This window comes from Mycobacterium sp. E3247, from assembly GCF_001667785.1.
In the GTDB taxonomy this organism is placed as follows: Bacteria; Actinomycetota; Actinomycetes; order Mycobacteriales; family Mycobacteriaceae; genus Mycobacterium.
In genome coordinates this window covers 1-56948 of the sequence record NZ_LZJG01000490.1, presented here as the reverse complement: position 1 = coordinate 56948, position 56948 = coordinate 1, and the positions used below count along the sequence as shown (strand labels likewise).

56 protein-coding genes and 1 pseudogene (1 of these 57 running past the window's edge) are annotated in these 56948 nt (G+C 65.8%); 23 read left to right on the top strand and 34 right to left on the bottom strand.

The window, feature by feature from the left end:
* Window positions 1-460, top strand: partial view of an LLM class F420-dependent oxidoreductase gene (locus tag A9X04_RS24550; protein ID WP_067926293.1) — the 3' portion only. The gene continues 398 nt to the left of window position 1, outside the view; the window shows 460 of its 858 coding nt (coding positions 399-858); the start codon falls outside the window, past its left edge; its stop codon occupies window positions 458-460.
* 3 nt (window positions 461-463) lie between these two features.
* Here the strand turns inward: A9X04_RS24550 and A9X04_RS24545 are convergent, their stop codons facing one another.
* Both A9X04_RS24545 and A9X04_RS24540 read right to left on the bottom strand, forming a co-directional pair.
* A complete protein-coding gene (locus A9X04_RS24545) occupies window positions 464-2026 on the bottom strand; it encodes a SulP family inorganic anion transporter (RefSeq protein WP_067926290.1) in 1563 nt (520 codons plus the stop codon).
* 291 nt (window positions 2027-2317) lie between these two features.
* Window positions 2318-2740 carry a nitroreductase family deazaflavin-dependent oxidoreductase gene (locus A9X04_RS24540; RefSeq protein ID WP_067926287.1) on the bottom strand — a complete coding sequence of 141 codons (423 nt, stop codon included), beginning with the start codon at window positions 2738-2740 and terminating at the stop codon, window positions 2318-2320.
* A gap of 131 nt (window positions 2741-2871) precedes the next feature.
* On the opposite strand from A9X04_RS24540, the gene A9X04_RS24535 reads away from it, so the two are divergent.
* The 3 genes from A9X04_RS24535 to A9X04_RS31130 all read left to right on the top strand — a co-directional run bounded on the left by A9X04_RS24535 (window position 2872) and on the right by A9X04_RS31130 (window position 4760).
* A complete protein-coding gene (locus tag A9X04_RS24535) occupies window positions 2872-3771 on the top strand; it encodes a class I SAM-dependent methyltransferase (RefSeq protein WP_067926285.1) in 900 nt (299 codons plus the stop codon).
* A gap of 61 nt (window positions 3772-3832) precedes the next feature.
* Window positions 3833-4522, top strand: coding sequence for a class I SAM-dependent methyltransferase (locus A9X04_RS24530; RefSeq protein WP_067926282.1), 690 nt, complete (start codon window positions 3833-3835; stop codon window positions 4520-4522).
* Window positions 4523-4592: 70 nt separating this feature from the next.
* Window positions 4593-4760, top strand: coding sequence for a hypothetical protein (locus A9X04_RS31130; RefSeq protein WP_197509361.1), 168 nt, complete (start codon window positions 4593-4595; stop codon window positions 4758-4760).
* Window positions 4761-4808: 48 nt separating this feature from the next.
* Here A9X04_RS31130 and A9X04_RS24525 read toward each other — a convergent pair whose 3' ends face one another.
* Window positions 4809-5771 carry a DMT family transporter gene (locus tag A9X04_RS24525; RefSeq protein ID WP_082975222.1) on the bottom strand — a complete coding sequence of 321 codons (963 nt, stop codon included), beginning with the start codon at window positions 5769-5771 and terminating at the stop codon, window positions 4809-4811.
* Between the two features lie 171 nt (window positions 5772-5942).
* Here A9X04_RS24525 and A9X04_RS24520 point away from each other — a divergent pair, with 171 nt between their 5' ends.
* Window positions 5943-6794 carry a LysR family transcriptional regulator gene (locus A9X04_RS24520; RefSeq protein ID WP_067926279.1) on the top strand — a complete coding sequence of 284 codons (852 nt, stop codon included), beginning with the start codon at window positions 5943-5945 and terminating at the stop codon, window positions 6792-6794.
* On the opposite strand, the gene A9X04_RS24515 is transcribed toward A9X04_RS24520, so the two are convergent.
* Both A9X04_RS24515 and A9X04_RS24510 read right to left on the bottom strand, forming a co-directional pair.
* Entirely contained in the window at window positions 6791-8263 is a 1473-nt protein-coding gene (locus A9X04_RS24515; protein WP_231985810.1) for an NAD(P)/FAD-dependent oxidoreductase, read from the bottom strand. The two genes, A9X04_RS24520 and A9X04_RS24515, sit on opposite strands and share 4 nt — an antisense overlap.
* 55 nt (window positions 8264-8318) lie before the next feature.
* Window positions 8319-9236, bottom strand: coding sequence for a TIGR03564 family F420-dependent LLM class oxidoreductase (locus tag A9X04_RS24510; protein WP_067926362.1), 918 nt, complete (start codon window positions 9234-9236; stop codon window positions 8319-8321).
* A 150-nt stretch (window positions 9237-9386) separates the two neighbouring features.
* Between A9X04_RS24510 and A9X04_RS24505 the strand changes: the two genes are divergently transcribed.
* The 4 genes from A9X04_RS24505 (at window position 9387) to A9X04_RS24490 (ending at window position 11530) form a co-directional block, all read left to right on the top strand.
* On the top strand, window positions 9387-9896 hold the full coding sequence (locus A9X04_RS24505; RefSeq protein WP_067926274.1) for a hypothetical protein: 510 nt from the start codon (window positions 9387-9389) through the stop codon (window positions 9894-9896).
* Window positions 9897-9972: 76 nt separating this feature from the next.
* Window positions 9973-10230, top strand: a complete 258-nt coding sequence (locus A9X04_RS24500; RefSeq protein ID WP_067926271.1) for a hypothetical protein — start codon at window positions 9973-9975, stop codon at window positions 10228-10230.
* A complete protein-coding gene (locus A9X04_RS24495) occupies window positions 10230-10940 on the top strand; it encodes a hypothetical protein (protein ID WP_067926268.1) in 711 nt (236 codons plus the stop codon). The genes A9X04_RS24500 and A9X04_RS24495 overlap by 1 nt, the downstream gene beginning before the upstream one ends.
* Before the next feature lie 173 nt (window positions 10941-11113).
* Window positions 11114-11530 (top strand): hypothetical protein, encoded by a 417-nt coding sequence (locus tag A9X04_RS24490; RefSeq protein WP_067926265.1) that lies wholly within the window; start codon window positions 11114-11116, stop codon window positions 11528-11530.
* Between the two features lie 54 nt (window positions 11531-11584).
* Here A9X04_RS24490 and A9X04_RS24485 read toward each other — a convergent pair whose 3' ends face one another.
* Entirely contained in the window at window positions 11585-12154 is a 570-nt protein-coding gene (locus A9X04_RS24485; RefSeq protein ID WP_197509359.1) for a TetR/AcrR family transcriptional regulator, read from the bottom strand.
* Window positions 12155-12311: 157 nt separating this feature from the next.
* Between A9X04_RS24485 and A9X04_RS24480 the strand changes: the two genes are divergently transcribed.
* Both A9X04_RS24480 and A9X04_RS24475 read left to right on the top strand, forming a co-directional pair.
* Entirely contained in the window at window positions 12312-13247 is a 936-nt protein-coding gene (locus A9X04_RS24480; RefSeq protein WP_067926259.1) for an alpha/beta fold hydrolase, read from the top strand.
* A gap of 203 nt (window positions 13248-13450) precedes the next feature.
* The gene (locus A9X04_RS24475; RefSeq protein WP_067926256.1) at window positions 13451-13885 is read left to right on the top strand and encodes a nuclear transport factor 2 family protein; all 435 of its coding nucleotides are present in this window, start codon (window positions 13451-13453) and stop codon (window positions 13883-13885) included.
* A 432-nt stretch (window positions 13886-14317) separates the two neighbouring features.
* Here A9X04_RS24475 and A9X04_RS24465 read toward each other — a convergent pair whose 3' ends face one another.
* The 13 genes from A9X04_RS24465 to A9X04_RS24405 all read right to left on the bottom strand — a co-directional run bounded on the left by A9X04_RS24465 (window position 14318) and on the right by A9X04_RS24405 (window position 30366).
* The gene (locus tag A9X04_RS24465) at window positions 14318-15013 is read right to left on the bottom strand and encodes a DJ-1/PfpI family protein (RefSeq protein WP_067926251.1); all 696 of its coding nucleotides are present in this window, start codon (window positions 15011-15013) and stop codon (window positions 14318-14320) included.
* A gap of 80 nt (window positions 15014-15093) precedes the next feature.
* On the bottom strand, window positions 15094-16335 hold the full coding sequence (locus A9X04_RS24460) for a lipase family protein (protein WP_231985809.1): 1242 nt from the start codon (window positions 16333-16335) through the stop codon (window positions 15094-15096).
* Between the two features lie 579 nt (window positions 16336-16914).
* Window positions 16915-17727, bottom strand: a complete 813-nt coding sequence (locus tag A9X04_RS24455; protein WP_067926245.1) for an SDR family NAD(P)-dependent oxidoreductase — start codon at window positions 17725-17727, stop codon at window positions 16915-16917.
* 30 nt (window positions 17728-17757) lie between these two features.
* On the bottom strand, window positions 17758-18918 hold the full coding sequence (locus tag A9X04_RS24450; RefSeq protein WP_067926241.1) for an acyl-CoA dehydrogenase: 1161 nt from the start codon (window positions 18916-18918) through the stop codon (window positions 17758-17760).
* Window positions 18911-20173 carry an acyl-CoA dehydrogenase family protein gene (locus A9X04_RS24445; RefSeq protein ID WP_067926238.1) on the bottom strand — a complete coding sequence of 421 codons (1263 nt, stop codon included), beginning with the start codon at window positions 20171-20173 and terminating at the stop codon, window positions 18911-18913. Before A9X04_RS24445 ends, A9X04_RS24450 begins: the two co-directional genes overlap by 8 nt.
* A complete protein-coding gene (locus A9X04_RS24440) occupies window positions 20173-21219 on the bottom strand; it encodes a phosphotransferase family protein (protein WP_231985808.1) in 1047 nt (348 codons plus the stop codon). Before A9X04_RS24440 ends, A9X04_RS24445 begins: the two co-directional genes overlap by 1 nt.
* Complete coding sequence (locus A9X04_RS24435) at window positions 21216-21968, bottom strand: SDR family oxidoreductase (RefSeq protein WP_067926233.1); 753 nt, start codon at window positions 21966-21968, stop codon at window positions 21216-21218. Before A9X04_RS24435 ends, A9X04_RS24440 begins: the two co-directional genes overlap by 4 nt.
* A complete protein-coding gene (locus A9X04_RS24430) occupies window positions 21965-23029 on the bottom strand; it encodes an alcohol dehydrogenase catalytic domain-containing protein (RefSeq protein ID WP_067926230.1) in 1065 nt (354 codons plus the stop codon). The genes A9X04_RS24435 and A9X04_RS24430 overlap by 4 nt, the downstream gene beginning before the upstream one ends.
* The gene (locus A9X04_RS24425; protein WP_067926227.1) at window positions 23030-23323 is read right to left on the bottom strand and encodes a DUF1330 domain-containing protein; all 294 of its coding nucleotides are present in this window, start codon (window positions 23321-23323) and stop codon (window positions 23030-23032) included.
* Window positions 23324-25363, bottom strand: a complete 2040-nt coding sequence (locus tag A9X04_RS24420; protein ID WP_067926224.1) for a hydantoinase B/oxoprolinase family protein — start codon at window positions 25361-25363, stop codon at window positions 23324-23326.
* A complete protein-coding gene (locus tag A9X04_RS24415) occupies window positions 25360-27477 on the bottom strand; it encodes a hydantoinase/oxoprolinase family protein (protein ID WP_067926221.1) in 2118 nt (705 codons plus the stop codon). The genes A9X04_RS24420 and A9X04_RS24415 overlap by 4 nt, the downstream gene beginning before the upstream one ends.
* Window positions 27478-27595: 118 nt before the next feature.
* The gene (locus A9X04_RS24410; protein WP_067926219.1) at window positions 27596-28753 is read right to left on the bottom strand and encodes an acyl-CoA dehydrogenase family protein; all 1158 of its coding nucleotides are present in this window, start codon (window positions 28751-28753) and stop codon (window positions 27596-27598) included.
* A gap of 44 nt (window positions 28754-28797) precedes the next feature.
* A complete protein-coding gene (locus A9X04_RS24405; protein ID WP_067926216.1) occupies window positions 28798-30366 on the bottom strand; it encodes an AMP-binding protein in 1569 nt (522 codons plus the stop codon).
* A 146-nt stretch (window positions 30367-30512) separates the two neighbouring features.
* On the opposite strand from A9X04_RS24405, the gene A9X04_RS24400 reads away from it, so the two are divergent.
* The 7 genes from A9X04_RS24400 (at window position 30513) to A9X04_RS24370 (ending at window position 38172) form a co-directional block, all read left to right on the top strand.
* Complete coding sequence (locus A9X04_RS24400) at window positions 30513-31697, top strand: thiolase family protein (protein WP_067926213.1); 1185 nt, start codon at window positions 30513-30515, stop codon at window positions 31695-31697.
* Window position 31698: 1 nt separating this feature from the next.
* On the top strand, window positions 31699-32508 hold the full coding sequence (locus A9X04_RS24395; RefSeq protein ID WP_067926209.1) for an enoyl-CoA hydratase/isomerase family protein: 810 nt from the start codon (window positions 31699-31701) through the stop codon (window positions 32506-32508).
* An 18-nt stretch (window positions 32509-32526) separates the two neighbouring features.
* Window positions 32527-33321 (top strand): SDR family NAD(P)-dependent oxidoreductase, encoded by a 795-nt coding sequence (locus A9X04_RS24390; RefSeq protein ID WP_067926206.1) that lies wholly within the window; start codon window positions 32527-32529, stop codon window positions 33319-33321.
* Entirely contained in the window at window positions 33318-34451 is a 1134-nt protein-coding gene (locus tag A9X04_RS24385; RefSeq protein ID WP_067926204.1) for a CaiB/BaiF CoA-transferase family protein, read from the top strand. The genes A9X04_RS24390 and A9X04_RS24385 overlap by 4 nt, the downstream gene beginning before the upstream one ends.
* Before the next feature lie 97 nt (window positions 34452-34548).
* Entirely contained in the window at window positions 34549-35103 is a 555-nt protein-coding gene (locus A9X04_RS24380; protein WP_158243983.1) for a TetR/AcrR family transcriptional regulator, read from the top strand.
* Between the two features lie 62 nt (window positions 35104-35165).
* Window positions 35166-36419, top strand: coding sequence for an HNH endonuclease signature motif containing protein (locus tag A9X04_RS24375; protein ID WP_067926198.1), 1254 nt, complete (start codon window positions 35166-35168; stop codon window positions 36417-36419).
* 568 nt (window positions 36420-36987) lie between these two features.
* Window positions 36988-38172: an iron-containing alcohol dehydrogenase gene (locus A9X04_RS24370; RefSeq protein ID WP_067926196.1), complete on the top strand. Its 1185-nt coding sequence runs from the start codon at window positions 36988-36990 to the stop codon at window positions 38170-38172.
* A 564-nt stretch (window positions 38173-38736) separates the two neighbouring features.
* Here the strand turns inward: A9X04_RS24370 and A9X04_RS24365 are convergent.
* The 14 genes from A9X04_RS24365 to A9X04_RS24300 form a co-directional block, all read right to left on the bottom strand.
* Complete coding sequence (locus A9X04_RS24365; protein WP_197509355.1) at window positions 38737-40008, bottom strand: amidohydrolase family protein; 1272 nt, start codon at window positions 40006-40008, stop codon at window positions 38737-38739.
* Between the two features lie 114 nt (window positions 40009-40122).
* Window positions 40123-40758 (bottom strand): twin-arginine translocation pathway signal, encoded by a 636-nt coding sequence (locus tag A9X04_RS24360; protein WP_197509353.1) that lies wholly within the window; start codon window positions 40756-40758, stop codon window positions 40123-40125.
* A complete protein-coding gene (locus tag A9X04_RS24355; RefSeq protein ID WP_067926190.1) occupies window positions 40755-41573 on the bottom strand; it encodes a hypothetical protein in 819 nt (272 codons plus the stop codon). Before A9X04_RS24355 ends, A9X04_RS24360 begins: the two co-directional genes overlap by 4 nt.
* A 159-nt stretch (window positions 41574-41732) precedes the next feature.
* Window positions 41733-42176, bottom strand: coding sequence for a hypothetical protein (locus A9X04_RS24350; protein WP_369829015.1), 444 nt, complete (start codon window positions 42174-42176; stop codon window positions 41733-41735).
* Window positions 42177-42186: 10 nt separating this feature from the next.
* The gene (locus A9X04_RS31755) at window positions 42187-42537 is read right to left on the bottom strand and encodes a hypothetical protein (protein ID WP_067926187.1); all 351 of its coding nucleotides are present in this window, start codon (window positions 42535-42537) and stop codon (window positions 42187-42189) included.
* Between the two features lie 100 nt (window positions 42538-42637).
* Entirely contained in the window at window positions 42638-43159 is a 522-nt protein-coding gene (locus A9X04_RS24340) for a hypothetical protein (protein ID WP_067926184.1), read from the bottom strand.
* Window positions 43156-44733 carry an MCE family protein gene (locus A9X04_RS24335; RefSeq protein WP_067926181.1) on the bottom strand — a complete coding sequence of 526 codons (1578 nt, stop codon included), beginning with the start codon at window positions 44731-44733 and terminating at the stop codon, window positions 43156-43158. The genes A9X04_RS24340 and A9X04_RS24335 overlap by 4 nt, the downstream gene beginning before the upstream one ends.
* Complete coding sequence (locus A9X04_RS24330) at window positions 44733-45980, bottom strand: MCE family protein (protein ID WP_067926178.1); 1248 nt, start codon at window positions 45978-45980, stop codon at window positions 44733-44735. Before A9X04_RS24330 ends, A9X04_RS24335 begins: the two co-directional genes overlap by 1 nt.
* Entirely contained in the window at window positions 45977-47464 is a 1488-nt protein-coding gene (locus A9X04_RS24325; RefSeq protein WP_067926176.1) for an MCE family protein, read from the bottom strand. The genes A9X04_RS24330 and A9X04_RS24325 overlap by 4 nt, the downstream gene beginning before the upstream one ends.
* Window positions 47464-48543: an MCE family protein gene (locus A9X04_RS24320; RefSeq protein ID WP_067926353.1), complete on the bottom strand. Its 1080-nt coding sequence runs from the start codon at window positions 48541-48543 to the stop codon at window positions 47464-47466. The genes A9X04_RS24325 and A9X04_RS24320 overlap by 1 nt, the downstream gene beginning before the upstream one ends.
* On the bottom strand, window positions 48543-49568 hold the full coding sequence (locus A9X04_RS24315) for an MCE family protein (protein WP_067926173.1): 1026 nt from the start codon (window positions 49566-49568) through the stop codon (window positions 48543-48545). Before A9X04_RS24315 ends, A9X04_RS24320 begins: the two co-directional genes overlap by 1 nt.
* Window positions 49565-50752 (bottom strand): MCE family protein, encoded by a 1188-nt coding sequence (locus A9X04_RS24310; RefSeq protein WP_067926170.1) that lies wholly within the window; start codon window positions 50750-50752, stop codon window positions 49565-49567. Before A9X04_RS24310 ends, A9X04_RS24315 begins: the two co-directional genes overlap by 4 nt.
* Window positions 50753-50765: 13 nt before the next feature.
* The gene (locus A9X04_RS24305; protein ID WP_067926167.1) at window positions 50766-51611 is read right to left on the bottom strand and encodes an ABC transporter permease; all 846 of its coding nucleotides are present in this window, start codon (window positions 51609-51611) and stop codon (window positions 50766-50768) included.
* Window positions 51612-51618: 7 nt separating this feature from the next.
* Entirely contained in the window at window positions 51619-52467 is an 849-nt protein-coding gene (locus A9X04_RS24300) for an ABC transporter permease (protein ID WP_067926164.1), read from the bottom strand.
* A 237-nt stretch (window positions 52468-52704) separates the two neighbouring features.
* Between A9X04_RS24300 and A9X04_RS24295 the strand changes: the two genes are divergently transcribed.
* Complete coding sequence (locus tag A9X04_RS24295) at window positions 52705-53511, top strand: SDR family NAD(P)-dependent oxidoreductase (protein WP_067926161.1); 807 nt, start codon at window positions 52705-52707, stop codon at window positions 53509-53511.
* 93 nt (window positions 53512-53604) lie between these two features.
* Entirely contained in the window at window positions 53605-54039 is a 435-nt protein-coding gene (locus tag A9X04_RS24290; RefSeq protein ID WP_231980640.1) for a hypothetical protein, read from the top strand.
* Between the two features lie 253 nt (window positions 54040-54292).
* Here the strand turns inward: A9X04_RS24290 and A9X04_RS24285 are convergent, their stop codons facing one another.
* Entirely contained in the window at window positions 54293-54730 is a 438-nt protein-coding gene (locus tag A9X04_RS24285; protein WP_067926158.1) for an SRPBCC family protein, read from the bottom strand.
* A 219-nt stretch (window positions 54731-54949) separates the two neighbouring features.
* Here A9X04_RS24285 and A9X04_RS24280 point away from each other — a divergent pair, with 219 nt between their 5' ends.
* The 3 genes and pseudogenes from A9X04_RS24280 to A9X04_RS24270 all read left to right on the top strand — a co-directional run.
* Complete coding sequence (locus A9X04_RS24280) at window positions 54950-55825, top strand: enoyl-CoA hydratase (RefSeq protein WP_067926347.1); 876 nt, start codon at window positions 54950-54952, stop codon at window positions 55823-55825.
* The gene (locus A9X04_RS24275) at window positions 55797-56603 is read left to right on the top strand and encodes a 2-keto-4-pentenoate hydratase (RefSeq protein ID WP_197509350.1); all 807 of its coding nucleotides are present in this window, start codon (window positions 55797-55799) and stop codon (window positions 56601-56603) included. Before A9X04_RS24280 ends, A9X04_RS24275 begins: the two co-directional genes overlap by 29 nt.
* Window positions 56604-56613: 10 nt before the next feature.
* Window positions 56614-56948, top strand: a pseudogene (locus A9X04_RS24270) (acetaldehyde dehydrogenase (acetylating)); the annotation flags it as partial.

Genomic DNA, 56948 nt, shown 5'->3' with positions numbered 1-56948 from the left:
CAGGCGCTCCGAGGAGCAGATCGAGCTCCTGCGCAGGCTGTGGACCGAACGATCCGTCACCTTCGATGGGAAATACCACACGGTGACCGCCGCGGGGCTCGCGCCGCTGCCCACCCAACGCCCGATTCCGGTGTGGATCGGCGCGGCCTCCGACCGCGGGTTGGAACGCGCGGGGCGGCTCGCCGACGGCTGGTTCCCGATGACCGCTCCGGGACCCGGTCTGGACCACGCGCGCGCACAGGTGCAGCGCGCCGCAGCGGCCGCAGGCCGGGACGCGGAGAGCCTAGGCATGGAAGGCCGGGTCAGCTGGACCGGCAACCCGGACAAGGCGTCCGCGGACATCGCCGCTTGGCGAACCGCCGGCGCCACCCACCTGTCGGTCAACACCATGAACGCAGGGCTTGCGACCGTCGACGACCACCTGGCCGCGCTGGAGCGGGTCGCCGAGGACCTGAAGTAGCGCCTAGCCGGCGTCCGCTTCGACCAGACTGAGATGCGCTGGGCGGTTGGCTTTCGACGACTTGCGCACGCGCCCATAAGGTTCCATCGGCCCGTCGTGGACCTTGACCTCTCCGCCGGTGGCGCCATGCCGGCGTCGCCAGTCGCTGATCGCTTGGTGCGCCGCGTGATCGAGGTAGGTTGCCCTCAGGTGAATGGTGACCGCGGCGCGATCGGGGATCGTCGCGAGCACGCCCGTCAGCCGGGGCAGGGCCAGGAAAGTGCATGCGCCTTCGATCAAGACGTGCCATTCGCCATCCACGGGCTTGGCTTCCACCCTGGCCCGCACCACGCGCCAACCGGTGACGACGACCGCCACGGCGAGTCCAATCAGCACGCCGTGCAGCAGATTGAGGAAGACGACGCCGACGATCGTCACCAGATAGACGGCGAGATCGCCATTACGCGAGGCGGTCTCGATGTGAGCCGGCTTCAACAGCTCGATTCCGATGACGATGAGCAACCCCGCGAGCGCCGCGGTGGGGATCTGTTCGACCAGTCCCGCGAAGGGTACGGCAAACAGCAGGACCCACACCCCGTGCATGATCGTCGAGGCGCGAGTTTTGGCGCCCGCGTTGACGTTCGCCGCGCTGCGCACGATTACGCCTGCGATCGGGAGCCCGCCGATCGCGCCCGACGCCATATTCGCCGCGCCCTGCCCGATCAGCTCGCGGTTGAAGTCGGTGCGCGCCCCGGTGTGCATGCGGTCGATCGAGACGGCCGTCAACAGGCTTTGAACGCTGGTGATCAGCGTGACGGTGATCACCGCGATCACGACCGCCCGCCAGTCGCCCTCGGGCAGCTGGGGCAGCTGCAGCGCCTCCAGCACCGAGCCCTCCAGCCTGATGCGGGACACGTTGAACGGCAACGCGGCCGAGAGGACGGTGACGGCGACGATGGCGACCAGTGGGCCGGGGATCTTGGCCACCCGGGCCGGGGCCCAGCGCCAGGCGATCAGAATGGCGATGACGAGCAGGCCCAGCACGACCCCAGGCCGGTGCGCGCCGACGATTTGGGCGGGCAGGCCGACGACGTTCGTCCAGGCCGAGCTCTGCGATTGGCCGCCGAGCAATACGTGCACCTGCTGCAGCGCGATTGTGATTCCGATGCCGGCCAGCATGGCGTGCACCACGACCGGTGAGATCACCAAGGCGGCCCGTGCGATTCGGCTGATTCCCAACATCACTTGCAGGGCCCCGGCGATGACGGTGATGAAACATGTTACTGCCCAGCCGAACTGGGCGACCAGATCGGCGACGACGACGGTGAGTCCGGCGGCCGGACCACTGACCTGCAACGGTGACCCGCCGAGGCGCCCTGCGACGATGCCGCCGACGATCGCCGCGATCAAACCGGACAGCACCGGGGCGTCGGACGCGATCGCGATGCCCAGCGACAAGGGAAGCGCCACCAGAAAGACCACCAACGACGCCGGCAGGTCGTACTGAATGGCCGCGCGCCACCGGTCGCCTCGAACCGGTTGCGCCCGCTCGGTGTCGTTTTCAGCTGGCCGCCCGGCGTGTGGCATCGGCCCTCCCTGGGATATGCATGAGGGGCGCGTTCGGGTAGCCACCCGTAACGCACCAGGAGCGGAGCGTAACGCTCTCGGGCACAATCGATCCCACACCGCCGCGAACGTCGTTGTCCCGCTTCAGCGTGCCGTGCCTATGCGTATCGACGGTATGGGGCGGCCCACCGGGTCGCAACCCGACCTTCCAGGCGCATATCGAACGCAAATCTTTTGCCGCGCAGTGCGCTCGGGGGCGCAATGAGGCGCGGGGTTGCGCCCGCACGTCGAAATCACCTGCGGTTCAACGAATTACTCCAGGACGAAGACCGGTATCCGCCTCGCTGTCTTCGCCTGATATTCGGCGTAGGGCGGATAGGCCTCGACCGCCCGTTGCCACCACTGCTCGCGCTCGTCCGCCTCGAGTTCGCGCGCGCTGAGCGCGAAGACCTTGTCGCCATCCTGCAGCGTCACGTCCGGATTGGCTTTGAGGTTGAAGTACCACGACGGGTGTGCGGGGGCTCCGCCCTTCGACGCGACCATGGCGTATCGGCCGTCGTTTTCGACGCGCATCATCGGCACGTACCGCTTCTTGCCGGACTTCGCTCCGGTCACCGTCACCAGCACGACGGGCCGGTCCAGGATCTCGACCCCGTCGGTCGTGCCTTGCTCGAGGATCTGCTCGGTCTGCTCGCGCACCCAGTCCCTCGGGCTCAGTTCGATCTCGTCGGCCATACCCGATCTCAACACGTCCCCGCGCCGCAGTCATCCCCCCGGAAATCGTCGATCCGTCGGTCCCTCGACGGGCGCGTAGAGTGGGCCGCATCGCTTAAATGAGCTAACTAACCAGGGAGAGGAGTCGGGTAGTGGCCCGCACCGAGAACGACACATGGGACCTGGCCTCGAGCGTCGGAGCGACCGCAACGGCCGTGGCCGCTCAGCGGGCGATCGCTTCGAAAGGGCCTGAGCCGCTGCTGAACGACCCCTTCGCCGATCCACTCGTGCGCGCCGTGGGCAGCGAGGTCTTCGTCAAGCTCCTCGACAACGAAATCGACCGCTCCGACGATCCCCTGCTGAATCGCGAGGCCGTGAACGAGCAGATCACGGTCCGCACCCGATACTTCGACGACTTCTTCATGCAGGCAACGCAATCCGGGGTCCGCCAGGCGGTCATCCTGGCGTCGGGCCTGGACACCCGTGCCTACCGCCTGTCCTGGCCGGCCGGCACGGTGGTCTACGAGATCGACCAGCCCGAGGTCATCGAGTTCAAGACGCGGGTGCTGGCCGACCTGGGCGCCGCGCCGGCCGCCGAGCGCCGCACGGTGGCGATCGACCTGCGCGAGGACTGGCCGGCCGCCCTGGTCAAGACCGGCTTCGACGCCGGCGCGCCGACGGCGTGGAGCGCCGAAGGCCTGCTCGTCTACCTGCCACCCGAGGCGCAGGACCGCTTGTTCGACAACGTCGTCGCGTTGTCCGCGCCGGGCAGCCGGATCGCGACCGAGCACATGGATCTGCGCAACATCCCGGCGGACTGGGCGCAGAAGCTGACCGAGCGGTCGCAACGCCTGGGCTCCGACATCAATCTGGCCGAGCTCTTCTACACCGGCGATCGCAACACCGCCGCCGAATACCTGGCGGCGCACGGCTGGCGGGTCGACATCCGGACCACCGAGGAGGCCTTCGCCGCCCACGGGTTCGAGGTGCCCGACGACGAGCTGGCTTCCTTCGGCGAGGACTCCGGTTACCTGACCGCCACGCTGCCCTAAGCCGGCCGTTCGCAATATCAACCCCATTGACATATATCAGTGCGGTTGATACAAAGGTTTCATGTCTCAACCGACTCACGAAATGTTCGAAGCCGCCTACCGGGGCGAAGCCCCGGAGATGGGCGAGGGCAACCGCCCGCCGTGGAGCATCGGCGAGCCGCAGCCGGAGATCGCCGCGCTGATCGAGGCCGGGAAGTTCCACGGCGACGTGCTCGATGCCGGATGCGGGGAGGCGGCGGTGTCGTTGTTCCTCGCCGAGCGCGGCTTCATCACGGTGGGCTTGGACCAGTCGCCCACCGCCATCAATTTGGCACGCGAGAAGGCGGCCAGGCGTGGCCTTACCAATGCCACCTTCGATGTCGCGGATATCAGCGCCTTCGACGGTTACGACGGTCGATTCGGCACGATCGTCGACAGCACCCTTTTCCACTCGATGCCCGTCGAGCTACGCGAGGGCTATCAGCGATCCATCGTGCGGGCGGCCGCGTCGGGCGCCTCCTATTTCGTGCTGGTCTTCGACCGTGAGGGCGTGCCGGCCGAGAGCCCGATCAACGCGGTGACCGAGGAGGAGCTGCGCGACGTGGTCGCCAAGTACTGGGTCATCGACGAGATCCGGCCGGCACGCATCCACGCCAACGTGCCCGACAGCTTCCTGGAGGGATCCGAGGCCTTCGCCGGCACCGACATTCGCGACGAGGGCAACGGCCGCAAGTCGATGCGGGCCTGGCTGCTGTCCGCGCATCTCGGCTAGCGGCGAGGTTTCGGGGCGCGGGATTCGGGAGACCCTGCCTGGAGCGACATCACCGGTCAGAGGAGCTCACGTGGACCAGCAAGCCAATCTCGACCCGCCGCCCGCGCCCGACGACGCCCGGCAGGCGACCGAAGAACAGCGCAAGCTGCAGGAACAACTCGAGCATCAGAACGATGACCCCGACGCGCCCGGGTTGCAGCAGTCCCGCCGTGACACGGCCGACGAAAGCACGCGCTAGGTTGCACAACCGCCTGGCAAGTTGGCGGATCGGTGCTCCGCCGGTCAGCTATCGTGCGCGGCTCGACGGCGACCCGCACGACGCTGGAGTCGCCTGGGCAACGGTCGACGGCACCCGCACCGCCCGATCGGGTTCGATAGTCACCCCCACCACCCGGCGTGAGCGGGAAGCCCAGCTGTTCAGCCAGCAGGCGAAGCCGCCCAGGACGAGGCCGACCCCGACACCGATGTCGGGACGCTGGCCCAGCATGAGCCACGCCAGCACCGCGGCGACCGCGGGGATGACGGCGAACAGCATCGCGACCGCAGCCGCACCGTGGGTGTTGATGGCCCGGACGTAGAGGCTCACCGCGAGCGTCGCGTTCAACAGCACCATGCCGGCGACCGCGAGCGCCGCCTGCCGGACGTCGTGCACGGTGAACGGGGTGAGGAGCGCCAGCGCCGCCGCGGGAACGAGCGCGACCGCGTTCTGCAGCGCGCTCATCGTGCGAAAGTCGACGCCGGTGCAGAACCGTTGCTGGTAGACGCCGCCCGCTGAAAGGCCAAGCAGAGCAACGACAAGCAGCACGATGACCGGGTCCACGCCGTGGGTGGTCGTCAACCGCTTGGCGCACGCGGCGAGCACCGCGAGGACACCGAGGGCGAGCGCGAGCAGTCGCTGGGGGCCGAGCGGCTCGCGCAGGAACACGGCGGCCAGGATGGCCGTCGCGACGGGGTTCATCGCGACCACCACCGCGCACAGGACCGCGGGCGATCCACGCTGCACGGCCTCGTAGAGGCAGCAGAACTGCACGGCCTGGATCAGCAGGCCGACCACCACGACATGACCCAACTGCGCGCCCCGCGGCCACGGCGCCTTGGCCAGCACCGCCCATATCGCCAAAACCATTGCGGCCAAACCGAAGCGGAACACCAGCGCGGCCATGGGCGTCATGGCGGTCACCGCCAGCACCCCGATGGGATAACCGAGGGCGTAGAAGAACGTCACCGCCGACGCGGTGGTCAGTGGCATGCGCGGCAGGTCCATGTGACCCATGCTGGCCCAGGCTCGCCCGCGCAGTCCAACGATTATTGCTGATCGGGACCGATCTCGATTTCTTATCAATGCGGTGGATTGGAGGCCCACATTTGGTCCAGTAACACGATTATTGATCAGCGGTACTGATCGGACTATGGTGCTGCTATGCCCCAGGTGCTGGATATCGCGCCGTTGCGCAGCCTCGTCGCGGTGGCCGACTGTGGTGGATTTCACCGCGCCGCCGCCGCGCTGCACCTGAGCCAGTCCGCGGTCAGCCAACACCTGCGCCGGGTCGAGGCGGTCGTCGGCGAGCCCCTGATCCAGCGGTCCGGCCGCGGCATTGTCTTCACCGAGATCGGGCTGAGGGCGCTGCGGCATGCCCGCACGATCTTGGCCGCACATGACACGGCGCTCGACGACCTCGGCGCCACCGAGCCCAGGCTCCTGACGATCGGGGCCACCGAGCACGGCGCGGACGTGATGCTGGCGGGGCTTACCAGCCTGCTGCGTGAGCGGCTTCCCGACCGGCGGGTGCGTTTCCGGCTCGACCGCAACGTGTCGCTGGCCGATTCGATCGAACGGGGGCTCGTCGACTTGGCGATCATGCTCGACGGCGCCGGCCTGGACCGCGCTAACGCGTCCGGTTTGGTCCGCCTGCAATGGATTTCGGCACGCGCGCTGGCGCTCCCGGCGCGGGAACCACTCCCTCTGGTGATCTTCTCCGAACCGTGCACGTTGCGGGAACCCGCGTTCGCCATCCTCGAAAACCACGGTATCGACTATGAGGTCGCCGCCGAATGCGGCGACCTGTCCGGGCTGTATGCGGCGGTACGGTCGGCGCTCGGGGTGGCGTTGCTGCCGATGATCGGCAGGTTGCCCGACGGCGTGTGCCCGGCCGAGGGACTACCGCCCACCAACCTGGCATCCATTCTGGTTCGCGGCCGGGCCGGCATCGACCCGGGCTTGCTGGGCACCGTGGACGAGGCGGTGCGCGAGGTGCTCGCCGCCGCGGACTAACGACCGCCGCAGAATAGTGCTGTCCAGTCGCGTTTTTCGCGCTCCGTCATGTCATTTGACGTGATGGCGCCGAATCGCGCGGCCTCGCGCGCGAACCGATCCGGGGCGTCGGGCAGCGCATCGGGCCCCTCCAGCCGAAAGCAGCTCGGCGCCAGCGGGCCGAACAGCAGGGCGCGGCGCAGCTGCGGCCAGTTTTCCAGGCACGGTTCCACCCCAGCGGCTCTCGCGAACGTGATGGCGGCGAGGTTCAGTCGCGTTTTCTGGGACAACCCCCGACGAGCACGGTAGGCATCGATTGCCAGTCGCTGGTCCGCTTCACGTGCATCGGGTATGACGCCGCCCCACGTGTAGGCGATCCACCTGGCCTGGAGTTCCAGCGGCACAAAGTATCCGCCAGCCTGATCCCACATGCCCATGAGCGCCAGTCCGGGCAGGTTTGGGTGAAAGGTGAACCGATCGGCGTCCAGGTGCACCGCGTCAAGGTCCAGAATCTGCTGGATTTCGTCGCTCAAGAACGGCAGCTGAACATCGAAACCGGTACCGAACAGGATCCCGTCGAACTCCTCCGCGCGGTCGTCGGCGAAGGTGACCGTCGCGCCCGAGACCGCTTTCATCCACGGCCGCACCGATATCCGGCCTTCGGCGACCAACGGAAGATAGTGCTGGCTCAGAGTCACGCCGGCCGCAAACAGCGATGGGTCAGGCGCTGGAGCCCCGTATTGTTCGGGGCTTCCGGCCGCCTCGACCACGATCTCTTTCAACAGGCGATCGATCTCTTCCGCCGGCAAGGTCTCTTCGGCTAACGCGCCGTAGCGCGTGTAGAGCAGGTGGTCGGTGGGGACGCCGGCGATGAACTTGGGGACGACGTATCGTTGCCGCCGCTGCGTCACGACGACGCGCGCCGCCCCGAGTTGCGCCAGCTCGGAAGCGATTTCGAGCGCACTGATTGCGCAACCGGCGGCCAGAACGCGCTTGCCGCGATACCTTGTGGCGTCTCGGTAGCCGAACGTTGGCCGGGCGCCCGCACAGCCGGAGAACGTTTCCACTCCGGCGACGGCGGGCACCGCCGGCACATTGAACCTACCTGTGGCGACCACCACGCGCTCGAAGCGGTCGGTCCCGTCGGCGTGACTCACGAGCCACCCGGGCCCGTCGTCCCGGCTAACCAGCTCCACCCGGTTGCGGAGCCGGACGCGTGACATCAACCCGAATTTGGTTGCGTAGCGATGCAGGTAGTCGAGAACGTCGCGGTTTGGTAGGTAGACAAGGTCGCTGTCGTGCTCGAGGTCGCTGAAGGTAGTCATCGTCCGACTGCTGTTGGTGTACATGCCCGGCCATATGCCACTCGATCCCTCCGACGCTGCCCACTGGCCGCCCGGCATCGGACCGCGCTCGAACAGGGTGGGATCGAACCCTTGTGACAGGAGCCAGCGCGCCGCCACCAGCCCGCCCGGCCCGGCGCCGATCACCGCGACGCTTGTCATCCGGTAACTGTCGCATGGGCTTGCCGGTGTGAGTGGCGGTTCACGCCGCGGCGGTGACTCTCCACAACGCCTCGCGGTCCACCGACGCCGATCGGTCGATCGGGCTGATCACCAGATCCGTGGCACCCGCATCGCGATAGCGTTGTAGCTGTTGCACGACGCGTTCTTCCGGCCCGATGGCGGCAAGTTCGACGACGCTGGCGACTTCTTCCCTGGCGATCACGTTGCGATACGACGGGATGCTCTCGTAGAAGCGCAGATGTTGCGCAGCGACGGCGCGGGCGCCCTCTGCGTCTTCGGACACCAGCACAGGCACGGCGGCGATCACGCGCGGGGCGGGACGTCCCGCGGCGGCCGCCGCTCTGGTGATCTCCGGCACGATGAATTCACCGATGGTTCGGGGCCCGGCCAGGTACGGCAAGGTGCCGTCCGCCAGTTCGCCGGTGACCCGCAACGCCTTTGGACCCATCGCTGCCACATACACCGGGATGGGCGTTCCGCCCGGGACCTGTACCGGCCAGGTGGGGCTCGCACTGAGTTCGCTGCCGTGGAAGTCGACGCCGGCGGTGTTGAACACCGAACCGAGGATCGTCAGATGCTCCCGTAACCGGGTGATGCCGTTGGACCAGTCGGTGCCGAAAGCTTGGCGCTCGATCTGGCGGGCGCCCAGACCGAGGCCGAGGCTGAAGTTGCCGTGCGCGGCGGCCTGTGCCGTCTGCGCCAGCGAGGCGACGATCAGCGGGTGGCGCGGGTTGATGGGCACCACCGAGGTCCCCACGCCCAGCCCGGGCACGGCGGCGCCGACGAGGGCCGCCAGCGCGATCGCGTCGTAGTTCTGTTGCTGGGGCAGCCACACCTGGGTGACACCGTGCTCATGAGCTCCGCGGGCTTGCGCGATCACATCGTCGACAAGATTGGCGGCGTCGGGGCGCGCCATCAAGATGATTCCGGTAGGCATATCGGCAACCAACGACGCCGCCCACGCGAGCATTCCGATCGCGATCACGGTGCGAATCCGAGTTCGTAGAACGACGTTGTCGAGTCGCAGCGCCGATTGGCCCATCAGCACCGGGGCCTTCAGGATGTTCCCCACGTCGGCATAAAGTGGGTGATCCGTATCGAGATGAAGCGTGACGCGTTGAAGGATCCGGGAGGGCCGCCGGCCTTGACCCGGTCCCTGGTCCTGCTGTTGTCCGTGGTTCTCCTGCTGTTCGGTGTCGCGGGTGGGACGTCGCTCGCCGTCAGCGCTGCTGCGCCGGGACCTCCACAGGGCTGCGAGGCGCAGCAGCAGGCGCTCGATTCGATCAACGCCGAGATCGCGCGCCACAATGCGCAACCGCACGACTTCATCGTGCCGAGGCAGCAGGCCGCAGCCGACGCTTACGACGCCGAAGCTACCCGACTGAACGCACGTGGCGGTCAGGCGCAAGCGAACCTCGAGAGTTGCGCGGCAGTCATCGCCAAGTTGGCCGAACACGGAACACTGCCCAAACCCTCCCAAGACAGAATCGACAAGATCAACGCCGCCAAAGGCCGGCTGCCGGAGGGTTATGTGCCTCCCGCCGCCGATGCAGCCTGTCTTCAAACAGCTACGTCAAAAAGGGCCTTGGGCGGATGATCTGGTACTGCAGGGCGAGTCCAAACCGCGCGTCGGCCCTCCCGACCCGGCACGCAACGGCGCGCCGATAGCGGGTATGGCCAACGACCCCTCGCGGCCGGCGGTCGTCGTCGACCACATCGTCCCAATCGCTCAGCTGATGTATGTGCCGGGCTTTCTCCAGCTACCGGCCGAGTACATGTACGTGGTAGCCAACTCACCACGGAATCTGCAATGGATGTCGGCCTATGCCAACGGCATGAAGAACTCGAACAGTGCCGCCAGGATCGGCGACGCGGACCCCGGGTGGCTCCAGCAGCAGCTACAACTACTCGCCACCATTCCGCCCAGCTGATGACAGTCGAAATCGCCGAAATCCAAGAGGTTCTCGGACGCTTCGCGCACTCCGAGCCAGTGGTCCTCGCCGGGACCGGCTCCAAAGTCGACGTGCGTGAGGCTTGGCAGCCGATCGCGCACTCCGATGCGGCGGAAACCCGGCGGCGGGTAGCGGTGTCGCTATGGAACAGGGACTTTCTGGAACTGGTGCCAAACTTCACCCATGCGCTGACAACCGAACTCGCTGACGTCCGTGTCGGTCACCATGCCGGAGAATCGGTACTTGTCTACGCACTGGAGCACTACGACGCCGACCGGCGAAACGTCGCCTGCTGGATCGGCTGGGACCCAGCGCTCTCCAACGACGCTGAATTGCGATTCGCGGAGGCACTCCCCGATCCCCTGCGCCGCTTCTACCGCGAGACGCACGCCGGTTTCGTCGCCCCCGACCGGCTGTCCAACGGCCCCATTCAGCCTCGAGACTTGCAGACGTACGCCGAATACCTGGGGTGCCCGCAGGGGCTCCCGGAGTCCAACTGGCCGCAAGACGCGGTAGACCCTACCCGCCTGCTGCTCCTGGCGACCACCGCCGACTCGCACCTGTGCGTCTCACCCGATCTTCCTCTGGGACAGGCCATCACTGTCTACGGAGGCGTACCCGAGCCGCCAGAGGATGTCGGCACCCTGCTTGATGAAACGATGACCGCCCAACTCGATGAATTCGCCTGAGCCGCAACATGACAACGCCCTACCCCGGTAACCCCTACGGCGGGACGCCCCGGCCGCCACAACCGCCCTATGGGCCGCCGCCGCCCGGACCACAGCCGCAGTATGCCGTACCCCCACCGCAGCCCGGCCCGTGGACTCCGCCCGCGAGTGGCTGGTGGGGTCCACCCCCACCTGTGCCGCCGCATCGCCGCAATCAGGGCTGGCTGTACGCCGTGCTGGCGGTCATCGCGGTTGCCGTCGGCGTCGGCGTCGCCAGCGTCACCGCGTACGCCCATTACCGGAACAGCGACCCCGTCAAGATCAAAGCGTTGATCGTCGCCTTCTCCGACTCCGTCAACGAAGGAAATCCGCAAAAAATCGCCAGCTTCATGTGCCGTGAGGAGGCAGAACCGCATCTCGATTCTGCAGTAGACCCGGGAGGCGAACCTGCCCAAGCGCCAAGGCCGAAATTCAGGATTGGGGATGTTGTCGTGCACGGCAACGCTGCGTCTGCAGCCCTGACATTCCAGGACAACCAAACACAGACCATGTACTTCCGCAGGGAAGACGGCCGCTGGACCGTATGCGCACCCGCGAAGGATCAGCTGTAGCAGAACGCATTTCGAATGCGCCAACAAGGCGTTTCGCACAGCGGTGTGCGTCGCCTACTGGGCAATCAAGGGTTGCGCCAAGCCTGCGATGAACAGGTCGATCATGCCGTGCACGTCATACTCGGGATCGGCTTCAACGCCGATGCACAGGTTGCCGACGCCGTGCAGGAAATCGAGCGTCCGGATATCGCCCCGCGGAAGACCCTTCGCCACGGCAGCTTTCAGCAGTCGATCGCACACGGGTAATAGCCGTTCAAGGAATTCGGCATGCAACGTGTCGAAGCCGGCCTGGTCTGAGCGCAACGCCCGAGCCAACCCGTGTTTGGTCACCAGGAAGTCGGCGAATCGATGTACCCAGGACCTCAGCGCTCCATACGGGTCCTCGTCGGCCGGCGGGACGATCGTCTCCAAGGAAGAGAGCGCATCGAGTTGATGCCGGAAGACAGCCACGACGAGATCGGCTCGGGTGGGGAAATGCCGGTAGATGGTGCCCATCCCGACGCCGGCCTCGGCCGCGATCTCACGCACGGGCGCGTCGACACCGCCACGCACAAACACCGCTGCCGCGGCATCCAAGAGTGCCTGTTCATTGCGGCGCGCGTCGGCGCGCTTGGCCAAACCCACTCGGGCTGCTGGTTTTTGAGGCGTCACACATCTCCTTCTCGGTCCAGTTGCAAAACGGAGCGACGCTCCGCTACGCTAACGGAGCTGTGTTCCGCTTCGCCCATCTTAGATTCCCCGTTCTTCCCATCACCGAGAGAGCCAGAAGAGGTTTGACACCATGAGCGACGCCCGCGCGACTCCCGAGGATCACGCCGAGCGAACCACGCCCGTCATCTCAGTTCGTCCCGTTACCTTGGTCGCTCCAAACCGTGGGCAGGACCTGCAAGTGCGCGTCTCAGCGCCGGCTTGCGGTCGAGGCCTGCCGGTCATCGTCTTTTCGCATGGCATGACGCTGACCATGGACGACTACGCACCCTTGACCGAATTCTGGGCTTCGCGTGGGTTCGTCGTGATACAGCCAACCCATCTCGACTCCCTTGGGCTCTCCCCCGATGACCCACGCACACCAGACATCTGGCGGATCCGGGCCCGGGATCTGACAGCCATCCTCGATCAACTCGACAGCGTGCAAGCCGCCGTGCCGGGCCTGACCGGACGCATCGACGATGGGCGTGTGGTGGTGGCTGGACATTCATGGGGAGCGCAGACCGCCAGCATGCTCAGCGGCGCGCGCGTCATCGAAGCCGGTGGTACACCTGGGCCAAGTATGGCCGACCCACGGGTGAAGGCGGCGCTGCTGCTGTGCCTGCCCGGAACCGGGGGCCCTGATCTGACCCCGCTGGCCGCACAGTACTTCCCCTTCATGAATCCGGATTTCGCTGACCTGACGACGCCGAGCTTGGTGGTTGCAGGCGACCAGGACCAGTCCCCACTCAGTGTGCGCGGCCCGGACTGGTTCCTCGACGGCTACCGGCTCAGCCCCGGTGCCACCGATCTGCTGCTGCTGGCCGGTGGGGAACACGGCCTCGGCGGCATCCAGGGCTACAACGACACCCGCACCACCGATGAGAGTCCAGAGCGCGTGGCGCTCGTCCAGCATGCCACGGTGGCCTGGCTGCGCACCGCACTCGGCATCGACGACAGCGCATGGGCTTCCGAACGACAAAGAGTCGCCGCCACTGCCGGGCACATGGCACGAACCGAATCGAAGTGAACGCTCCCGCGCTTCACTGACGCGCCTCACAAGGCCGTTCTGTGATCAACGCGGGAAACGGGATACGAGCTCACCAGCCGGCTTTGCTTATCGCGGAACGCCCGATGCGGACGACAACGGGGTCTGGGGGTTGCGGCGACAGCGTCACTGTTTATATACTAACTATGCAGTTAATATTCGGAAACGCCGGAGCGAGAGGCTTTATGTTTACCAATGACCTGCCCGCAGGGCTGAAGTCGTTCCTAGACGCGATGCATGCCCGCGACGCCAAGGGCGCCGCGCAATATCTGGCCGAGAACGTGACGCTCAAGAGCCCAATCGTGGTGGAGCCGTTCGTCGGTCGCGACCAGGCGGCGGGCATCTTGAGGCACTTGCTCGGCGTCATCGATGAGTTCACCGTCGTCGATATCCTGGTCAGCAAAACGCATTTCGCCGCAGTGTTCAACATCAAAGCGGGATCGACCAACGTCGCGGGCATGGACTACATCCACACCGACGACACCGGAAAGATCGACTCCATGACGATCAGTTGGCGTCCGTTGCCGGCCGTCGTCGCAGTGCAGAACCGTTTGGCGCCGGCGATCGGCATCCCGGCACTGGCCCTCGTCCCGGTATCGGACCTGCCCGACCGGGCTTAGTCGCATTGAGCAACAGAGACTTTCGTGGCTGTTCATGGCCGGGGGAATCGTTGCATAGCCCAAGGACGCCATCGCATTGGCGGTCAACAAGGCAGCGTCTCCGAATGACGTCTCACAGCGCAGAGATATAGGTGACCGGATGTTTGAATCCGTGCTGGTAATCACTCTCTTCGTCATGGCGGTCCTGGCGCCGGTGCTGATTCCGGCGTCCATCCACGCTGCCCACTTCATCTCCCGCTGGCGGCCGCGCCACCAGCCGGGCACGGCCCCCCGCGTACCGCGGCTTGCCGTATCCCGTCGGCTCGGGGCCTTGCCAAGCTCCGCTGCCGGCTCCAGGCACGCATCAGGAGGGATGAGCCGCCAACCCAGTCACGAGGCCGCGGTCGTGACCACGATGTCCTGATCAGACCCTGTTCCGTAAGCCCGTGCCGCTCAATCCCTAAAGCCCCGCTCGGAGGCGTCCCGCATCAGCTTTACCAGGGGTGCCAGCCTCTCGGTCGCCGAGAGCAGTGTCTTCGCGTCAGCGCGAGAGGGATGGCCAACATTGAACGGTGGATCGGGGTCATACTCCAGTAACAGTTCGACCATCTTCGCGGTGTCCTCGCCGGCGAGCAGGGCCGCCAGGTGCAGACCGAAGTCGACGCCCGCGGTGACCCCACCGCCGGTGATGCGATTGCGGTCCACCACAATGCGCCCCGATTCCGGAATCGCGCCGTAGACGGTGAGAAGGTCTCGAAATGCCCAGTGCGAACTGGCCCGATACCCAGCGAGCAGTCCCGCGGCCGCTAACACCAGGGAACCGGTGCAAACGCTGGTCACGTACCGCGCGTTCCCACCGACCGCGGCCAAAAACGACAGGGTTTCGCCGTCCTCGACGATCAGGTGGGTACTCACTGCGCCGGGAACGAAAAGGACGTCGTAGTGCTCCCCTGCTTGATCGAAGGATTTGTCAGGGAGAAGACAAACCCCAGAATCAGCCGTGACCGCCTCGCTGCTCTTGGCGAACAGGTCGACTTGCGTATCCGGAAGGCAGGTCAGCACTTGGTGTGGACCGATGAGATCCAAGGTGGTGAACTGCGGATACAGCAGCATCGCAATGCGAGTCACGCACGGTTGGTTGTCAGACATATCGCAGGCTCTTGTTGCATGGCAACCGAATTCGCCCGACCGAATCCACGTGTCGACGCGGCAGTGCCGGCGCCGCCGGGCTACAGCTCGCCACAGTTCGACGCGGTGGGTACGCCGTTGAACCGGTCGGAGATCCAGGCCATGCTTCTCTCGCCGTCGACGAAGGCGGGCAACATGGAGTTGATGTCGAGTTTGTTGAGGAACGGGGGCTCCTCGTTCGTCCAGAAGGTGACGTCGGCGCCCTTGGCGCACCAATCCGCGGCTGTCTGGCGCGCTGACTGGTAGGGGCCGAACGGGTCCCACCGGTTGTGCTCGAAATATGCTGGGCCGGTGGGTTTGATGTTGCCTATGCGCTGCGCCGCCAGCAGACTTTTGAACGGGTCTGCTTTGACTGCCTCGTAGATGTCGTTTTTGAACCATCCGTTGAGATGGCGGAACATGTAGTCGATTCCCGTTTGGACGAGGCACTGGCGTCCGGTGTTGTCCAGCATTTCGAGGCCGCGCGGGGTCATGGTCTGCCGGAGCGGCTGCTCGATTTGCGGGTAGGCGGCGATGAGGCCACGCAGCACATATCCCGTCGATCCCGCCAAGAAGTTGCCGTCCACGGGCGCTATCAGCTCGGCGATGTCGGTGAAAGCCGCCGCCGCGTAAGTTCCCACGACGTTGAGTTCACGCCCGTAGGATCCCGCGAGTTCGGCGGCCGACAGCGCGGCGTGACCACCCGCTAGCCAACCCCAAAATGCCACGGGACCATGGGGATCCAGTGACGTACCGGGCAATTTCATCGCCGCACGCGCTGCATCGATCAGCGCAGTACCGCCCGCTACCCGATTGAGGAACTGGGGCGACATCGGGCTGTGGATGCCCATGCCGACGCCGTCGGTCACCACGACGGCGAATCCGCGGGCCAACAGCGTCGCGATCCAACCCTCCTCGACGTTGAACATCACATCGAAACCGGTCTGCAGCGAGGCATGGATGCCCTGGTTGAACATCCGCGACGGCGCACACTGCTCACCCATCCCGTACGGGATGGTCGCATAAGCGAGCAGCGGGCGCGGGCCGTTGCCTGTCCACGGGTTGTCCGGTTCGATGTAGGTGCCTGTCACCGCGATCGGCTTTCCCTGAGCGTCGGTGCTGCGGTACATGATTCGCGTTCCGGTTCCGACGAAAGCCCCCAACTGACCGGATGGCTCCAACACCAGCCGCGATGGCTCGGTGCGGATCACATCGCCGTTGTCGCCCGAGGGAAGCGGATCCGGCGGCGTATAAAACTCCTCGTACTGCGACTCGTCGGCTTGTGCGGACGGAGGCGCTGGCAATACCGCCGCGCCGGCTACGAGCGCGGCCGTGACGGCCCTAGCGAGAACCCACAACGTATGGCGTGGTCGTGACCGATCCAGCGGGCCGACCGCCCGAGAGGCTGCTGCGGCCGCCGATGTTTCGTCGTGGCGAGCTTGGGTCCAGCTGGTCGAGGTTGGCATGGTTTTCCTTTTGTCGGCGTTCAAACGGATTGCGCCCCGGGGAAGACGTTGATTGGCCGGATGCGATAACTGCGGTGTAGGCTCCAGGTTGCGGCGTAGGGGAACTGAACGGCGCTGCCGTTGAACGACTTTGCGCGTTGAACGTTCGCCTTTGCGCCACGGCTGGAACTGAAGGGGCGCGCGGATGCGGGCGAGCAGCGCCTCGAGCGTTGGGGGGTTAGAAGCCCCGGTGCGCGCGCCGCCGCCGAGCCTGGCGGGATATTGCTGCCGGCCGTCGGTTACAGGACGGCGCGGAAATGGGGTTACGGAATTGCCCGAAGATAGTTCGTTGCATCATTCGGCTGGGCGGCGAGCGTGGTCTGGTTGACGGTTTCGATGCCGTTGACGAATCCGCTTGCGCGGCAGTGTTTGTGGACGTCATGTCGGCGTGACCGTCGTTGCGTTGGACATCCGCAGGTCGGCGCAGAAACCGCCGTCGACGGTCAGGGTAATCCCGGTGACCCATCGCGATCGCGGGCCCGCGAGATAGAGCACGGCTTCACCGACATCCCAGCCGGTGCCCTCGGTGCGAAGCGGCACAATCGCAGAGCGCGCCGCGCGAGCCTCTTCGGTGAGACCTTCAGCCTGCACCATCGGTGTGTATACCGGCCCCGGCGCCACCGCGTTCACCCGAATGCCCTCTGGACCATGCCGGCCGGCCATCGACCGGGTCAGGCTCAACAGCGCACCTTTTGTCGTGGCGTATGCGGGACGCGGGTGGGTGAGGACACCGGCGAGCGACGAGACGATGACGATGGATCCGCCGCCGGCGGAGCGCATCGGGGGAATGCTGTACTTCGACATCAGCATCGTCGAGGTGACATTGGTGCGAAAAAGGTTGTCCCACTCTGTGATGTCGATGTCGATCACTGATTCGGGCGGCCCAACGACGCCGACGTTGTTCACCAGGACATCGAGCGTGGCCCACTTGCGTAGGACGGCGTCGACGACCGTTCGACAGCCCGTCTCGGTGGAGACGTCGGCGGTCAGCGACAGGAATTCGGAGCCGGCGGCGCCGACCATGTTCTCCGTATGAGTCAGCCGCTCCGCGTCGAGATCAACGAGGACCACGTTCGCGCCCGCACGCGCCAGCAACACGGCGGCGGCCCGACCGTTGCCGATCCCATCGCTCTGGGACCCGGCCCCGGTCACGATGGCGACGAGCCCATCGAGTTCTCTGGCCTCGGTCATTGATGCTCCTCTTGGTCGGGAAACACCGTGCTACTTCAGCAACGCCCGTGACATGACCACGCGTTGGATCTGATTGGTGCCTTCGTAGATCTGGGTGATCTTGGCGTCGCGCATCATCCGCTCCACCGGGAAGTCCACGGTGTAGCCCGCGCCGCCGAACAGCTGCACCGCGTCGGTGGTCACCTCCATCGCCACGTCAGAGGCCCAGCACTTGGACGCCGCGGAGATGAAGCCCAGGTGGGATTCGCCGCGCTCGGCGCGCGCCGCGGCGTGATAGACCATCAACCGGGCGGATTCCAGCTTCATCGCCATGTCGGCGAGCATGAACTGCACGCCCTGGTTGTCGGCCACCGGGCGGCCGAACTGCTTGCGGTCCTTGGTGTAGGCGATCGCGGCGTCCAGTGCGCCCTGGGCGATGCCGACCGCCTGGGCGCCGATCGTGGGCCGGGTGTGATCCAACGTCGCCAGCGCGGTCTTGAAGCCGGTGCCGGGCTCGCCGATGATCCGATCCCCCGGGATCCGGCAGTTCTCGAAGTACAGCTCGGTGGTCGGTGAGCCCTTGATGCCCAGCTTGCGCTCCTTGGGACCGACCGTGAAGCCCTCGTCGTCGGCGTGCACCATGAACGACGAGATGCCGTTGGCGCCCTTGTCGGGGTCGGTCACCGCCATCACCGTGTACCAGGACGACTTGCCGCCGTTGGTGATCCAGCACTTGGCGCCGTTGAGGACCCAGTCGTCCCCGTCGGCCTTGGCCCGGGTGCGCATCGAGGCCGCGTCGCTGCCCGCCTCCCGCTCACTGAGCGCATAAGACGCCATCGCGCTGCCGTCGGCGATCGAGGGCAGCACCTGCTTCTTCAGCTCATCCGAGCCGCGCAGGATCAGCCCCATGGTGCCCAGCTTGTTCACCGCCGGGATCAGCGACGCCGAGGCGTCGACGCGGGCGACCTCCTCGATGACGATGCACGCCGCGACCGAATCCGCACCCTGCCCGCCGTACTCCTCGGGGACGTGGACCGCGTTGAACCCGGACGCGGTCAGCGCCTCCAGCGCCTCGTCGGGGAACCGCGAATTCTCGTCCACATCGGCGGCGTGCGGGGCGATCTCCTTCTCCGCCAGCGCGCGAATCGCCGCCCGCAACTCCTGATGCTCCTCGGGCAACTGAAACAGATCGAACGACGAGTGGTCAGACACCGATCTTCTCCTCTGCCGAGGCCCCGTCGGCGCGGAAGCCGGCTTGCCGCTGGCTGATTTCGGATTTGGCGAGGGCGTTTTTGTGTACTTCGTCGGGGCCGTCGGCGAAGCGCAGGGTGCGGATGCTCGCGAAGGCGGCGGCGAGTGGCAGATCCTGGCTCAGGCCGGCCGCGCCATGCACCTGGATGGCCTTGTCCAATACCCATTCCACGGTCCGGGGGGTGGCAATCTTGATGGCCTGGATCTCGCGATGCGCTCCGCGGTTGCCCACCCGGTCCATCAACCAGGCCGTTTTGAGGACCAGCAGCCGGAGCTGTTCGATGCGCACCCGGGCCTCGGCGATCCAGTCCCGCACCACTCCTTGTTCGGCCAGCGGCCGCCCGAAGGCGACGCGTCCGGACGCTCGCTGGCAGGTGAGGTCGAAGGCGAGTTCGGCGACCCCGATCGCGCGCATGCAATGGTGGATTCGCCCCGGCCCGAGCCGTGCCTGGGCGATGGCGAAGCCGTCGCCTTCGTCGCCGATGAGGTTGGCGGCCGGCACCCGGACGTCGCGGAATTCGATTTCGGCGTGTCCGCCGTGGTCGCGGTCGTCGTACCCGAAGACTTCCATCCCCCGCGCGACGCTGACCCCTGGGGCGTCTCGCGGGACGAGGATCTGGCTGTGCTGCCGGTGCCGGGCTGCGGTCGGGTCGGTCTTGCCCATCACGATGAAGACGGCGGCGTCGGGATTCATCGCACCGGTGATCCACCATTTGCGGCCATTGATGACGTAATCATCTCCGTCGCGGTCGATTCGGGTCGCGATGTTGGTGGCGTCCGAGGATGCGACGGCCGGTTCCGTCATGGCGAACGCGGAACGGATCTCAGCAGCCAGCAGCGGGTAAAGCCATTGCTCCTTCTGCGCATCGGTGCCGAACATGGACAGCACTTCCATGTTGCCGGTGTCCGGCGCCGAGCAGTTCAGTGCCGGTGGCGCCAAAGCAAGGCTGCGGCCGGTGATCTCGGCCAGCGGCGCGTACTGCAGGTTGGTCAGGCCCCCGCCGTGTGCGCCTGGCAGGAACAGGTTCCACAATCCTTCACCGCGGGCCAGCTCTCGCAGTCGGCTCAACGTCGGGGTGCGTGACCACGCCCAGGGATCGGTCAAGGCGTCCAGATCGGCTCTGAACCGCTGCTCGGCGGGGTGGACGTGGTCGGACATGAACGCCGTCAACCGCTTCTGCAGATCCTTGGTGACGTCGTCGAAAGTAAAGTCCATCAGTAATCCTTGCTGTGCGTGGATAATTCGCGGATGCCGGCCTCCAGAAGGGGTGTTACGGCCGTGCCGACCGACTCGAACCCCGTTCCGACGGTCTGCCCGCGGCTGTGGCGGTAGTGGATGCCCTCCAAGATCACCGCCAGCTTGAAGCAGGCCAGGGCCAGGTGAAAGGTCATCGACTGCAGGTTGCGGCCGCTCGCCGCGGCGTAGGCCTGCAACAGTTGCGATTCGTTGGGATAGCCGGGGGCTCTGCTGACGTCGGGAAGTTCGGGTGTCGTCACCAGCGCCGGCAACCGGCCGTAAACGGCCAGCAGGGCCACATCGGTGAGGGGGTCGCCCAGAGTCGCCATTTCCCAGTCGATGACGGCGTGGACCTCGGTTCCCGATATCAACAGGTTGTCGAGACGGAAGTCGCCGTGCACCAGGGTTGTCCGGGTTTCGGTGGGGACGTGGCGGCGCAGCAGGTCGACGAGGGTTGCGGCCTGCGGCAGGCTCCGGCTGCGCGATGCGTCCAACTGGCGGGCCCACCGGTCGATTTGGCGTTCCAGGTAACCCTGCGGCTTACCGAAGTCGGCGAGACCGACGCGGTGTATGTCGACCCGGTGCAGGTCCGCCAACACCCTTACCATCGCCGCGGCGATGGCCGCGGTGGCGTCCGGGCCGGTGGCGGCGAGTTCGCGGGCGGTGCGGTAGACCGCGCCGTCGACGAACTCCATGACGTAGAACGGTGCGCCGATCACGTCGGTGGCAGTGCAGTGGGCGTAAACAGCCGGGACGGGCACGGCGGTGCCGTGCAGGGCGGCCATCACCCGGTACTCCCGCCGCATGTCGTGTGCGGTGGCCAGGACATGCCCGAGCGGTGGGCGGCGCAGCACCCAACGCCGCTGGCCGTCGTCGATGAGATAGGTGAGGTTCGACTTCCCCCCGGCCAGCAGCGTGGCAGTCAGCGGGCCAGCACCGTCGCCGGGCAGCGTGCCATCCAGCCAGCGCTGCAACGAATCCATGTCCAGTCCCGGTGTCCCTGCGCTGGTTGCACTTTCGGTCACGCGTCACCACCGGCCAGCGTCACGCCGCCGTCGATGACCAGCGTCTGTCCGGTGATCCACCCGGCGTCGTCGGAGAGGAGAAACGCCACCGCCGCGCTGACGTCGGTCGGTGTGCCCAACCGTTGCAGCGGATACCGGCCGGCGACTTGCTCTTCCCGGTTCTCGTAGAGGGCGGCAGCGAACCTGGTCTTGACCACCGCGGGAGCAACCGCATTGACGCGCGTCTGCGGCGCCATCTCGAAGGCCATTTGTTTGGTCAGATGCATGAGCATTGCCTTGGTTGCTCCGTAGAAGCCGACTCCGGGGGAGGCGATCAGACCGGCGATCGAGGCGACATTGACCACGGCGCCGCCGTTGCCGGCCATCCAGCGGGTGTGTACCTGTTGGGTCCACGACAAAGCCGCCAGGCAATTCACCTCGAAGGTTCGGCGTGCGGCGACCAGGTCCAGGTCGGCCAGCGCGCCGAAGACGGGATTGATGCCGGTGTTGTTGACCAGCAGGTCGATACGGCCGAAGGTTCCGATCACCGTGTCGACGACACGGCGTTGATGGTCGGGATCATCGGCGTGACCGGCGACGGCGATTGCCTGCGCGGAACCGAGCTGTTCGACGGCGCGCTGCAGGTCCTCTTCTTTGCGGCCGGTGATGCACACTGTGGCCCCGTCGTCGACGAGGCGTTGCGCGATCGCCAGTCCGATGCCGCGACTGGCGCCGGTCACGACGGCGACGCGTCCCGCTTGAGCGCTCACGCGACGGCACCATCGGGTCGAAGCGCGATCTTGCCGACACCTGCGGCGCGCTCGGCGAGCATCGCGTACCCGGCCGGGCCCTCTGCCAACGCCAGGTGATGGGACACCACCACCCCCGGCTCGAAGCGGCCGGAGGCGGTCAACGCCAGCAGGGTCGGCAGTTCGCGCTGTGCGGAGCACAACCCGGCACAGAATTGGAGCTCCTTGGTCTGCGCAGCCTGCATCCGGAACGGGAACGCATCGTTCTGGCTGACACCGATGACGCTGACGCGGCCCGCCCTCCGGGCCGCGCTGATCGCCAGTGCGATCGTTTCGTCCAGGCCGACCGCCTCGATGACGGCGTCGGCGCCTTCGCCTGAAGTGAGCTCGCGGATATGAGCCTTCGGGTCCGTTGCGTCGATCGGCTCGGCACCGAGCGACTCGGCCTCCCCGCGACGATGATCGACGGGCTCGGCGATCAGCACCCGCGCCGCGCCTTGCAGGAAGGCCGACTGCACGGCGAGCTGACCGACGGGCCCACCGCCGATCACCACCACGGTGTCGCCGGGCCCCACCCCGGCACGGCGCGCCCCGTACCACGCGGTGGGCGCGTTGTCGGTCAGCGCCAGGGCGGCGTCGTCGGACACCGAGGGACCAACCGTGAACAGGTTGCGGTCGGCGTGCGGGACCGCGACGAACTCCGCCTGACTACCGGGCAACCTGTGACTCATGCCGTAGCACAACTCTTTCCACGGTTGGCGCCGATGCTCACAGGCGGTGACGTGGCCGGCCGCGCACGCCGCGCAGAACACGCAGCCAACCGAGGCCGCCAACAGCACCCGGTCACCGACGGCGAACCTCGTTACTCGGGAACCGATTTCGATGACCTCGCCGACCGCCTCGTGTCCGAGCGGGTACCCGATGTCGTCGCTGAACCCGTGGCCGTGATAAATGTGCAGGTCGCTGCCGCAGATACCCGCGGCGGTGACCCGCACGACGGCGCCCAGTTCGTTGGGCAGTTGGGCATCCTTGACGTGCTCGAGCCCAACGGTGTCCGGGCCCTGGTAGGTGATCGCCTGCACTCAGGCGTCCTCACCGAAGGTGACTGCGAACTTCGCGGTCGATGACTCCAGCCGGATGGGTTTGACCGCGGCGTATTGCTCGCTGCCGAACCATTTGCGGAACTCGCGGTCGTCGGGGAATTCCAGCAGTACCACCGTGGTGGCGTCGAATTCGCCCTCCTGGACCTTCACGTCGTCGGTGACCGCGAGCACCTTGACGTCGAGCCCCGAGAGCAGCCGCGCGTTGGCCTTGGAGTAGTCGGAATAGCGCTGTCGGTCGTGCTTGTCGACGACCGCGAGGAAATAGCAGGACACCTACGCCTCCCGCACGCTGATGTCGGCGCTGATCAGTTCGCCGGTGACCGGGTCGGCGACTTCGACGAGCTCGATGCCCTGGCGCGGCTGGCACCACTGGCCCAGCTCGGCCAGGCGGTCGGCGGCCAGCGTGCGTCGCACCGCATAGCCGTCCTCGATGGGCCAGGCCCGGCGTTCGGCGCGGATGGCGTCTCGGCGCTGCTGGGTCGCCGCGCGGTCGAGGTCCCCGTCGTCGGTGAGGATGACACCGTAGGCGTTGGCCGCTGCCTGCCGGTCGATCTTGCCCCACCGGGCGTCGAGGACCACCTCGTCGGCGGGCCGCTCGAGGGGGTCACCGTAGCCGGCGCCGCCCCCGGACCGCAGCCGAAGCACGTCGCCGGGCATGATGCCGAACCCGAACTGCTTGCCGTTGAGCAGCTCTGGCGTCGCCGCGAAATCCTCCAACGAGGTCGGCACGCGGCCTGCGGTCAGCACGCCATCGGCGCCCGCACCGGACACCAGCGTGAAGCCGCTCGTCGATGCGGGATAGCCGCCCGACTGGCCCGTCGGCGGGACCTGCCAGCAGGGAGTCATGACATGCTGTTGGCCGCCCGGGGTGTACCAGGGTGTCCACGCCAATTCCAGGCCGTTGCCGCCGCGGAATCGTCCCGGGCCGCCCGAGTTCTGATACAGCTTGCGCCACAGGTACAGGATCGGATAAGCGAGCTCGTTGATCTCGATGTCGGGCAGGCTGTTCGACGGCTGGGCGAGCGCTCCGGCGACGTCCATGCCGTCGGCCACGGGCTGCGCGCCGCCCCCGCCGCTGCCGCCGTTCATGTCCGGGAACGGCACCAGTTCACCGTCCTCGTTGGGCGCGTAGAAGAAGCCCGCGTTCCACGAGTCCTGCCACTGCGCCATCAAATGCTCACGCACGAACAGGCTTTTGCTCTGCGACTGAATCTTGGCGAGCATCCTCGTCACCAGCCGGCCTAGCCGCAGCCCGGTTTCGAGATGCCCGCCGGACACCGGCGCGGGCATCTGCACGTCGCAGATCGTCCCGGGCCGGGTGATCACCTGGATCGGGCGCAGCGTGCCCTGGTTGATCGGCAGGTCGGGAAACAGCATGAACAAGGCCGGGCTGAAGGCACAGCCCAAGGTGATCGCCGCGCTGCAGTTGACGAATCCGTCTGTCTGGGGCGATGACTCGCTGAAATCCATCGTGATGTTGCCGTCATCGACGGTCATGGTGCAGCGGATCGGGTAGATGTCGTCGGTGTGGCCGTTGTGCTCTTCGTAGTCGACGTCGGTGTAGACGCCGCTGGGCAACTCGGCGATCCGGTCACGAACCGCCTTCTCCGCGAGGTCCTTTGCGATTTCGACGTAGCGCTTGAACGCGTCGGTGCCGTAGTTGTCGATCAGCACCTGGAGCCGGTCGTCGCAGCGGTTGCAGGCGGCGATGAAGCACCTGATGTCGTTCATCACCACGCTGGGCACGCGGATGTTGGTTTCGATGATCCGCCAGATGTCGTTTACCGGCCGGCCCTGGTCGACGATCTTGACCCCGGGCAGGCGCAGCGCCTCGCCGTAGGTCTCGGTCGCCATCGGCGCCATGCTCCCCGGCGCGAAGCCGCCGAAGTCGTTGACGTGCGCCTCGGCCCAGCACCAGGCGATCAGTTCGTCCCCGTAGAAGATGGGACGCACCACCCCGACGTCGACCTGGTGCGCGTTGCCGGTGGTGAAGGGGTCGTTGCAGATGAACAGGTCGCCCGGGCGGATCTGGTCGCGCGGCACCGTGGCCAGAATGTGCTTGACCGCCTGACGGGCGGTGCCGATGTAGATGGTGATGTACCCGGCGTAACAGATGATGTCGCCGTCGGCGTCGGCGATGAACGTCGAGAAGTCGACGGCTTCGGCGATCACCGGACTGCCCGAGGCGCGCATCATGACCACGCCCATCTCGTGGGCGACGTTCTCCAAGGCCTTCGAGAAGATCTCGATCGTGACCGGGTCGACGGGCAGCTCGGTTGCCGCGGCGCTGCGTTGCATGGTCGGTGTGCTCATTGCGCGTTCTCCTGAGTCGTGGATGCGGTCTGGTCGGTGAGGATGAAGTTGCCCCACTCGTCGATGCGGGCGGTCCAGCCCGGCGGGATCTGCAGGGTGGTCAGCGGATGCTCGAGAATCGCCGGTCCGGCGACCTCGTGGCCGGCCCGTGCGCTGCCGGTGTCGTAGACCGCCACATCGGCCTCCCGCCCCTCCAGGGGTAAGAAGACGCGCCGGCTTCCGTTGGGGGCCAGGACCCGTTCGGAGTCCGGGACCGCTTGCGCGGGCACGGGTTCCAGCGCCGAGACCCGTCCCGTGGCGGTGACCCGGACGGCCACCAGCACCACCGGGCTGCCCACCCACGCGCTGCCCGAGCCGTACTCGGCTTCGTACAATTCGCCGTAGCGCCTCTGGGCGTCGGTGAGGTCGGCCGCGCCGAGGTTGCGGTTGCGCGGCAGCGAGACCGGCAACTCCCACTGCTGGCCCGCGTATTTGAACTCGCCCTCCCACACCACGTCGATGGCGTCGTCGGAGTATCCGGCGGCGCGCAGCGTGGCGGTCAGTTCGTCGTCGAGCTCGCCGAGCGCCGCGGCGATGGGCCCCGCGTCCCCGCCGGCCCACATCGCCGATTGCGACCTGGTGCGCACGTCGTCGCTGTTGAGCAGGCCGGTGGCCGAGAAGACCGCGGCGTCAGCGGGGATGACGACCTGCCGGATGCCGACCTCGCGGGCGATGTCGGCGGCGAAGATGCCCAGGGCCCCGCCGTAGGCGACCATGCTGAAGATGCGCGGATCGTGCCCGCGCTCCACAGTCACCGTGCGCACCGCGTTACTCATGTTCGCGGTGACCATCCGGTAGACCGCCGCCGCGGCATGCACGGCGTCGACGTCGAGCGGCTTCCCGATTTCGCTTTCCATCGCCTGTCGGGCCGGTTCCAGCGCCAGCTCCCGGCGTCCACCCAGGAATGCCTGCGGCGCAAGCAGTCCCAGGACGGCCGAGGCGTCGGTGACCGTGGGCACCACCCCGCCTTTGCCGTAGCACACCGGCCCCGGATCGGCGCCCGCGCTGCGCGGCCCCACCTGCGGGATGCCACGCGCGTCGACCCAGGCGATGCTGCCGCCGCCGGCACCGATGGGCAGTACATCGATCTTGGGCAGGGCGGTCAGGAACTGATCGCGCAGCATGACGCGCTGGGTCACCAACGGCTTGTTGCCCTGCAACACCGAGACGTCGAAGGAAGTGCCGCCCATGTCGGCGGTGACCACATTGTGGATGCCAAGGCGGGCGGCCAGCGCCTGGGCACCGATCACTCCGCCTGCCGGCCCGCTGTCGACGAGGGTGATGGGACGTTCGCGGGCCTCGTCGGCGGTCAACGTCCCGCCGAAACCCTGCATGAATCCGATCGGGGTGCGCAGGCCGCGATCGCCGAGTTCCTTCTCGATGCGACCGGTGTACTCCGCGACCCGGATTCCGGTGAACGCGTTGAGGACGGTCGTCATGGTGCGTTCGTATTCCCGGATCACGGGGTGCAGTCGGGACGAGACGCTGACGAACAGCCCCGGCGCCTCCTCGGCGGCCGCGGCGGCGAGCAGCTCTTCGTGGTAAGGATTGGCGAAGCTCCACAGCAGCGAGATGGCGATGGCCTCCACGCCCATGTCGACCAGCCGCCGGACCGCTGCGCCGGCGTCGGCGTCGCTGAGCGGGACGACGACCGCGCCTTTGCGGTCGACGCGTTCGTTCACCTCGACGATGCGTTCGCGGGGGACGATCTGCGGGATGTTGAGCTGGCGGTGGTGATCCCGCTCGGCGCTGCGGGCCGAGCGGGCGATGAGAAGATTGTCGCCGAATCCCTGCGTGGTCAGCAGCCCGACGCGCGCGCCCCGCAGTTCGGCGATCGAATTGGTCACCGCGGTGGTGCCGTTGACGAAGCGCGTGGTGTGCGACAACACCTGGCCCAGCGGCACACCGATCCGCTCGGCGAGGTTTTCCAGCGCGGCGACCAACCCCACGCTCAGATCGGCGGGGGTGGTGTCGGACTTGTCGGAGTAGACGTTGCCGCGGCTGTCGACCGCTGTCACGTCGGTGAACGTGCCGCCGATATCGCAGCCGATCTGATACTGAACCTGCTCGGTCATTGCCGCTTCCTATCCTTCGAATTGTGTTTGAGCGCAGGCCAATCGCCTGGCCGTGGGCAGAGCGCCGCGGCGTGGTCTCGTCGGCCAGACGGGTCCGCGCCCTGGGGGCATGGTTTGGTCAGCCGGTCACGGCATCGCGGCCAATGACATCCCGGGCGATGATCATCTTCTGAATTTGCGGTGTGCCGTCGCCGATCTGGTAGCCCGACACGTCGCGCAACATGGCCTGCAGTGGCATTTCGTTCGACCAACCGACCTGCCCGTGCAGAACGACCGATTCCTGGATGGCGTTGAACGCCACCCTCGGCGCCCACCATTTGAGCATCGCCGCCTCCTTGGTGTGCGGCTGTCCGGCTGCGCGCAGACCCAGCGTGTGATAGGCCAGTGATCGCACGGCGGTGAGGTAGGTCGTGTGCTCGGCGATGGCGAACGAGACACCCTGGTGCGCCGCCAACGGCCGGCCGAAGCTGCGGCGGTCCCGCGCGTAGGCCGTCGCCATGTCGATGGCGCGCTGGGCGGTGCCGACCGTGAGCAGACCGATCAGTGTGCGGCTCAGGTCGAACTCGGCCATGATGGCGCCGAATCCCGCTCCGGGAGCGCTGATTACACAGTCGTCGGGGACGAAAGCACTATCCATCGTCACCGATCCGCGCCCGAGTGGCTTGAATCCCGGGTCGTCGAAGCTCTGCGACGACACCGCGTCGGAGGTCATGTCGACCAGGAAGCAGCCGATTCCCCTGGTGCCCTTGGACGGGTCGGTCTGGGCGAGAACGACGGCGATGCCGGCGTGAGGGGCCTGGGTCACGGACGTCTTCTCTCCGCTCAGCGACCATCCGCCGTCGACCCGCACCGCTTTGGTGGTCATTGCCGCGGCGTCGGATCCGGCGCCGGGCTCGGTGACCGCCCAGCAGCCCAGCGTCTGCCCGCTGGCGACCGCGGCGGCGTGTGCGGCGACGGCCGGGGACGGGTGCCCGGCCAGCAGGGTCACCAGGCTGTTGGTGCTGAACAGGATGTAACCGATGTTCGGGTCGGCGTAGGCGATTTCTTCGCATGCGATGCCGACGGCGAGCAGGTCTGCTCCCTGACCGCCCAACTCTTCCGAGAGCGATAGCGTGGTCAGGTTGGCCTGCGCCAGCTGGACGAGTTCGCCGTGGGGAAACTCGGTGCTATTCGCGCGGTCGAGATAGCCGGGCAGGAATTCGCGCCGGGCGAACTTGCGGACGTCTTGCTGGAAGGCGAGATGGTCCTCGTCGAGGACGAACGGCGAAGGTGACACAGGGGCTTCCTCCCGAAGCGTTGGATTGCCGGTAGCGTTGGTGGTCAATTGATTTGGCGCGAACGATCGGCCCAGTGCCGGGCACGAAGCGCCTTCTTGTCGATCTTTCCGACCGCGGTCATCGGAAGTTCGGTGACGATCTCGAGCCGTTTCGGCGCCTGATGGGGACCCTTGCGGGCCCGCACCGATGCGATCAGCTGGTCCGCATCGATCGTCGCGTCGGGCCGGGCGACGACGAAGGCGGTGATCGCCTCGCCCCACTTCTCGTCGGGCACGCCGATCACCGCGACGGCAGAGACGTTGGCGTGTGCGGCGATGGCGTCTTCGACCTCCTTGGCGAAGACGTTGAAGCCGCCGGTGACGATCATGTCCTTCTTGCGGTCGACGATGTAGATGAATCCGTCGTCGGATTTGCGGGCCATGTCGCCGGTGTGCAGCCAGCCACCGCGCAGGGCGGCGGCGGTCTCGTCGGGGCGTTTCCAGTAGCCGTTCATCACGTTTCGCGAGCGGACGGCGATCTCCCCGATCTGTCCGTCGGCCACCGGCGACCCGGCGTCGTCGAGCAGTTGGACCTCTACTCCCGGCACCGGGCGACCGCACGAGGCCAGCAATTCGGGCCGGCGGGCCGGGTCGTGTTCGTCTTTGCGCAGGCTCGTCGTCATGCCCATGCATTCGGTTTGTCCGTATACCTGCAGCAGGACCGGGCCGAAGGCTTCTTGGGCCTCCTCGATGCGAGCCGCCGACATCGGCGCCGCACCGTAGACAAGGCTCTCCAGTGAGGAGGTGTCGACCGCGGTCGGGTCGGTCTTGTCCAACAGCGTGTAGAGCATGGTCGGCACGAGGAAGGTGTAGTTGACCTTTTCGGTCTCGACGGCGCGCAGCCACGCATCCGGGTCGAAGCCCTGCTGCAGCAACACCGTCCCGCCGCGCAACAACGTCGGCAGCAACGGCAGCACCGCTGCGTGGGTGATCGGCGACGCGGCCAGGTAGCGCGGGTTCTCCGGCAGACCCCAGCCGGCGGTCAGGCTTTGAACCTCTTGAACCAGGGCGCGGTGGGACAGCATGGCCCCCTTCGGCCTGCCTGTCGTCCCGCCGGTGTACTGCAGCCAGCCGACCTCCTCCTCGTCGACCGCAAGCGCCCGCAGCGGGCTCGGTGCGATTCTGCCGGCGAGCTCCAGCAGGTCCGGGAAGCCGCTGTCGGGGCCGATCGCGAGCACGTGGCGCACCGATGCGGCCCGCTCCGCGACGGCTGCGGCGGCTTCCGCGAACTTGGGGTGCACCACCAGCAGTTCGATTTCGGCGTCGTCACAGAGGAACACGTGATCGCTGACCGACCCCATCGGATGCAGTCCGCTGTACCGGGCGCCCGACAGGAAGGCAGCGGCCTGGGTCATGAAGACTTCGGGCGCGTTGGGGCTGAGCACCCCGACACCGGATCCGCGCCGCACGCGGTGGTCGTGCATCACCCGCTGGATGCGGGCGGTGGTGTCGGCGGTTTCGGCATAGGTGACCCGACGATCGCCCAGGACGAACGCCTCCCGGGCGGGATACCGGGTCAGCGCTTCGACGATCAGGCTGCTGTAGCCCGGCCCGATAGCCGCTGTCGTGGTCACACATCGCTCCTCTGTCGTCTCGTGACGTCCACCTCACAGGTCCCTTCGCTGTGACGCGGGTCTCCGCTCAGGCAATCTTGACTTATCAGTTAGTATTTCGCAATAGTGAATGTCGACTTAATACAAACTGGCAGTTCGGAGGCCGTATGGATACCGTGAGCATCGTCGGCGTGGGAATGACGTCCTTCGGCAAGTTCCCCGACAGGTCGCTGCGTGATCTCGGGACGGCGGCAATCGCCGACGCGCTCGCCGACGCCGGCGTGACGGAGGGGGACGTCGACCTTGTCGTCCACGCCAACGCCATCGGGGGTCTGATGACGGGTCAGGAAATGACCCGAGGGCAGGTCGTCGTCTCGGGTACCGGGTTGGCCGGGACGCCGCTGGTCAACGTCGAGAACGCGTGCGCCAGCAGCTCGACGGCGCTACACCTGGCCGCCACCGCGATCCTGTCAGGCATGTATCGCACCGTCCTGGTCGTCGGGAACGAGAAGATGAGCGGCCGCGGCACCCGCGCGGTGCTGGATGCGCTGGCGACGGCGGCGGACGTGGATCGGCTCGAGGAGTTCAATCGGGAGCTGACCGGCCGCACGGACGGCGCCGAGTCCTTCTTCATGGAGGTCTACGCCCAGGAGACGCGCGACTACATGGCCCGCTCCGGGGCAACCCCGTTGGACTTCGCATCGGTCGCCGCCAAGAACTCCGGTCATGCCGCGCTGAACCCGCACGCGCAGTACCGAACTCGCCGGACCCCCGAAGAGGTGCTGGGAAGCCGGCTCATCGCCGAACCACTGACAATGCTGATGTGCTCGCCGGTCGCCGACGGCGCGGCGGCGCTGGTGCTTCGCGCGGCGGACGACACCAATTCGCCAGAGGCCGTGCGGGTGCGGGCGTCGGTGGTGCGCACGGGAATACCCGGTGGCGGCGGCCAGACACTGGAGCGCCGGACCGCCGAGGCCGCCTACGAGCAGGCCGGCTTCGGTCCCGACGAGCTCGACGTCGTCGAGCTGCACGACGCCGCCTCACCGAACGAATTGATCCTCTACGAGGAGCTGGGTCTGTGCGCCCCCGGAGAAGGCCCGAAACTCGCCCGCAGTGGCGCGACGGCCCTCGGCGGGGACCTGCCGGTCAACACCAGCGGCGGGCTGGTGTCCAAGGGACATCCGGTCGGCGCCACCGGCGCGGCTCAAATCGTCGAGCTCGTGACCCAGCTGCGCGGGCGTGCCGGCGACCGCCAGGTCAGCGGCGCACGCCGGGCCCTCGCCGAAAACGCCGGCGGCTACAGCCATCCCGAAGCCGCCGCCTGCGCGGTCACCATCTTGAGCAGGGACTGACATGGCTACTGGCAGTGCTGCGGTTCTGGTCGAACGGCGCGACAGCGCGCTATGGCTGCGGTTGAATCGGCCCGCCGCGATGAACGGGCTGAATCAGGAAATTCTCGACGGGCTGCACCGCGGCCTTGATCACGCCGCCGGCGACCCCGAAACGCGCTGCATCGTCATCGCGGCAACGGGACGCGCGTTCTGCGCGGGTGCCGACCTGGCGTACGCGCAGTCCCTGGCGGCCCAAGAGCGGCCGCCCGGTCGTTACAGCCCCGGTCAACTCTTTCTGCGCCGCGTCCGTGAGCTGTTCGACCGGCTCGAGTCCGTCGACATGCCGACCATCGCGGCCATCCAGGGGATTACCGTCGGAGGTGGCCTGGAACTGGTCCTGTGCTGCGACATGGCGCTCGCCTCCCGCTCCGCACGCATTGGCGACGGCCATGCCACCTACGGCCAGATTCCCGGCGGCGGCGCCTCGGTTCGCCTGACACGTCGACTCGGGCTGTCGCGGACCAAACATCTCATGTTCACCGGGCAGCTCCATCCCGCGGAAAGGTTTGAGGGCACCGATCTGTTGGTCGCTGTCGTCGACGACGACCGGCTCGAACACGAGATCGACGCGATCGCCGCGCAGATCGCGACAAAGAGCCCCGCGGGCCTGGCCCGGATGAAGATGCTCGCCAATGCCGCCCTGCAGGTGCCACCGGACGTCGGCCTGACCTTCGAGCTCGAACAGTCCGCCTTGCACGAGACCTCCGCCGACTGGCGCGAAGGCCTTGCGGCATTCAACGAGAAGCGCGCACCGAAATACGTTGGACGATAACGGAAAGAGAGCCACATCATGACGGACGAAAACTTCCTGAGCTTGTCGGGGCGCGTCGTGCTCGTCACCGGGGCCGGACAGGGCGTCGGGCGTGCGGTCGCGCTGCACTGCGCCAAACAGGGCGCGGCGGTGGTGGTCAACGACTTCCACGAGGAACGCGCGAAGTCGGTCGCCGCGGAGATCGAGTTCGGTGGCGGCACCGCACTGCCGATCCAGTGCGACGTGACCCGATTCGACGCGGTGATGGCAATGACGCGCAGGGCCTCCGACGAGTTGGGGGCCATCGATGTCCTGGTCAACAACGCGGGAAACGCGGGGCCGGCCGAAGACCCGATGGCACCCGCGCCCCCCTTCTGGGAAACCGGCCCCGAGGACTGGGGGCCGTGGATCGGGACGAACTTCTTCGGCGTGCTCAACGCGTCCCGCGCGGTCCTGCCCGGCATGGTCGACAGGGAGTACGGGCGCATCGTCAACGTCATCTCCGACGCGGGCCGCATCGGTGAACCCAACCTCGTGGTGTACGGCGGCGCCAAGGCCGGCGCCGCGGGCTTCTCCCGCGGCCTCGCCAAGGCCGTGGGCCGCTACGGCATCACGGTGAATTGCGTTGCCCTGTCTGGAATCAATACCCCCGGTGTGGCGACCGCCCTCGAGAATCCCGACGTAACCAACAAGGCATTGCGTTCCTACGTGATCAGGCGCTTCGGCGAGCCCGACGATCCCGCGCGCCTGGTGGTGTTCCTCGCTTCGTCCGCCGGCGAATGGATCACCGGACAGACCTACCCCGTCAACGGCGGCTACGCCGTCTCGGCATGACCACCCCCGACACGCCCCTGGCGGGCATCCGCGTCGTCAGCCTCGCCGAGCAGTTTCCCGGCCCGTTCGCCACGCTGCTGCTGAGCGACCTCGGCGCTGACGTCATCCAGGTCGAACGCCCGAACGGGGGTGACCCCTCGCGCGCGTTCCCCGGGCACTACGAAGCACTCAACCGCGGCAAGCGCTCGGTAGCCTTGGATCTCAAGGACGCCGACGGCGCGGACGCATTCCGCAGGCTCATCAGTGATGCTGACGTATTACTCGAGGGCTTCCGGCCGGGTGTGCTCTCCCGGCTCGGCTTCGGACCCGACGAACTCCTGACCCGGCATCCCCGCCTGGTCTACGTCTCGGTCTCCGGTTTCGGCCAGCACAGCCCGTTGCGGAACCATCCCGCCCACGACCTGACTTTCCAGGCGATGGCCGGATTGCTCGATTCCGTTGAGGCCCAACCGCATCCGCCGGCGTTGGCACTGGCGGACCTGAGCGCTGGAATGTTCGCCGCATTCGCTGCGCTCACCGGTGTGGTCGCGGCCATGAACACCGGTCGTGGCGGCCACTACGACGTCGCGATGTTGGACACGCTGTTGACGTTGGCGGCGACACGGTTGGTTCCGGCGGCCAACGGCCATCCCCCCGACACGTTGGGCCTGGACCCGGGTTACGGCCTGTTCGCCACGGCCGACGGCGAATGGATCTCGTTGAGCATCGCCTTCGAGGACCACTTCTGGAAAGCCCTCTGTGTGACGCTGGACCTGCCTGAGATCGGTGGCATTTCAGCCGCGGAGCGCATCGAGGAACGCGAGCGCCTGCGCGGCCGGATCGCCGCACGGATCGTCACGTCACCGGCCGGGCACTGGGACAAGGTTCTGATCGGAGCCGGCGTGCCCTACGGCCGGGTGAGCACGCTAGCCGATGTGCTCGGCGACCCGAATACCCTGGCCCGGAACATGATTCAGTCCATTGCGACCCCGGACGGTGAGAAGTCTTTCGTCCGACAACCCTTGATGGTCGACGGTGTGCCCCATGGCCCCAGACGAGGGACCCCCCGCCTCGGGGAGCACACCGCCGAGGTTCTCCGGGAGGCCGGTGTGCCACCGGAAGTGATCGAGCGACTCGCCGCGACACCCTAAAGACCGATCCAAGCTCTATATTGACTGAGTAATATTACCGGTCCGATGCATCGGAGGTCCGATGGCCAGGGAACGCGCAACCGATACGCAAGCGCTGGTGTCAGCCGCTGCGAAGACATTCCGGGAAAAGGGCTATCGCAACTCCACCATCGACGACATCGCCCTGGCCGCGGGCATATCCCGGCCGACGGTCTACAAGTACACCCGCACCAAGCAGCAGCTTCTCGATCTCATGGTCGACGAGATGACCAGGAAGCTGGAAGAGGAGCTGCGCAGCGTCCAGTCCTCCGCCGACGATCCTGTGGAACGCCTCCAGAAGACGATCATGGCGCACATTCAGGCGTCGTCGGCGAACAGGACTTTCTACGCGATCGTGTTCAGCGAGGAGGCCGAACTTTCCGACGCGGCACGAAAGACGTTCCGCAGCTGGGCCCATCAGCAAACGAAGGAATTCGCCTCGCTGCTCGACGAATGCCTTGCCGCGCGCGCCGGTTCCCGACGGAAGCGCCAGGACGTCGACACCCGGATCGCGGCCAACCTGCTCGAATCGATGCTGGCGACGCTGTACCGGTGGTATGACCCGGAGGGCAGCACCTCGCCCGAACACCTGGCAGACCAGATCTGGTTACTGTTCGGGAGCGTCTTCGAATAACCGCTGCGCCTCGGGGCGATCGGCGGCCGAAAGTTGTCGTACCGGGCTGCGATGATGCAGGTATGACTTCGGCGGCCTCGGTGGATTCTGCGCCAATGCTCCCCAAGGAGCGCTTGGCGGTGTTGTTCGCCGAGTTGTCGGAGTTGGCCGGTCAGCGCAACGCCATCGATGGGCGCATCGTGGACATCGTCGCCGAGATGGAGCGTGACGAATTGTGCGGGATCACCGGCGCGCGCTCGGTGGCGCAGTTGGTGGCCTGGAAGCTGGGCACCTCCTCGACCAATGCTCACACCTTCACCACGGTGGCGCGGCGGGTCCAGGAGTTTCCGCGCTGCGCCCAGGGTCTGCGGGAGGGCCGGCTGTCGTTGGATCAGGTCGGGGTGATCGCCGCGCGCGCGAGCGACGGCTCCGATGCGCACTACGAGCAGTTGGCGCGCTCGGCCTCGGTCAGCGAGTTGCGTACCGCGGTGCGGCTCGAACCGCGTCCCGAACCCGACCCGAACCCGCGTCCGCAGCCCTCTATCACCAAAACCACAGGCGAGGAGGGCAGCTGTTGGCGGATCCGGCTGGGGGCTGTGGAGGCGGCGAAGTTCGACGCCGCGCTGGCCGCCCATCGCGACGCGCTGATCGCGCAGTGGAAACACGACCGCGGCAATAGCGACGGCGAGAATACATCCGAGACCGCGCCGCCGATGCCGGGCACCCTGGAGGCGTTTATGCGCCTGGTCGAGGCCGGCTGGGACGCCGAAACCGCCCGCCGGCCCCACGGGCAGCACACCACGGTGGTGATGCACCTCGACGTTGAAAACCGCGCGGCCGCGCTGCACCTGGGTCCGGCGCTGACCGAGGCCGAACGTCTCTACCTGAGCTGTGATGCCACCTGCGAGGTGTGGTTCGAACGCGACGGCCAACCGATCGGCGCGGGGCGCACCACCCGCATGATCAGCCGGCGGCTGCGCCGCGCCCTCGAACACCGCCACCGCACGTGCGCGGTCCCGGGCTGCGGGGCCACCCGTGGCCTGCACGCCCACCATATCCGGCACTGGGAAGACGGCGGGCCAACTGAGTTGGCCAACCTGGTGCTGGTCTGCCCGTACCACCATCGGCTGCACCACCAAGGCCACATCATCATCGCCGGACCCGCCGACCAACTCACAGTCAGCGAGAGCGACGGGCGAGAACTCAGCGCCGGATCACTGGCGCGGACACCCACGCGTCCCCCGCCCGCCGTCCCCCCGTACCCCGGACCCACCGGCGAACGCGCCCAATGGTGGTGGTACGACCCCTACCAACCCCAACCACCACCACCCAACTAAACCGGCCGGCGCATCGAAGCTGAAATCGCCTGAAAGGCGATACTTTCAAACGCCTCCTGCCAATAGGGGATCGTTGAGGATCAACGCCGACAACCACGCTCCCACCACCGCCGACCCGACACCGACGGCCCTCACGACAACCCGTCTGACATGCGCGCACACCGATCAGAGCCAAGCCGAGCTTGATTAATACTTACTAATTAGTAAAGATAGGCGTAGCGAACGGTGACGATGGAGACAAGACATGCACGCGGTGTCGTACACGAGGACCGGTCCGGCTAGGGCGGTGCTCGGACTGGTAGATCTGCCCGTTCCGGAGCCGGGTGTCGGAGAAGTCCGTGTCCGCATTCATGCTTCCGTCTGGTTCCACATATCAAGGTCGAGCCGCTGCCGGCGAGCACCGCGCAAGCCCACGAAGTCGTCGAGGCCGGGATAGGCGGGGAAACGTGGTCATCGACGTGGTGCCCCCGCTACCCCTGAACGCACAAATCAGACAGTCTCTATCCGCGGCACCGGCATAGCCAGTCCATACCATCGCCGCCGCAAATGGGCGGCCCAGGAGTACACCATGGCACGCACATTTACCGTTCCCAGAGTCGAGGAAATCACCTACGGCCCTGGGTCATTCGACACGCTGAGCGACATCGTCGGCGCGCACGGGGGGCGCCGGCCCGTCGCCATCATGTCGGGATCGTTGGCCGCGACAGAGCTCGGACAAGCGCTTTGGGACCAATTCGGCGCCAACCTCGTCGGCGTCTACGCCAGCGTCCCGCAGCACGTGCCCAGGGCAGCCGTTCTCGAGGCGGCCGCGATGGCACGCGACGGTGGCGCTGACAGCGTGATCAGTATCGGCGGCGGGACCCCCATCGATTGCGCCAAAGCCGTAGCGATGTGCCTGGCAACCGGCATCACGAAACCCGAGGACTTCGACAAATACCGGGTTCGTTTCACCTATCCCGATGTTTACGACGTCCCTGACATCCCCGGACGCACCATCCCGCATATCGCGGTTCCGACCACGCTGTCCGGCGGGGAACACACAGGGCTGGCGGGGGTCACCGACGAGGTCACCCGCACCAAATGTGCCTACAGCGGGCTAAGCCTCACGCCGAAAGCGGTCATCCTGGATCCCGACGTGGCGGGGCGCACTCCCGCCTGGTTGTGGGCGGCCTCCGGAATTCGTGCCGTCGACCATGCGGTCGAAGGAATCCTTTCAGCGAAGAGCATGCCTATGGCAGATGCTCTCGGCCTCGAGGCACTGCGCCTATTGGCCGCCAACCTCGAGCGCAGCACCAACAACCCCTCTGACACGCAGTCGCGAACCAACTGTCTACTCGCCAGCTGGCTATCGATATTCGGCGCCACCAACGTCGGCATGGGTCTGTCCCACGGGATTGGACACCAACTCGCCGCGCAATTCGACATCACCCACGGCATAACGTCGGCCATCATGTTGCCGCACGTCATGGAGTTCAACGCCGCGCTCACCGCGCCCCAACTGCGCCGCATCGCCGAAGCGCTGGGGCGCGACACACACGACTTAGACGAAGCTTCTGCTGCCCAGCAAGCCATCGCGGCCGTTCGAGACCTCGTTACCCGCCTCGACGTCACCAACACCATCTCGGCAGCAGGAGGCAGCCGCGACGCCCTGCCCGCTTTGGCCGAGCACATCATGGGAGATGCCGCCGTCGCAGCAAGCCGACGACCTGTCAGCAAGGAAGACGTCCTCGCCCTCCTCGACGCGGCATGGTGATGGGCGCTACCCACCGAGTGCCAGTTCTCCGCAACGAGGGGTTCGGGTTCTTCGCCGGCGGCGACCTCGTTCACTTCGCTAACGTGGCGAACTTGGCCGCCGAGCTCGACTACGTTGCCGGATCGATCCATGAAGCCGCCGAAGTGCTTACGACTGCGTAGCCGCCGGCGGCGGAGCCGGACTGCGCTCGTCGGAGACATCGTCATCGGGAATGGGAACCTACAACGACGCGAGCACTTGTAGCTTCCCGGACTGACCGGCGGATTGCGAGCGTTCTACCTTCGGGTTTGCAGAATTCTCAGCAAAATGGCGGACCGGATTTCCTCATCTTGATGGCGGATCCTAGAACCGTACGGTTGCGCCGGGCTGCCCCCATCACCACCTCTGATCCATGGGTCTAAGGCGAAACAACTGCCGCATAAGGTCTGGGAAGTTGCGCTTGAGTCAAATCTTAGAGTGCCATCTGAACAGCGCGCTTTAGAAGCCCGCTTGCTCCGGTGGAGCGGGTCTAGCCCCAGGCAAGTTTTGTGCACTCGGATCCGAGACTCTCGGATGAGAGTGCGTTTACTGGCGTTGGGGAGCGAGGCGCTTCAACGCGAGTCCGCCCTCGAATGGGCGGTAGCCGAACGCGGCCGGGGCACGGTAGCCGGTGTCGTCAAGGGGCGTATGCACTTCGGCCACGGTCGGCCCGATCTCAGCTGCGATCGGCGCCAGAGCAACGAGGTCGAATCGGTAAAGCCGAGCCGCGTTGTCGGCGAGGATTTTTCGGCACTCGCTTTCTGATCTGTTGTGTAGCGCCCACCGGATGGCCAGCCTGGATTGAGGAGCGAAGCCTTCCTCGTGCGGGTAGTCGCTTCCCCAGAGGATGTGGTCCGCACCCATGAAATCGATCATCACTGATTCGAAGGGCGCCAATTCGCTGGCCAGGTAGCAGTTCCGCTGAGCGTACTGACTCGGCGTGAGGGTAAGCCCGTCGACCGAGGAGCCACCGAACATGCCGTACGTGCGGTTGCCGGCTTCGGATTTCATCGTCGGCACCATCGCATCGAGCGTCATCAGTTGCTGCTGCACCCACAGTGTGCCCTGCTCGGTAGGCGCGAACCTTAGCGTGGGGTGACGCTCGAAAACCCCGGCCAGGATGAGATGTCCCAGGCTGCGCTGGGCCCACAGCGCCATTTCCGTGATGAGCACGGCGTTGGATGCCGGCTGATCCATGGGCATTGCCGGACTTCCCGGGCCGCCATGCTGCACGATCGTCAGATCCAGTTCGCTGCACAGCTGCCAAATCGGCTCATATCGAGTGTGGAACAGCGGGGCGACATTGGGGTCGCCCGGCGACACCGGGGGCAGCAGCACTCCACCGAAGCAGCCTTGCTCGTTGCCCCAACGGATTTCGTCCAGCGCGGCATCGACGTCGTTGGGGAATACCTGGATCAGTCCACGCCGGCGTGCGGGCGCCAGCGAACAAAAATCGACCTGCCATCGGTTGTGCGCCTGCACGCCTGCCCAGCGGTGTTCGAACTCTGCTCGGTTCTGGGGCAACGAGATGGTGATGTTGGGCGACGTCGGGAAGAAGGGCGGAACGGTGTTGGGCAGCAACAGCTCCGCTGCAACCCCGTCAGCGTCCATCTCGGAAATACGCAACTCGTGGTCCCAGTTCCGCTTTGCGGTGGCGATGATCAAGTCATCGAAAGGACTGGCATACGTCTTGGCCCACGCGTCGAAGTCGTCGTGGAAAGCCTTCGGGAGATACGGCTTGTACTCGAGGAGGTCGGCGCCGGCGTGGGTATCGGCAGAAATCACGGTGTAGCGGGACGGGGTCTCAAGGGTGGCCATCAATCATCTCCTCAATGAGAATGCGACACCGGTCATTGTCTCGTGGCCGATAACTTATGCATGATGAATGTTTCGTTCAGCGGAATCAACCCTGTCCGGGGAGCGAGGGTAGTTCTAGATGGGATCGAATGCCGAGATAAGCCAGTTTCCATGGCTTTTGGTCATACTGACCATGACGCTGCTGGCGGTCTGAACCGGCTCAGGTTGATCCTTGCTCGTTGTGGTCTGATCGAGGAAGACCAGCACCCTGGCCGTTTCTGGGCGCAGTTCGCTGATGACCGCGCGCTTGACCGCTGCTTGGGTATTGACGGCTTTCTGCTTGGCTGCTGGTGCCACGATCTGATCGGCGAATTTTCCGTAGTAGGTCAAGAAGTCACCGGTCAGGTGTGACTTTGCACCAGCCAGGTCGCTTTCCAGTTTGTCGGGTGTGTAGGACAGCAGCGCGACGGTTCCCTCGGTTGCGGCACTGATCACCGCCTTTGCCGCAGCGTCGTTGGTCTGCTGGTCGTGTCGATATTGGCCGAAGTACAGTGTGGCGGTTCCGCCGGCGGCCGCCACCACTAGCAGACCGATGATGAGTAGCGGCCAATGCGATAGTGCGCACCGTATCCGGGTGCGGAACGTCTTGGCGTTCTGGTCTGCAGGCGGCATTTGATCGTGACCGCAAATGTCCTTGCGTTGGTCCTCGCCGACCGCTGCGGCGGTTAATTCCACGTTGAGGTCGTGGTTTTCGAGCTGCCCGATGGTCATGGGATGAACTCCATGCTTGACATCTTGATTTTCCCGCCGTCTCGGGCCAGTTTGACGCTGAGCCGCCAGGAACGCGGCTGCTCGGGGGCGCCGGCGGTATTGGAGAGCGTGGAGCTGGCGGCAACGGCCACGACTGCGGTGTCCTCGGTCATGGATTCCAGGCACGCGGCTTGCACGGTCGTCTTGGTCGAGACCTTCGCAGTCTGAGCGGCTTTGACGAACTCCGCGGCTGCGCCGCGGAAGTCGTCTCTGAACTGGCCGGTCGAGCTGTCGATGATGCGCTGTACGTCGTCTTTGGCGCTGTCGGCGCTAATCGACATCAGGGTGACGACGACTTGTCGTGCGGCGGCCGTGAATTCCGCCGCGCGCTGTTGTTCGCCTAACAGCTGATCGTGGTGTCGGACCATGACAGCGCTTGCGGCGAGAAGCGCTGCGGTGCAGAGCATCCCGACGGCAGCCACCATTGTGGTCCGTTTCGGGCGGTGGAAGTGTGTCTTCCTCTCCCGTCGGGTTTTGCTACTTCGATTGGGCAGTTCAGTGGCATCGGTGATGTCCGGATCGGCGACGTCATCCGCGGGAGTTGCCGACGTATCGTCGGCGGGGGTCTCAGCGATTTCTGCCGATGCCGTGTCGGTTGCTTCTGTCTGTTGGCGTTGCCGCATGGACTGGACGCGGGCCCGGGCAGCGGCGGCGAGCGCTTCGGCTTCGGCAGCATCTGCCTCCGCTGCCTCGATGAGCTGAGCATCGACGGGCCGCTCTGAGGTGACATCGAGAGGACTCGCGTCCCGTTTCAGGGGCGAATTAGCGGCGGGCATTGCCGTGCTCTCTCCGTTTCCGCCGTGTGCGAGCGAAGCTGGCCGGGCGATTGGTTGATACAAGCGGCTAGTAGCGCACAAGGTAGCGTCGTGCGGCGCGGTCTTGGACCGCAGTTCCCGCTGAGTGAGCATTCACCTCGGCGCCTTCCGAGCGCCGAGTTACCAGTGACGCACCGAACACAATGCGCCTTTGGCGCCGTTGTTGGTGGCCACGACTGTCCCGTCCACGGCGAGTGCGCAGTGAAAGTCCGCCGTGGCCAGCGACGATCCGCTGGTGGCCACGACCATCGCCCATTGATCGGGAGCTGCCAACCAGACGTCCCGGGTCCACCGCGTATCTGGACCCACGTCGGCCTCAACCTTTGGGCTGAAGCGGTAGGGGTCGTGGCTGTATTCGGCCCAGTCGGGTGGATCGGCGTCGCGGAAGTAGATGTCTGCGGTGACGCGGCGCTGCGCGGTAACGGTGTAGGTGACGTGGTGCAGCACCGGCTCGTCAGCGCGGGTAACCGGCGTCGCGGCTGCGACGGTCGCGACGACGATTGTCGCCGCCAGCCCGGCTAGGGACTGCGCGGGACGCCTGAGCATCTTGTTCGCCACCGTCACGTGGGGTGATTTAGGTGTCGCCACGAACCCAGCGGGGTGCACCGTCGACAGACAGGCATGTGAGGAACAGGCCATCGGGGGCTTGTGCGACCGAGTTTTCGAAGCCCTCGCAGTTGGAGTTCTCGTCTTTGATTCCCCACATCGAGGGCGAACGGAAGTACCGCGGTTCATAGCGCCGCGGAGATCCGCAGAAGACCAACCGGCCCCACGAGGTGGTGCCGAACACGAAGTGGGTGGTATCCGGGCACGGCGCGCCCAGCACGACACCTCCGGTGATACCCGGGACGCAGGATGGGTTGTCACATGCGGACGGTGCGGCCCACACATGGGGTGTGCAAGCCACAAGGGCCGTCACCGCCATGGCTGCGGGCAGGATCGCTCGCACCGCAAGAGTTTTGAAACGTGGGGATGCGACAAGACCCGCGTGTTGCCGGGGTATGGACAGTTTCATTCTCGACCCCTCACCCCGCCTTGACGAGCTTGAACGGCATGCTGATGAACCACGTCTTACTTCGTCCGCAGGCGCCGCTGACGCCGGTCGTCTCGTCGGCGCCGGTGAGAACGGGCGAGGTTGGATCGACGGCATCTCCGTCGGGGTTGGTGGGAGCGAACCTGAAGACCTGGAATCCCTGAGCCGCGGTTCCGTCCGGGCAGGGCTGCCAGTTGTCGACGATGTGCTTGACGAACCAGACACCGCCGGTTTGATAGATCGGTGCCCGCCAGCCCCAGTCACTGACTACCGTGCCGGTGCATTCGGTGGGATAGCTGCACGTCGTATTGATCGTCCAGATGCTTCGGATGCTGGCCTCATTGTGAAAGATTTCGTTGGTCTTGGCCCACTCCCCGTTTGATGTTGCGGTGTAGGTGCCGTTCAGGCCCCAGTCGCCGGCCGCGCTGCCCGGGGGCGCAGTGCTTAGCGACGCGATCACGACGGCGCCGATGAGGGCTGCGGTCTGGAGACCTGGGTGTGTGCGCCTGCTCATGTGGGGAAGAGGTCTTTCCAGGACCGCGTGCCGGCGTGAGAGACCAGATCCGATTGGCGATATACGGTGCCGTCGGGGGTGGCGTACCGGCCGGTTCGCGGGTCATAGGTTGCGACGGCAACCGATGGGCCGGCCCGCTGGGGTGTGTAGGCACTCGGCGCGGCAGCCGGGGCTGGCCCCGCGGAACCGTCAGGTGGCGGAGCTGAGGCCGGGGCGGGCAGCGGCGAATCCGGCGGGGGCGCGGGCGCGGGGCCGGCCGCTGGCGGCGGCGGGGTGCCCTCGAGTGGTCCGAAGATTTGGTCTCCGAAGGTGACGCGGTCATCGGGTGGGACGCCCTGCGCGACGAGGTTGGGATCGAGGGGGTAGGGACCCAGGACGTGTTGGCGGATCGCCAACGGCTCGAAAGGTTTGTCGCTGTTGCAGATTTCGACCGTGGGCGCGCGCTTGCCGGGATGGCCCATGCACGGGTAGTTCCGGGCGCCGCGCACCCCAATGGGTGAATCCTGCGGCAGTTTGCAGTACAGGCCGTCGGGAGTGTCGATCACCGTGGTGTCCTCTGGTGACCGCCACGACGACGGCGGCAAGAACCCGACCGTGCAGGCGGGCGGGTCACCGATGGTGAGGGTGAAGTCGCCCAGGGAGTATCCGGTGGGATTGTTCTTGGGTGCGCCGTAGGACTGAGTGGAGGCGATGGTGGGCGGCAGCAACACCAGCAGCTGCTCGAGGGAGGGGTGATACGTGACACCGACCTGGCCCAGCGTGGTGAGGTTCGCCAGGAGCATCGGCAGCGTCGGCTTGACCTGGTTGAACAGGCGTGACGCCTCATCGGCGGCGCTTGGTGCCGCCCGCAGCAGAGTCCGGGTGTGGGCGTCGTCGCTGACCAGTTGTTGGCTGATGCCGGCGAGGCTGCGTGCCCACGTGCGGATGGCGTCGCCAGATTGCGCCTGGCCGTCGAGCAGGGGCCGGCTGTCGTCGATGAGGGTGCGTGACCGCTCGGCGTTGGCGTTGGCGTCGCCGATGAGTTGTGACGAGGAGTCCAGCAGCGACCCGACGTCGTACCCGGATCCGTTGAAGGCCTTGAACGTTTCGTCGAGCAGGCCGCTGATCTTGGTCTTGGGGACGCTGTTGATCAGTGCGCTGACCTGATCCAGCATCGGTCCGACGGCCTGTGGGATCGAGGTACGTGCTGCGGGAATGACGGAGCCGTCGTGTAGGTAAGGTCCGGCCGCCGTCGCTGGCTGCAGGTCCACATATTGCTCTCCGACCGCCGACACGCTGAGCACCTCTGCGCGCAGATCCGCCGGGATTTTCGGGTTGGTGTTCAGCGACAGTGTGGCCACGGCGCCAGCGCGGGTGGGCCGCACGTCGGTGACTTTTCCGACCTCCACTCCTCGATAGGTCACGTTGGAAAACGGGTAGAGTCCGCCGGTGCCCGGCAATTCCAGCGTGACGCGCATGCGGCCGACGCCCAGCAGGGTGGGCACTTGCAGGTATTCGACGATCATCACGGTCATCCCGATGACCGACGCGATGGTGAAGATGGTCAGCTGAATTCGGACGAAGCGCGTCAACATCAGCGGTCCCCCACATCCTGTGGCACGAAGTCGGTCGGCGCCGGGATCGGTGGCTGGCTGAGCTGTTGGGTGGTCACCGGGGCGCCGGCTGGCGTTGGCGGACCGGCCATGGGCGGCGTGGCCACCGCGTTGGGCGGGGCCGTGAGGGGGGCGTTGAGCGGATCCTTGGTGAACGTGGCATACCAGGGGTCTCCCGGAGCGGGCACCAGCGTGGCTCCTTCCTGCCCCCATCGTGTGCCCAGCAGCAGTCCCCTCTTCAGCCGCGGGATGGTGAAGTCGAAGGTGATGAACTCGTTCAAATAGTCGCCCCGGATCGCGCGGTCAATAAAGTTCTGCGGGTAGGGGTAGGCCGGCACGAAGGCCAAGACGGTGTCCAGGCTGGGGCCGACGTCGGCGAGTGCGCGCACCGTCGGCTCCAGGTTTTTCAGGTTGGCGACCAGATCGGCGTGCGTGGCATTGATCAAACCTGTGGCGGTGTTGCTGAACACCCGGAATTTCTCCAGCGCGGTCGTGATCCTGGGCCGCTCTTTGATCAGAACGTCCAGTGCGGGCGGAATCCGTTGCAGTGCTTGGGTTATGACGCCGCTCTGTCCGGCCAGGGTGCCGGCCAGGGTGTTCAACGCCGCGATGGATGCGTTGATGTCATCACGCTGGGAATCCAAAACACCGACGAAGTCGTTCAAATGCGTCAGCAGATCGCGGATCTTGTCCTCGCGCCCGCCCAGTGCCGCGTTGAACTCGTTGATGAGGCCTCCGACCTTGCCCAGTCCCCCACCGTTGACGACAACTGACAGCGAGGACAGGGTCTGCTCGGTGGACGGATAGGTCGAGGAGCGTTGCAGACCGATGGTCGCCCCGGGTGCGAGCCTGCCGGCCGCGGGCACGCCCGGTGGGGGGTTCAGTTCCAGGTGCATCGAGCCCAACAGACTTGTCTGGCCGATCCTGGCGATAGCGTTGGCCGGCACCACGGCGTCGGGACGCACCGAGATATCCACGTCGGCGTGCCAGTCGCGCAGCGTCATCTTGCCCACGCTGCCAACGACGACGTCGTTGATCATGACCGGCGAATTAGATTCCAGCGTACCGACGTTAGCGATTTGAACGTGGTAGGTCACCGCATCCTGGCCGTGTCCGACAGTGCCGGGCAGAGGCAGTGAATTGAGACCATCGAAGGCGCATCCGGTTGCCGTCAACGCCACCCATGACGCGATCGCTGCGAGACGACGCGTTGATCGCGATCCGGTCATGGTGTGCCTCCGGCGGGCTGCGGTGCGGCCGGCAGCGGTGGCTGCGGACCAGCCGGCAGCAGCATGTCCTGCAGGTTGGCCGGGCCGGGGGCCGCTGGGGCTGGCCGGGGCACTCCCGGTGGGATTGGCGCGCGGGGGAACAGCGCTGGCGAAGGGTCCGCGGGTAATCCGTTGGGGGCGTAGATTCCCGGGGGACCCGGCGGCAATTCCCATCCCGGAGGGGGTGGTATGTCGCCCGCGCCGGTGTACGCCGACACCGCGGGTGGATCGGTCGGGATGGGGGGGACTCCGCCCGGCCCGCCGGGCATCAGGTTCGGATCCGAGTAGACGAGGTTGTCCGGGCTCGGCGATTTGGCCAGATAGGCATTGAACGGGATCGGCAGGTAGTTGAAGTTGATCAAACGCAGTGCGGGGCCGAGGTATTGGGCGCACAGCTTCGCCGTCTCGGACGCGGTGGCATTCTTGACCGCGCCGATCGCCGAGCACACCAGTGCCACCGGATTGGCGAAGTTCGACATGGCGAAGGCTCCTCGTGCCGTTCCGGAGTCCGGGCTGTAGATGTTGTACCCGTTGGCGATTGCGTTGGGCGCCACGTGCAGGAGGTTTTCCACCGCCATGCGGTTGTCGGCGAGGTTTTTCGTCACGTTGGCCAGTCGTTGAATCTGCTCTGCGGTCTGGTCTCTGCTTCCGGCGATGAATCGGCGCACCTCGCCGACCGCCGAGGACAGGTTGGTAAGCGCGGCGTCCAGGTCTGACCGGTTGCCGTCCACGACGCTGCTCACCGTGGCGAGGCGGTCTTGGAATTCGACGATCTGGACGTTGCTGTCGCGCAGCGCGGTAACGAAGATCTGGAGATTTTTGATGATATCGACGATGTTGCCGCTACCGCCGGCGAGGATGCGCCCAACTTGAGACAGCTCGGTGATCGTCCGCCTGAGCTTGTCGCCGTTGCCGGCCATGGCATTGGCTGCGCTGTCGATAAAGTGCCCGAGCGAGCTGGTGGAAAGGCCGCTTGCGGGACCTAATTCGGTGGCCAGCCGCATCAGTTGCGTTTTGACCTGATCCCACTCGACGGGCACCGCGGTTCGCTCCACGCCGATCACCGCCCCATCGGCCATCGTCGGACCGCCGGTTCCCGCGGCTTCGTACGCGGGGGTCAGCTGCACATACCGTGCCGCCACCAGGTTCTGTGCCACTATTACGGCCTTGGCGTCGGCCGGGATCGGCACATCACGGTCGACGGCCAGTGTCATCTTGGCCTGGGTCCCTTGGGGTTCGATGGACTTGATGGTGCCCACCTTGACCCCCACCACGCGTACCTCGTCGCCGGGGTAGATGGCGGTCGCGGAGCTGAAGTATGCGGTAATCATCTTGGGCCCGAAGACCTCGGCATGTACCACGAAGGCCGTTCCCGCAGCGACAAGTCCCACCAATGTCACCAGTAGCGCCTTGGTGTACCACGCCTTGTTCGCCCCGGTCGCCATCATCGTCCTCCGGGAATGCCGTTGTGCGGCCAGGGGAATTCCGCGCGCGGGCCGGCATTGTCGGGTGGTTGACCCGCATTGACGCCTCGCCGGAATCCGAACGCGTAGTCCAGGAACGGTTGCAGGGCCTGCGCCGGGATCAGATTGCCGACGAATGCGTTGTAATAGAAGCCGTTGTTGACCGATTCACCTTGGGTTACTTGGTATTTGGCGAGTCCGACGATCGCCTTGGCGATGTTGTCGCGGTTTTTCTCCAGCATCGCGGTGACCGAGTTGAGTTTGGTCAGCGTGGGCGCCAGTTCTTTCTCGTTGTCTGCCACCATGCCCGAGAGTTGCTGGGCCAGCGCCGAGGTGTTGGCCAGCAGGTTGACGATCGCGTAGCGACGCTGGTTCAGAACTCCGAGCAGGTCGTTGGCATTGAGCAACATGGTGTTGACCTGCTGGCTGCGTTCCGACAGGATGCCGGTGACGTCGGCGGCGCTTTTGAGCAGATGGGCCAGCGATTCATTCCTGCTGTTCAACGATTGCGACAGTCTGCTCAGGCCGTCGAACGTGGGCCCCAGTCGTGGTGTGATCCGCTCGATCGTCTCGGCCAAGGTGTCCAGGGATGCGTTGAGCGCGCCGGTGTCGGTCGCGGCGGTGTTGGCGGTGAAGTCGCTGACGGCGTCGGTCAGGGAGTATGGGGAGGACGTCCGATGTACCGGGATGACATCGGAGGCGTGCATGCGGCCGGTGCCTGCGGGCTCCAAGGCCAGCATCCGCGCACCCAGCAGGGTACCCGTCCTGATGTGGGCCGTCGTGCTCGATCCCAGGTGCACCTTGGCGTCGAGGCTAAACGTCACCAATGCTTTGCCATGGCTGAGCGTGACGTCGGAGACCGTTCCCATTTTCACGCCCGACACTCGGACGTCGTTGCCTGCAGTTAGGCCTCCGGCCTCGGTGAACAGCGCCTGGTACCGAATGGAGGTGGCCATCGACAACAGCTGTTGGGGGTGCAGGCCGATGATGATGACTAGCGTGACCAGCACGAACGCGATGAATCCGGCCCGGATAAGTTGTGCGCCGCGATATTTCAGCATCAGGGTTCCCCGCATCGTCCGGTGTTTTGGGTGATCCACGGGAAGACGGCCGTGCGGCCCTGAAGGTCGGTGACGCGAATGGAGATGCCGCACAGGTACTGGTTGATGAAGCTTCCGTAGGCGCCCAGCCGCACGAGCTTGCGGTAGTTTTCTGGAGCTTTCTGCAGCGCGAGGTCCAGCCGCGCCTTGTCATTGTCGAGCAGCGGAGCGAGCCGATTGAGTTGGTCGACGGTGCCGGCCAGCGGCGGACGGGCCTGGGTAAGCAGGTCGGCTAATGATGCGGTTCCCTTGTCGAGCGCGGTGATGGCGTCTCCGATCGGATCGCGGTCGGCCGACAAGTCGGTGATGAGCCGCTCGAGGCGCTCGACCGTCGCCGAGAATTTGCTGACGTCCTTGGCCACCGTGGCGACCACCTCGTTAAGATTGTCGATCAATCGCTGCACCACTTGCCCGTTGTCGGCCAGGGCGTTGGAGAACGATGCGGTCTTGGTGAACAACGACTCCACATCGCCGCTGCTGCCTTGCAGAATCTGGATCAATGAGTTGGTCAGCGCGTTCACCGATTGAGGGTTAAGGCCCTGAATCACCGGTTTGAGCCCACCCAACAACAAATCGAGATCCAGCGCCGGCTCGGTGCGGCTTATCGGAATCCGCGAGCCGGGCGGCTGGATCCCGGCGGAACCGGGCGCGTCGAGCAGGTCAAGGTAGCGATCCCCGACCAGGTTGAGGTAACGCACGGCGACCCGCGTGCTGGTAGTGAGCCTGACCTCGCGGTTCGCGTCGAAACTCACCAGCACCGCGTTATTCGATTGCAGCGCAACATCGTTGACTGTGCCGACCCGGATCCCGGCGGCACGCACCGAATCACCGGTCTTCAGGCTGGAGGCGTCGCTGAACACCGCGGAATAGCCATATGTCGAACCTGTGCGGTACTGCCCGAGGATGGCGAACAGGGCGGCCGTCAGCACAATGGTCACCACCGCGAACACCCCCAACTTGACGGTCGTCCCAACCGAGCCCGTCATCCCGGCATCCCGATCTGTGGGGTGTTGCGCGGCGGCCCGTCGATCGGTCCGAACAGCCATTGCTTAAGGCGATTGGAGTTCAACAGGATTCCCTGATTTCCGTACTGCGCCTGGTTGGCATCAATGTCGGTGACCAGGTAGGGCGGGCGGTGCCCGAAGCCCACGTCCGGTAGTCCCATGCATTGCGGACTGCCCGTCGCCGCGACCTTGGGGAGGTTCTGCGGGTAACGGTAGCGTTCGGTGCCCAGCAGAAATGAATCCAGCAAAAGGACACCCGGCACGGGCAGGGGCGGACCGGTGGCCAGCGGCTTGAGGCCAGCCAGGGCGCAGGTGATGGCCTGGTTGTATTTGTTGGTCAGGTTCGTGGTGGGGACCAGCAGGTGAAGGACGGCAGTGAACGCCTGCGCGTTGCCGGCCAGGACGTCGTTTCCGATGTCGGCCAGCGCGATCGCGCTGATGAGCGCGGTGTCCAGATCACGCTGCCGGTCGACCACGGTGTCGCTCAGCCGGGTCGCATTTTGCGTTGTCTTGACCAGGTCGGGGGCCGCGTCGGCGTAGGCGTTGAGCACCTGTGGGGCCACCGAGAGTTCGTGGCTCAGGGAGGTCAGGCTCGGGTCGATTTTGGTCAACAGGGTGTCCAGATCGGCCAGGGTGTGTCCGAGTTTGTCACCGCGGCCGCTGAACGCTTGCGCGAGGGCGCCAAGGGTCTCATTGAGCTTCTCGGGTTCGATCTGCGACAACACCGACACCAATTGCTCGAATACGGTGTCGATTTCGACGGTGACATGCTCGGAGTCAAGGATTTGGCCCGCCTTCAGCGACTGGGGGGAGGGATCGGGCGGCGGAATGAGTTGCACGAATTTCGACCCGAAGACGGTCGTGGATTCGATGTCGACGCCGGTATTGGCGGGAATCAGATGCAGCCAGGATGGGTTGATCGCCAGGTGAATCGCGGCCCGGCCGTCGGGCAGGTTGTCGATCGAGGAGACCTTGCCCACTTGTGCACCATGCAGCTTCACCTTGGCGTCGGGGTTCATCACCAGTCCCGCCCGGGGCGACAGCACCGTGACCGGCACCGACTCGATGGCACCGCCTTCGAACAACACGATGGTGGCCGCGACGATCGCGCCGATCACACCGACGGTGGCCAGCCCCAGCAAGGGGCGAACAGCGTTGTTCCACATCAGCTTTCTTCCCCTAGCCCGACAAGTTGAAATTGCCGTTGGCGCCGTAAATGGCCAGCGAAACCAGCAGGGTGACCGACACGATGATGATCAGGGAAGTGCGCACCGCAGTGCCCACTGCGACCCCGACACCCGAGGGTCCCCCGCTGGCGAAGTAGCCGTAGTAGGTGTGGGTGAACAGGATGGCCAAGGCCATCAGGATCGCCTGCAGAAATGACCACAAGAGGTCGGTTGGGTTCAGAAACGTCGAGAAGTAGTGACCATAGAGTCCCCCGGATTGCCCCAGCACGACCACGGTGGTGAATTGGCTGGCCACAAACGACAAGATGACCGCGATCGAGTACAGCGGCGTGATCGCCAGCATCCCGGCGACGATCCGTGTGCTCACTAGGTACGAAACGGGGCGGATCCCCATACTTTCGAGCGCATCGATTTCCTCATTGATGCGCATGGCGCCCAGTTGGGCGGTCACGCCGGCGCCGAAGGTGGCTGCCAAGCCGATGCCGGCGACAATCGGCGCCGAGATACGGACGTTGATGAACGCGGCCAAAAAGCCGGTCAACGCCTCGATGCCAATATTGCCCAGCGAGCTGTATCCCTGGATGGCCAGCGTCCCACCCGTCGCCAAGGTGAGGAACCCGACGATGACCACTGTCCCGCCGATCATCGCCAGGGTGCCAGCGCCCATGCTGATTTCGGCGATCAAGCGGATGATTTCTCGCCGATAGCGGGTGGCCGCAAACGGTGCCCCGGCGATCGCTTTCCCGTAGAACGCGACGTGGTCACCGATGCCGGCCAGCGCGGTGACCGGTCTGTTGATTTCTCGGGTCAGGCCCGGATATGCCGCTCGCAGTGTCACCGTCTGCCTACTTCGCCGTCATCTGGATACCGATAGCCGTCACCACGACGTTGATGACAAACAGCGACATGAACGCGTATACCACCGTCTCGTTGACGGCGTTGCCCACAGCTTTGGCGCCGCCACCGGTGATCGTCAGCCCGCGGTAGCAGGCCACCAGGCCGGCGATCAGACCGAACAGCAGCGCTTTGACCGAGGAAATGATCAATTCGGGCACCCCGGTCAGCAGCGTGATGCCCGCTGCGAATGCACCCGGGTTGACGTCCTGGACGAACACCGAGAACGTGTAGCCACCCAGAATGCCGATGATGCAGACGACGCTGTTGAGCAGCAGTGCCACCAGTCCCGACGCCAGCATGCGCGGGGTCACCAAGCGCTGAACGGGATTGATTCCCAACACTTCCAAAGCGTCGATCTCTTCACGGATGGTGCGCGAGCCCAGATCGGCGCACATCGCCGTGGCGCCGGCGCCGGCCACTATCAGCACAGTGACCAGGGGACCGACCTGGGTGACCGCCCCGAAGGCCGCACCCGCCCCCGAAAGGTCGGCCGCACCCAGCTCGCGCAGCAAGATATTGAGCGTGAAGCTGACCAGCACGGTAAACGGAATGGCTACCAGCAGCGTCGGCATCAGCGAGACGCGCGCGACGAACCACGACTGGTCCAAGAACTCTCGTCCCTGAAACGGCCTGCGGACAGCGAACTTCGCGGCATCGGCCGCCATCGCGGCCAGCCCCCCGATGGCCTGCATGGGCCCGGCCAGCTTGGCGCCAAACGACGAAAGCCCCGGCGACCAACGGTCGGGCGCCTTCGTGATCACCGGCTGTGGCTCCTTCACCTCGTCGACAGCAGACATCGCAGCTCGGGTCACGCCTTGCACCACATCGGTCCGGGCTGCGTCGAGCAGAACCCTCCCAGTCGGGTGAGACGTGGACCACACGATGTCCCGCTTACCGGGACGCCTATCCATCGCTGCGGATCCCGCGCGAGGGCACCCGAGCCGGGTCCATACCGGGCCGTTCCCGCCGAGGAGAGGACCACCCACCGGGACATGCGGCTGACATTGCCGCTTCCGCGGAGCACCATCCCCGTTGTGAACAGTCCTCAGAGATATGCGAATCGCCGCGTCTTGATCAGCGGGGGTGGCTCAGGCATCGGACAGGCAACTGCGCTGCGCGTGCTGGAGGAAGGCGGACGAGTTGTGGCCGCCGACATCAGCGAGTCCGGGTTGAAGGACACGGTGGCCAAGGCCGACACGCATGCGGACCGACTCACCACGGTGACATTGGACGTCGGAGACGAGCAGTCCGTCCGCGACGGTGTCGGCCGGGCGCTCGCAGCGCTGGGAGGTCTCGACACGTTGGTCAACGCGGCGGGGATTCTGCGCTCAGCCCATTTCCTGGACACCACCGCGGCCGATTTTGAGCAGGTACTCCGCATCAACCTGGTCGGCACCTTCCTGATGACCCGCGAGGCGATCCCGGCCCTACGCGAGGGCGTCGGTCCAGCGGTGGTCAACTTCAGCTCCACCTCGGCGGCCTTTGCTCACCCGTATATGTCGGCCTACGCCGCTTCCAAGGGCGGAATTCAGGCGATGACACATGCGTTGGCCATGGAGTTCAGCAAAGAGGGAATCCGGTTCAACTCGGTGCAGCCGGGATCGATTTCCTCCGGAATGACTGATGGCACAGGAGAATCGAAGCAGAGCATCGGTCCGGGCCTGCCCGCTGACGTCGACTTCTCCCTGTTCGGCAAGGTTCAGCCTGTGCTTCCACTGGCCGACGGCGCGATCTTCGCCAGACCGGACGCCGTAGCCGCCGTGGTGGCCATGCTGGGCTCTCCCGACGCCTATTTCATCACCGGTACCGAAGTCCGTGTCGACGGCGGCTCGCATATGTGAGCCGAACCCAGCGGCCCCGCCGAGAGCAGTCCGCGATTGCGGTGGGTAACGGCGTGTTGTCTGATCCTCGGCCCCAAGCAGAATGGAACGAACGTGAAGGCGCTCATACTGGGCATCTGCCTGGCGCCGGCGGCCTTAGGGCTCGCGCCCGTGGCCCACGCGGAGATGCGAACCGGCAATTACCAGCTTTTGATCACCGGCAGGTACGACTTCCATACCTGGATCTGGGCGATTTCGTCGTGCAGCGGTGACTGTGTCAGCGTGAGCGCGATACCCCAACCGGTAGCCAAGGCATTCGAGTACAACGGCAGCGCTCGATTCGCCGATGGCCGCTATACCTTGAGTGTCGACGTTCCCGACGGTCTGCGCTGTGGTGACATCTACTACGGGCCCGTGATACCCACGCACGACGTCTACGCATGGGATGCGTCCACGCTTGCTGGCTCGTTGGACTCCTCGTTTTCCTCGGGCTGTAACGGGTCGCCGGCGGGAACTTACACGTACCCGTTCACCCTGGTGCGCATGTAGATCGTGCAGCCTAATGTTTTCCCGTGCGCGGCGAGTGGCTAACATCAACGACTCTCGGTCACCGGTCCGCAGGTGTCGGTAGCGGTGATCGGCGATGCGAAGACAACGGCCTGGATCCGGCCGCCAGTGGGGCACCGAACCCAGCCCGTCATCGGGCCGCGTGTAACGACCAAGGAAGCTGGCGGTACACGGCTTTGGGCCATCTTGATCCTGTAGACGAGACAGTTGCAATCCATGATCACCGGCACGGTGGCTACGTCGGCTGCGCTTCGGCTCCCCGGGCGAGAGCGGTCACCATCGTGGGCATGCTCGCGCGCAGCATCAGCCAGATCAGCGGTCCCGTGAGCGGGAACCGTGGGCGAAACGTTGCCTTCCACACGATGCGAGATCCGCTAGAGGTCGTGGATATGTGGACATCGGCGCGGTGATCGGTGACGGGGATTCCCGACAGGATGGCATAGGCGTGGTGGTGCGGCCGATCGGCAATGAGGACCTTCTCCCGCATGGTTAAGCCTCTCAACATGATTCGGCGGATAGCCCCTATCCGGGAGCCGGCCGTTCCTGGGTACTCCCAGTCGGCGGTCCGTACACCGTCTAACCACTGCGGCCATCGCGCGACGTCAGTGAGCAAGTCGTAGACGACCGGCGCTGGCGCCGCGCATGTCCGCTCGAAGCGGCATGAGTAGCGCATAGCGTTGAAGCTACGGGATCAGGGTGCTTGTACCGGATCGGCCGTCCCGACAGTCGGGACGTTCCGAGTTGCGTGGACAGCCCTGCACTGAGCGGCCGGCTTGGATCTATCAGCTGTGAGCGAGATGACTCCCGGTGTATGGACACCGACCACCTGTCTGCGGGCCGACTGCGCTGATGATGGTCAGAACCGGAATGCGTGATGACGGAAGGCATCAACATGGACACGCCTGATGTAGACGAGGTGGTCACCTATGCAGTGACCTCCGGAGTCGCTGTGGTCACCATGAACCGTCCGCGCTACCGCAATGCGCAGAATTCGGCGATGACCTACGCCCTGGATGCTGCGTTTAGGCGCGCAGTGAACGATGACGAAATCAAGGTGATCGTGTTAGCGGGTGCCGGCGAGCACTTCAGCGCCGGTCACGATATCGGCACCCCCGAACGTGACCACAACGTGCGCTATGAAAATCGGGCGGTGTTGTGGTGGGACCACGTCGACAAGCCAGGCGGCGACCAACGTTTTGCGCGGGAGACAGAGGTTTATCTTGGGATGTGCCGAAGGTGGCGCGAAATCCCGAAGCCCACTATTGCGATGGTGCAAGGCGCGTGTGTGGCCGGTGGTCTGATGCTCGCCTGGGCCTGTGACCTGATCGTGGCCGCCGATGATGCCTTCTTCAGCGATCCCGTTGTGCGCATGGGTATTCCGGGCGTCGAATACTTCGCACACCCTTGGGTGCTCGGGCCCAGGTTTGCCAAGGAGATCCTCTACACAGGTGAGAGGTTCAGCGCGCAGCGCGCCTACGAAATCGGTATGGTCAATCGGGTCGTCGCACGGTCGCAGCTACGCGGTGAAACCTTCGGCCTTGCAACGCGTATCGCGGCGATGCCCCAATTCGGGCTCGCGCTGGCCAAGCGGGCGGTCAACCAATGCGAAGACCACATGGGATTACGCAATGGCATGGACGCTGTCTTCGGTCTTCACCACTTCGCGCATGCCCATAACGCCGAGATCGGGACCGGCCCACTCGGCGGGATGGACGCCAAGGCAATGACTTCACCTGCAAATGCTGAGGGAACCAGTTCTCGTGCTTAGCAGGGAATTACGCCACCAGCTGGCTGTCCAGTTGGCGCAGGCTGAGCGGAGCCGCTCACCGATCGCTCCGCTGACCGCTGTTCACCCGGACATTGATGTTGTGGACGCGTATGAGATTCAGCTGATCAATATCCGTCAGCGGGTTGCCGAGGGGGCTCGGGTGTTGGGGCACAAGGTGGGGCTGTCGTCGAAGGCGATCCAGCAGATGATGGGGGTTGACGAGCCGGATTACGGGCATTTGCTGGACGAGATGCAGTTGTTCGAAGACACCCCGGTCAGGGCGAGCCGGTATCTGTGGCCGCGGGTGGAGGTGGAGGTGGGTTTCCTGCTGAACGCCGACCTGCCGGGGGCCGACTGCACCGAGGAGGACGTGCTGGCGGCGACCGAGGCGCTGGTGCCCTCGATCGAGTTGATCGACACGCGGATCACCGACTGGAAGATCGAGTTGTGCGACACCATCGCCGACAACGCGTCGTCGGCGGGCTTCGTGCTGGGCCAGGCGCGTGTCTCCCCGTGCGAGGTCGACGTCAAGGGCATCGATGCGGTGCTGCACTGCAACGGTGAGGTCGTCGCGAAGGGCCGCACCGATGCGGTGCTGGGCAACCCGGTCACCGCGGTGGCCTGGCTGGCGCGCAAGGTGGAGGGCTTCGGGGTGCGGTTGCGCAAAGGGGATTTGGTGCTGCCGGGATCGTGCACGCGCGCGATCGACGCGCACGCCGGCGACGAGTTCGTGGCCGAGTTCACCGGGCTGGGTTCTGTTCGTTTGTCGTTCGAATAAGAGGAGCGTCATGCCGGCTAAGGCGAGTGTGGCCATTGTCGGGTCGGGAAACATCAGTACTGACCTGTTGTATAAGTTGTTGCGGTCGGACTGGTTGGAGCCGCGGTGGATGGTGGGCATCGACCCCGACAGTGAGGGGCTGGCCCGGGCCCGCAAGTTGGGGTTGCAGACCACCCACGAGGGGGTGGACTGGTTGTTGGCCCGGTCGGAGAAGCCTGATCTGGTGTTCGAGGCGACCAGTGCCTACGTGCACCGCGACGCCGCACCGAGGTATGCGGCGGCGGGGATTCGGGCGATCGATTTGACCCCGGCGGCGGTGGGCCCGGCGGTGATCCCGCCGGCGAA

Coding starts and splice junctions, on each gene's coding strand:
- A9X04_RS24390 (WP_067926206.1), top strand. CDS start 32,527: ATGACGGACGAAAACTTCCTGAGCTTGTCGGGGCGCGTCGTGCTCGTC.
- A9X04_RS24300 (WP_067926164.1), bottom strand. CDS start 52,467: ATGTCTGCTGTCGACGAGGTGAAGGAGCCACAGCCGGTGATCACGAAG.
- A9X04_RS24395 (WP_067926209.1), top strand. CDS start 31,699: ATGGCTACTGGCAGTGCTGCGGTTCTGGTCGAACGGCGCGACAGCGCG.
- A9X04_RS24445 (WP_067926238.1), bottom strand. CDS start 20,173: ATGGACTTTACTTTCGACGACGTCACCAAGGATCTGCAGAAGCGGTTG.
- A9X04_RS24315 (WP_067926173.1), bottom strand. CDS start 49,568: ATGACGGGCTCGGTTGGGACGACCGTCAAGTTGGGGGTGTTCGCGGTG.
- A9X04_RS24540 (WP_067926287.1), bottom strand. CDS start 2,740: ATGGCCGACGAGATCGAACTGAGCCCGAGGGACTGGGTGCGCGAGCAG.
- A9X04_RS24500 (WP_067926271.1), top strand. CDS start 9,973: ATGGCCAACGACCCCTCGCGGCCGGCGGTCGTCGTCGACCACATCGTC.
- A9X04_RS24325 (WP_067926176.1), bottom strand. CDS start 47,464: ATGGCGACCGGGGCGAACAAGGCGTGGTACACCAAGGCGCTACTGGTG.
- A9X04_RS24530 (WP_067926282.1), top strand. CDS start 3,833: ATGTCTCAACCGACTCACGAAATGTTCGAAGCCGCCTACCGGGGCGAA.
- A9X04_RS24520 (WP_067926279.1), top strand. CDS start 5,943: ATGCCCCAGGTGCTGGATATCGCGCCGTTGCGCAGCCTCGTCGCGGTG.
- A9X04_RS24510 (WP_067926362.1), bottom strand. CDS start 9,236: ATGCCTACCGGAATCATCTTGATGGCGCGCCCCGACGCCGCCAATCTT.
- A9X04_RS24420 (WP_067926224.1), bottom strand. CDS start 25,363: ATGAGCACACCGACCATGCAACGCAGCGCCGCGGCAACCGAGCTGCCC.
- A9X04_RS24310 (WP_067926170.1), bottom strand. CDS start 50,752: ATGTGGAACAACGCTGTTCGCCCCTTGCTGGGGCTGGCCACCGTCGGT.
- A9X04_RS24340 (WP_067926184.1), bottom strand. CDS start 43,159: ATGAGCAGGCGCACACACCCAGGTCTCCAGACCGCAGCCCTCATCGGC.
- A9X04_RS24455 (WP_067926245.1), bottom strand. CDS start 17,727: ATGACCGAGGCCAGAGAACTCGATGGGCTCGTCGCCATCGTGACCGGG.
- A9X04_RS24360 (WP_197509353.1), bottom strand. CDS start 40,758: ATGACCATCGGGCAGCTCGAAAACCACGACCTCAACGTGGAATTAACC.
- A9X04_RS24495 (WP_067926268.1), top strand. CDS start 10,230: ATGACAGTCGAAATCGCCGAAATCCAAGAGGTTCTCGGACGCTTCGCG.
- A9X04_RS24375 (WP_067926198.1), top strand. CDS start 35,166: ATGACTTCGGCGGCCTCGGTGGATTCTGCGCCAATGCTCCCCAAGGAG.
- A9X04_RS24385 (WP_067926204.1), top strand. CDS start 33,318: ATGACCACCCCCGACACGCCCCTGGCGGGCATCCGCGTCGTCAGCCTC.
- A9X04_RS24335 (WP_067926181.1), bottom strand. CDS start 44,733: ATGTTGACGCGCTTCGTCCGAATTCAGCTGACCATCTTCACCATCGCG.
- A9X04_RS24275 (WP_197509350.1), top strand. CDS start 55,797: ATGCTGAGGGAACCAGTTCTCGTGCTTAGCAGGGAATTACGCCACCAG.
- A9X04_RS24400 (WP_067926213.1), top strand. CDS start 30,513: ATGGATACCGTGAGCATCGTCGGCGTGGGAATGACGTCCTTCGGCAAG.
- A9X04_RS24280 (WP_067926347.1), top strand. CDS start 54,950: ATGGACACGCCTGATGTAGACGAGGTGGTCACCTATGCAGTGACCTCC.
- A9X04_RS31755 (WP_067926187.1), bottom strand. CDS start 42,537: ATGGCGGTGACGGCCCTTGTGGCTTGCACACCCCATGTGTGGGCCGCA.
- A9X04_RS24475 (WP_067926256.1), top strand. CDS start 13,451: ATGTTTACCAATGACCTGCCCGCAGGGCTGAAGTCGTTCCTAGACGCG.
- A9X04_RS24525 (WP_082975222.1), bottom strand. CDS start 5,771: ATGCCACTGACCACCGCGTCGGCGGTGACGTTCTTCTACGCCCTCGGT.
- A9X04_RS24320 (WP_067926353.1), bottom strand. CDS start 48,543: ATGCTGAAATATCGCGGCGCACAACTTATCCGGGCCGGATTCATCGCG.
- A9X04_RS24370 (WP_067926196.1), top strand. CDS start 36,988: ATGGCACGCACATTTACCGTTCCCAGAGTCGAGGAAATCACCTACGGC.
- A9X04_RS24480 (WP_067926259.1), top strand. CDS start 12,312: ATGAGCGACGCCCGCGCGACTCCCGAGGATCACGCCGAGCGAACCACG.
- A9X04_RS24285 (WP_067926158.1), bottom strand. CDS start 54,730: ATGCGCTACTCATGCCGCTTCGAGCGGACATGCGCGGCGCCAGCGCCG.
- A9X04_RS24545 (WP_067926290.1), bottom strand. CDS start 2,026: ATGCCACACGCCGGGCGGCCAGCTGAAAACGACACCGAGCGGGCGCAA.
- A9X04_RS24365 (WP_197509355.1), bottom strand. CDS start 40,008: ATGGCCACCCTTGAGACCCCGTCCCGCTACACCGTGATTTCTGCCGAT.
- A9X04_RS24465 (WP_067926251.1), bottom strand. CDS start 15,013: ATGTCTGACAACCAACCGTGCGTGACTCGCATTGCGATGCTGCTGTAT.
- A9X04_RS24355 (WP_067926190.1), bottom strand. CDS start 41,573: ATGCCCGCCGCTAATTCGCCCCTGAAACGGGACGCGAGTCCTCTCGAT.
- A9X04_RS24415 (WP_067926221.1), bottom strand. CDS start 27,477: ATGACCGAGCAGGTTCAGTATCAGATCGGCTGCGATATCGGCGGCACG.
- A9X04_RS24330 (WP_067926178.1), bottom strand. CDS start 45,980: ATGACCGGATCGCGATCAACGCGTCGTCTCGCAGCGATCGCGTCATGG.